The organism is Enterobacter sp. BIDMC 29 (assembly GCF_019378755.1).
GTDB classification, from domain to species: domain Bacteria; phylum Pseudomonadota; class Gammaproteobacteria; order Enterobacterales; family Enterobacteriaceae; genus Enterobacter; species Enterobacter ludwigii.
The window spans coordinates 3,779,466-3,837,136 of the sequence record NZ_CP080000.1 but is presented as its reverse complement, the minus strand read 5'-3'; the positions used below and the strand labels follow the sequence as shown (position 1 = coordinate 3,837,136).

Genomic DNA, 57,671 nt, shown 5'->3' with positions numbered 1-57,671 from the left:
ACCCCCTTTAAAGGTGACCATGAGCCCGACATGGCTTACGTCGAAGCGGCGGCAAAATCGATTGCACCGGTCCTGAAAAAAGGGGCTCTGGTGATCCTGGAATCCACTTCGCCCGTCGGTGCTACCGAACAGATGGCGCAGTGGCTGGCGCAAGCCCGACCTGACTTACGCTTCCCGCAGCAGGCGGGCGAGCAAGCTGATATCAATATTGCTTACTGTCCTGAGCGCGTGCTGCCAGGTCAGGTGATGGTAGAGCTGATTAAAAACGATCGCGTGATCGGTGGCATGACGCCAGTCTGTTCTGCACGCGCCAGCGCGCTTTACAAGATTTTCCTTGAAGGCGAATGTGTGGTGACCAACTCCCGCACCGCCGAAATGTGCAAGCTCACGGAAAACAGTTTCCGGGACGTGAATATCGCCTTCGCGAATGAACTGTCGCTGATTTGCGCCGATCAGGGGATTAACGTCTGGGAGTTGATTAGCCTGGCGAATCGCCATCCGCGCGTAAATATCCTCCAGCCTGGCCCGGGCGTGGGCGGTCACTGTATCGCTGTCGACCCGTGGTTTATTGTGGCGCAAAACCCGGCGCAGGCCCGCCTGATCCGCACCGCGCGTGAAGTGAATGACAGCAAGCCACACTGGGTGCTCAGTCAGGTGAAAGCCACCGTAGCGGACTGTCTGGCTGAGAGCGGCAAACGCGCCAGTGAGCTGAAAATTGCCTGCTTTGGTCTGGCATTCAAACCGAATATTGACGACTTACGCGAAAGCCCGGCGATGGAGATTGCAGAGATGATCGCTGGCTGGCACACCGGCGAAACGCTGGTGGTTGAACCCAATATTCATGAACTGCCGGCAAAACTGGCGGGCCACTGTACGTTGACCGCGCTGGATGAGGCGCTGGCGACGGCGGATGTGCTGGTGCTGCTGGTGGATCATAAAGAATTTAAAGCGACGTCCGGTGATGCCGTACGCCAACAGTATGTGGTTGATACGAAAGGTGTCTGGCGTTGAGCCACCTGAAGGGGGTTCTCGAGTCCCTTGAGTGGGAGAGTGCCTTTTTTGGTCTGCCATCAGCCATCGTACGCCTGCGCGACGATGCGCCGGTTCTGACTGAGGCCGACTTCACCGCCTGGTCGCGGGTACAGGCCAGGATCCCCGCAGACCGTGCCGACCTGCTCGATGCGCTCCAGCAACAAGGTTTTCAGCTGGTTGAAGGCGAGGTTGATCTGTCCATTACGCTCGTCTGCCATGATTCGCCCGGTGCGGAAGTGGCAACGGAGCAGGATATCCCCGCGCTGCGTCAGATGGCGGCGCAGGCGTTTGCCCGGAGCCGTTTTCGCGCACCGTGGTATGCACCGGACGACAGTGGGCGTTTCTACGCCCAGTGGGTAGAGAACGCGGTAAAAGGCACCTTTGACCATGTGTGCCTGGTATTTCGCACTGCAGACGGCCAGATTGAGGGATTTGTCTCGCTTCGTAAGCTCAACGCGAACGAGGGGCGTATTGGTTTATTAGCCGGGCGCGGCATGGGCGAAAAACTCATGCAGGCGGCGCTTCACTGGGCGCAGCAGCAACAGCTTTTGACTCTGCGGGTGGCAACCCAGATGGGCAACACCGCCGCGCTTAAACGTTATATCGCGAGTGGTGCCAACATCGACGCCACCGCTTACTGGTTATACAGGTGACAAGATGATTCCATTTAACGCACCACCCGTCGTGGGCACCGAACTCGACTATATGCAGTCTGCTATGGGCAGCGGCAAACTCTGTGGTGACGGTGGTTTTACCCGTCGCTGCCAGCAGTGGATGGAGCAGCGGTTTCACAGCGCTAAAGTCCTGCTGACCCCGTCCTGTACCGCATCGCTGGAAATGGCGGCGTTGCTGCTGGATATCCAGCCGGGCGATGAAGTGATCATGCCGAGCTACACCTTCGTCTCTACAGCGAATGCCTTTGTCCTGCGTGGTGCGAAAATCGTCTTTGTGGATATTCGCCCGGATACCATGAACATTGATGAGACGCTGATTGAAGCGGCAATCACGGACAAAACGCGCGCGATTGTGCCGGTTCACTACGCGGGTGTGGCGTGTGAGATGGACACCATCATGGCGATCGCCAAAAAACATGACCTGTTCGTGGTTGAAGATGCCGCTCAGGGCGTGATGTCGACCTATAAAGGTCGAGCGCTGGGAACGATCGGCCATATCGGCTGCTTTAGCTTCCACGAAACCAAAAACTATACCGCCGGTGGCGAGGGTGGTGCGACGCTGATTAACGACCGTGCGCTGGTCGAGCGCGCGGAAGTGATCCGTGAAAAAGGCACCAACCGCAGCCAGTTCTTCCGGGGGCAGGTAGACAAATATACCTGGCGCGATATTGGCTCAAGCTATCTGATGGCCGATCTGCAGGCGGCATACCTGTGGGCGCAGCTGGAGGCAGCGGACCGCATTAATCTTCAGCGCCTGTCCCTGTGGCAAACTTATTACGACGCGCTGCAACCGCTGGCACAAGCCGGGCGAATTGAGCTGCCGACCCTTCCGGCTGATTGCGTCCATAATGCCCATATGTTCTATATCAAACTGCGCGATAACGACGATCGCAGCAAGTTGATTGCCTGGCTAAAAGAAGCCGAAATTCTGGCGGTGTTCCACTATATCCCGCTGCACTCCAGCCCGGCAGGGGAGGCATTTGGGGTCTTCGCGGGTGAAGATCGCTACACCACGAAAGAAAGTGAGCGTTTGCTTCGTTTGCCACTGTTCTACAACCTCGCGCCTGTTAACCAGCGTACGGTGATTAACACCCTTCTGAGTTATTTCGGCTGATATGTCTCTGGCAAAAGCATCGGTGTGGACCGCCGCGTCCACACTTGTCAAAATTGGCGCCGGGCTACTGGTCGTCAAGCTGCTGGCCGTCTCATTCGGCCCTTCAGGCGTCGGGCTGGCGGGGAATTTCCGTCAGCTTGTGACCGTCCTTGGGGTACTGGCCGGCGCAGGGATTTTCAACGGCGTCACGAAATACGTTGCGCAGTACCATGATGATGCGGCCCAGCTTCGCCGTGTTGTCGGTACATCCTCGGCGATGGTCACCGGCTTTTCGACCCTGATGGCGGTTATTTTCCTGCTGGCAGCGGCACCCATAAGCCAGGGGTTATTTGGTCACACCCATTATCAGGGGCTGGTTCGTCTGGTCGCGCTGGTTCAGCTGGGCATTGCCTGGGCTAACCTGCTGTTGGCGCTGATGAAAGGCTTTCGTGATGCGGCCGGGAACGCACTGGCGTTAATCCTCGGCAGCGTCATCGGCGTGATTGCCTACTATTTTTGCTATCGGCTGGGCGGCTATGAAGGCGCGTTGCTGGGGCTGGCGCTGGTACCGGCATTAGTGGTCGTTCCGGCGGCGTTCATGCTAATGCGTCGGGGCACCATTCCGTTGAGTTACCTGAAACCTCAATGGGATAAGGTGCTGGCAAGCCAGCTGGGAAAATTTACCCTGATGGCGCTCATCACCTCCGTCACGCTCCCCGTCGCCTATGTGATGATGCGAAACCTGCTGGCGGCGCATTACAGCTGGGACGAAGTTGGGATTTGGCAAGGGGTGAGCAGTATTTCCGATGCCTACCTCCAATTTATAACGGCTTCCTTTAGCGTCTATTTGCTGCCAACCTTATCGCGCCTGACCTCCAGGCAGGATATCACGCGCGAAATTTCCCGCTCACTGCGGTTTGTCCTTCCCGCCGTTGCGGCAGCCAGTTTAACCATATGGCTATTGCGCGATGTCGCCATCTGGCTGCTCTTCTCCGCGAAGTTTACCGCCATGCGCGATCTGTTTGCCTGGCAACTGGTGGGCGATGTACTGAAAGTGGGGGCTTACGTTTTTGGTTATCTGGTGATTGCGAAAGCCTCGCTACGGTTGTATATCCTGGCGGAAATCAGCCAGTTTGCATTACTGACCGCATTCTCACACTGGTTGATCCCGGCACACGGTGCGCTGGGGGCGGCTCAGGCCTATATGGCAACCTATATCGTTTATTTCGCTGCCTGTTGCGGCGTATTTTTACTTTGGCGTAAACGCGCATGACTGCACTGATTCACATACTGGGATCGGATATCCCACACCATAACCAGACCGTGTTACGGTTCTTCAATGATGAACTGGCATCGGGGGATCCCGACGCTCGTGAGTTTATGGTTGCCGGTCAGGATAATGGCCTGAGCGTGGCGTGTCCGACGCTGACACTCTCTTTCTGGCCGGACAAGGCTGCGCTGGCGAAGGCGGTTGTTGCCAAAGCCAAAGCGGATCGTGAGCAACGTTTCTTTTTCCATGGGCAGTTTAATACCGGCCTGTGGCTGGCGCTCCTGAGCGGGGGGATCAAACCTTCGCAGTGCAGCTGGCATATCTGGGGAGCCGATCTCTACGAAGTCTCCAGCGGCTGGAAATTCCGTCTTTTCTACCCGTTGCGGCGCATGGCGCAGGGGCGTGTGGGATGCGTTTTCGCGACCCGTGGCGATCTCAATTATTTTGCTAAACGCCACCCTGACGTACGCGGTGAGCTACTCTATTTCCCGACCCGAATGAACCCGGCGCTGAACAACATGGCGAATGATACGCCGCGCGAGGGTAAACTGACGATTCTGGTGGGTAATTCAGGCGATCGCAGCAATGAACATCTTGCCGCGCTCAGGGCGGTACATCAGCAGTTTGGCGACACCGTCAATGTGATTGTGCCGATGGGGTATCCGGCCAATAACGATGCCTATATCGATGAGGTCCGCCAGCAGGCACTCGCGTTATTTAGCGCCGGGAATGTGCACATTCTCCACGATAAGCTGGAATTTGATGAGTATCTTGCGCTGCTGCGTCGGTGCGATCTGGGCTATTTCATCTTTGCGCGTCAGCAAGGAATTGGCACGCTGTGTCTGCTGATTCAGGCGGGTGTGCCCTGCGTACTCAATCGCGAAAACCCATTCTGGCAGGACATGGCGGAGCAGCATCTGCCGGTGCTGTTTACTTCCGATGTGCTTAACGAAGAGGTGGTCCGCGAAGCGCAGAGACAACTGGCGCTGGTGGACAAAAGTGCCATCGACTTCTTTAGCCCGAACTACCTCACGCCGTGGCACCGCGCGCTGCGTATCGCTGCAGGAGACAAAGCATGAGCCAGTTGCAATTCAGCGGCTTACTGATCGTTTGGCTTCTGAGCACTTTATTCATCGCCACGCTCACCTGGTTCGAGTTTCGCCGGGTGCGTTTCAACTTTAACGTCTTCTTCTCGTTACTGTTTCTTCTGACCTTCTTTTTCGGATTCCCGCTGACCAGCATTCTGGTCTTCCGGTTTGACGTGAGCGTTGCCCCGCCCGAGATCCTGCTCCAGGCGATCCTGGCAGCGACCTGCTTCTACGCCGTCTATTACGCCACCTATAAAACGCGCCTGCGTTCAGCGCAATCCACCGCGCCGCGCCGGGCGCTCTTCACCATGAACCGGGTGGAGACGCACCTGACGTGGGTGATGCTGATGACGATCGCGCTGGTAAGCGTGGGTATCTTCTTCATGCACAATGGTTTTCTGCTGTTCAAGCTCCAGTCCTACAGCCAGATTTTTTCTGCCGAAGTGTCGGGCGTGGCGCTTAAGCGCTTCTTCTACTTCTTCATTCCGGCGATGCTGGTGATCTTTTTCCTGCGTCAGGACAGCAAAGCCTGGCTGTTTTTCCTGGTGAGTACCGTCGCCTTCGGTTTCCTGACCTACATGATTGTGGGAGGGACGCGTGCAAATATCATCATCGCTTTCGCAATCTTCCTGTTTATCGGCATCATCCGCGGGTGGATCTCTTTATGGATGCTGGTGGCTGCTGGGGTGTTTGGCATTGTTGGTATGTTCTGGCTTGCCCTGAAGCGCTACGGGCTCAACGTAGCCGGTGACGAGGCGTTTTACACATTCCTCTATCTCACGCGCGACACCTTCTCGCCGTGGGAAAACCTGGCGTTGTTGCTGCAAAACTACGACAAAATCGATTTCCAGGGCCTTGCGCCTATTGTGCGCGACTTTTATGTCTTTATCCCAACCTGGCTGTGGCCAGACCGTCCCGGCGTCGTACTCAACACGGCAAACTATTTTACCTGGGAAGTGCTGAACAACCACTCAGGTCTTGCGATCTCACCTACGTTGATTGGCTCGCTGGTGGTGATGGGGGGAAGCTGGTTTATCCTGCCGGGGGCGGTGGTGGTGGGGCTGATCATCAAGTGGTTTGACTGGCTCTACGTGCGCGGCAACGAAGAAACAAACCGCTATAAGGCGGCTATTTTGCACAGTTTCTGCTTTGGTGCCATTTTCAATATGATCGTTCTGGCGCGTGAAGGGCTGGATTCATTCGTGTCGCGCGTGGTTTTCTTCATGGTCGTTTTTGGCATCTGCCTGTTACTGGCCAAACTGTTGTACTGGCTGTTTGACAGTGCAGGGCTTGTGCATAAGCGCGAGCCGCAGGGCAGCACAACGCTGTCGCAAGTGTGAGTAGGGAAAGTCATGACGGATAAAACTTCTGCACCGCGCTATACGCTGCGCGGTCTGCAGCTTATTGGCTGGCGCGATATGCAACACGCGCTGGATTTTCTGTTCGCTGGTGGTCAGATGAAATCCGGTACGCTGGTCGCCATCAATGCGGAAAAGATGCTGGCGGTGGAAGACAACGCCGAAGTGAGAAGCCTGATAGAAGCGGCTGAATTTAAATATGCCGACGGTATCAGCGTGGTGCGTTCAATCCGCAAAAAGTATCCTGGCGCTAATGTATCTCGCGTGGCAGGGGCCGATCTCTGGGAGCAACTGATGGCACGCGCAGGGGCGGAAGGCACGCCGGTATTCCTGATTGGCGGTAAGCCGGAGGTACTGGCGCAGACCGAAGCGAAATTGCGCAGTCAATGGAATGTTAACATCGTGGGCAGCCAGGATGGCTACTTCAAACCAGAGGCCCGGCAGGCGCTGTTTGAACGCGTTCGCGACAGTGGAGCGAAAATCATCACCGTGGCGATGGGCTCCCCACGCCAGGAGATCCTGATGCGTGACTGCCGTCAGGTGTGTCCGGATGCCCTTTATATGGGCGTTGGCGGAACGTATGACGTCTTTACCGGCCATGTTAAGCGTGCGCCCAAAGTCTGGCAAAACCTGGGGCTGGAGTGGCTGTATCGCCTGCTATCTCAGCCGACGCGGATTACACGACAGATCCGTCTGCTTCGCTACCTTACCTGGCACTACACCGGGAAAATGTAATCAAAATGTAGCGCGATATGCTGTTCGCGCTGCAACTCCCCTGCAAAACTGCTGCGAATCTGTGCAATGCATTCATTTTTTTTATGCATCGTTTGCCATTTGCCGCATTTTAAGAAACCATTCGCCCCGTATTTTAGTACCCCTAAAAAACAATACCCGGCCTTAAGTCGGGAAACAGCAAACACAATCGAGGATCTATGGCAGAGAAAAAACCGGAGCTACAGCGTGGGCTGGAGGCTCGTCATATTGAACTGATAGCGCTGGGCGGCACTATCGGCGTGGGCCTGTTTATGGGCTCCGCAAGCACGCTCAAATGGGCAGGACCTTCGGTCTTGCTGGCTTATATCATTGCGGGATTGTTCGTTTTCTTCATCATGCGTTCGATGGGCGAAATGCTCTTCATGGAGCCTGTCACGGGTTCCTTCGCGGTTTACGCGCACCGATATATGAGCCCGTTCTTTGGCTACCTGACGGCATGGTCATACTGGTTTATGTGGATGGCGGTTGGCATCTCTGAAATCACGGCGATAGGGGTCTATGTGCAGTTCTGGTTCCCGGACATGGTCCAGTGGATACCGGCGCTGATTGCCGTGGGGCTGGTGGCACTGGCAAACCTTGCCGCGGTTCGTCTTTATGGTGAAATCGAATTCTGGTTTGCGATGATCAAAGTCACCACCATCATCGTGATGATTGTGGTCGGGCTGGGCGTTATCTTCTTCGGCTTTGGCAACGGCGGGTACGCCATTGGCTTTGGTAACCTGACCGAAAACGGCGGCTTCTTTGCGGGCGGCTGGAAGGGCTTCCTGACGGCACTGTGTATCGTTGTGGCCTCTTATCAGGGGGTCGAGCTTATCGGTATTACCGCGGGTGAAGCGAAAAACCCGCAGGTTACGCTGCGCAGCGCCGTAGGCAAGGTGCTGTGGCGTATCCTGATTTTCTATGTGGGGGCGATCTTCGTTATCGTAACCATCTTCCCGTGGAATGAAATTGGCACGACCGGTAGCCCGTTTGTCTTGACCTTCGCGAAGATTGGCATCACGGCGGCAGCAGGCATCATTAATTTTGTGGTTCTGACGGCGGCGTTGTCAGGCTGCAACAGCGGGATGTACAGCTGCGGACGTATGCTCTACGCGCTGTCCAGAAACAACCAGCTGCCAGCGGCAATGGCGAAAGTTTCGCGTGCGGGCGTACCGGTTGCGGGAGTGGCGGTGTCGATTGTGATCCTGCTGATTGGCTCCTGCCTGAACTACATCATCCCGAATCCGCAGCGCGTGTTTGTTTATGTCTACAGCGCCAGCGTGCTGCCAGGCATGGTGCCCTGGTTTGTTATCCTGATTAGCCAGCTGCGTTTCCGTCAGGCACATAAAAAGGCCATCGCCAGCCATCCGTTCCGTTCTATTCTGTTCCCGTATGCCAACTATTTGACGATGGCGTTCCTGGTTTGCGTATTAATCGGAATGTACTTTAATGAAGATACGCGCATGTCGCTGTTTGTCGGGATGATCTTCCTGGCGGCGGTGACCGCGGCGTATAAGCTTTTTGGTCTGGGCCGCCGCGCTACCTCGCAGAAAGTGGAGGAATAAGCGGCAAAATGTGCAAACCATAACCAAACGCGCATTTTTTTCAAAAAAGCACTAGACAGCGGGGTCGGAGGTACGTAATATCCAGCCCCGCAACGGCGCTAAGCGCCCGTAGCTCAGCTGGATAGAGCGCTGCCCTCCGGAGGCAGAGGTCTCAGGTTCGAATCCTGTCGGGCGCGCCATTTTAGTCCCGGCGCTAGAGCTGCGGTGGTCTGAGAAGTAGTCAGTACCGCGTGAAAGAATACAGTGGTGGCTATAGCTCAGTTGGTAGAGCCCTGGATTGTGATTCCAGTTGTCGTGGGTTCGAATCCCATTAGCCACCCCATTATTGAAAAAGTTGTGAATTGCGAAGGTGGCGGAATTGGTAGACGCGCTAGCTTCAGGTGTTAGTGTTCTTACGGACGTGGGGGTTCAAGTCCCCCCCCTCGCACCACGACTTTTTAATGAATTGAACTAAAAATTCAAAAAGCAGTACATCGGCGAGTAGCGCAGCTTGGTAGCGCAACTGGTTTGGGACCAGTGGGTCGGAGGTTCGAATCCTCTCTCGCCGACCAATTTTGAACCCCGCTTCGGCGGGGTTTTTTGTTTTCTGCGCCTTTCCCCCTCTGTAGTGATTCCACGACAACAGCCGGCTTTCTTGTCGCGATTCAGCGACACATAACACATTGAAAGTAAAAGATATAATAATTTGGCGGCTTTCGTGTCTCCTCCAGACGACATTTCGTCGTGTTTATCAGCAGGTTGTAGGGTCTAAGATACCGCTCAACAACATAATTTCCTTTTATCTTAAAATGTTGCGCGATGTAAAAGTTCTGCGTGTCAAGTTGGCACGTTACGTGCAATAATATACGTGTAGATGCTCATTCCATCTCTTATGTTCGCCTTAGTGCCTCATAAACTCAGGAATGACGCAGAGCCATTTACGGTGCTTATCGTCCACTGACAGATGTCGCTTCGGCCTCATCAGACACCATGGGCATAACGTTGAGTGAAGCACCAAATATGTTGTCTTACAGACCTGTTTTAACGCCTGCTTTTATAGCAGGCGTTTTTTTATGCCTTATTCCCGGTAAACGTACATGATCAGGGCGACCAGTATCAGAGCGGCTGACGAAACGCTGTAAAGCGCTTGTATGGAGCCAAACCCTGCCGCCGCCATCGCGGCAATACCGGTGAAAAGCGAGGCACTGAGCGTTTGCCAGCGCCAGACTTTACTGCTGGCCGAAGCCATGTGCGTGGTTTGAAAACTGCTGAGTACGGCAAACGTGCCGGCCGCAAAGAGAACATTTGAGGCCAGGTGTGCGACAAATATCATCCCCAGCGCGCATGCCATCCACCCGGACAACAGCGGGAGCATCCCATACGCGGCAAGGAAGATGCCGAGACACAGTAAAATCCGTGGCGTGCGTGCTGCAAAACGCGTCAGGCTGTCTCTTTTTAGCAGCAGGGGACCGCAAAGTTGTCCCATGCTCCTTGCAAAAAGCAGTGGCAAAGCAAGGCTGGCCGCATCCTGAGGATGGATCTGCTGTGCCATTGCCGGAAGAAGTGCCATGGCCGGTGAACCGACGGCGGCCAGCGCAGGCAAAATCAGCAAATTGCGTTTCTGCCGGATGGTCAACATCTGCCAGCGTAAAGCCGCAGGCGCTTTCTCTTCAGTGGGGACTGCCAGTGTGGGCGCTAAATATACACGACCCGCCAGCCAGAGCATGAACAGCGATCCGAGAAAGCTGGTGGCATCAATGGCCAGCAAGGCGAGGATGGCGATCTTCTGGAAAAGTACCATCCCCAGCCCGGTGCCTAACAAAACCTGAGCGGCAAAAATCACATTCTCGAGGCAGGTTGCGGCAGGGAGTTCTGCTTCTCTGAGTCCGCGTTTAAAGAGCAGCGTCAGGGCAGGCCAGCTCATTCCGCTAAGCAGTGCTTCGGTGGACTGCACGGCCAGTAACGCAGGGATACTGTGATAGTGCACGCCGAGCAGGGGAAAGAGCAGGGCCAGTAAGCCAAGCCCCTCGGTGAGTATCAACAGGGATATCGGAGAATAGCGCGCGCACAGCTTTTCACTGATGAGGCTGCCGATAAAGCCAGGTAGCGTGGCGAAAAGAAAGGCGAGGGTAAGCAGTGCGGGCGGGGCGGACCATGCTAACAGTAAGCCGAAGACCACCACCTGGGTGACGCCATTTCCCAGTGATGTAAAGATAAAGGCACAGGCCAGCAGGCGCAGCCAGCGGTGGCAGCGCAGCGCTTCAATAAGCGCGTACAAAAGGGAGTTCATGACGATTTCCTTTCAAAAACGATTCAGTCCACGCGGCACTCGTCGCGTGTATGGAAAAAAGTTAATGAAAAGACGTCGTTACATTGGCGGGTTCGTTTTCAGATGATGTGGTAAAGAATGTAGCAGGCGAAGGGGAATAAAAAAAGGAGGCCGTCTGGCCTCCTTGTTATTTATTGCTGGCTGCCATTATTTTGCAGCGTTAATAACAGCCCATCGCGGCGCATGGCGGCAGCCTCTTCCGGCTTGTGCTGCTTGTCCAGCGAATCGGCAAGCCACGCGTAGTCAAATGCGTCCGGGCGCTGTTTCAGCGCTGCACGGAAGGCGAGACTCGCTTCCTGCCATTCACCGTGCTTCATCAGCGACTGGCCCAGCGTACTCCACAGCAGTGGACGGTCGCCGACGGCTTTAATCTGCTGACGCAGCATTTTTTCAATTTGCTCAGGGTTATTGGTTTTCAGACGCGGGATCACCATAACCAGGCGATCGTCATACTGTCGCTTCAGTCCGTCGAGGAGGATCTCCTGCGCCGTGTCATGATCGTCACATTCAATCAGATGTTCTGCCATCGCAACCTGCAACGGAACCTGCTGACGCGTTTTCCGGCTCTGATTCTTCCACCAGGTTTTCAGGCCATCGCTGCCGAGATCGGCACGCGCCTGATCCATCAGGCCAATCCATGCCAGACGCTGAAGTTCATCACGATGTTCATCATCACCGACGTCGGCTTTGGCCATCGACGGAATGATATCCAGCAGTGAACCCCAGGCACCGGTGCGAATATAGGCCTGCTCGGCAAGACGCAGCACTTCCGGGTGGCGTGGCGAGACTTCCAGCAGACGGTCGATACCGTGACGTGCGGCGTGGTTTTCGTTGCGGGCCAGCTGCAGTCGAACGCGGGTGATCTCAACGGGAATCGGGTCTTTCGGAGATAGTTCTGACGCGCGTTCCAGATGCTGGTTGGCGCGGGCTTCGTCACCCCGCTGTTGCGCTGCCTCGGCGGCCAGCAGATAGTTCACCACCGGCTGTTCGGCATGGTCAGCATTTTTCGACATCAGCTTTTCAACCTGCTGATAGTCACCCTCGGCCAGCTTAAGCAGTGCCTGCTCAGTCTGCTTACGGGCGCGGCGGCGTTTACGGCCAACGAACCAGCCACGCGTATGCGCACCGGTACGGAAAATTCGGCGCAGGATCCACTCCACCGCAAGGAGCACCACCACCCCGAGGATCAGAATGATCACCAGACCCGTTACGCTGGTTTCGATGTTGTAGTTATCGGTCTGGATCAGGACGTAACCCTGATGACCGGCAAGCATCGGCCCCAGCACGATCCCGGCGATCAGCAGGATGAAGAGTAAGAGTACTTTAAGCATCATTACTCTCCTTGTGGCGCGCTTTCAGGCGCTGGCGCTGGCGCCGCGGCAGGGGCCTGGGCGTGAGGTTCTGCCGGAACGCCCGGTTGCGCCAGCAGGTTGCGCACGCGCGTCTGCATCAGTTTCTCCAGAATCGGCTGGCTTTCCAGCTTGTCCGGCACGTTCATGGTGATGTTCTGCTGGCTCAGTTTATCAATGTCATCGAGGAAAGCCGTGGTCGTGGCATCATCGGTATTGTAGTAAGCACGTACCCATGTCGAGACGTTATCAAGCGCCTGTTTGTAGGTTTCTTCCTGATGACGCGGTACGGCCTGAGCCGCCACCAGCAGGCGGGAGCGAATGTTTTCGCGCAGATAAATGTCCTGATTCGGCGCTAACAGCGGAACGGCGGTTTCGTCGCGGCGGCGGATAGTAATGAAGCTATCCATAAAGTTCTGCCAGCTTTTTTGCAGGTTCACGCGCCATTCGCTCAGGGAGCTGGAAAGCTCGGTGCCGTCAGAATCCATCGGGGAGTCATCGTCGTTGTTATCCGCCAGCTGCAGGTTATCAATCTGGTTTGAAAGCTGATTGACCTTCAGGATGATGCCATCGTAGTCCACCTGCGAAACGGCAGAGAGGCTGGCGATATCTTCGGTAATGGCACGACGCGCGGTAATGAGGCTCGGATCGTTCATGTCTGCCAGGCTCGCATCAGCGCTTTTCAGCAGCGCGGCGGCGGTGGTGACGTCCTGATCGCTCCAGAGCTTACGTCCGGCCAGCTTCACCAGGAAATCGGCCTGCGAGAGCAGCCAGGTTTTGGCATCGGTACCGGAAATCGTGGCGACTTTCTGCTGCACCTCGTCCAGCTGTTTGGTCAGCTCTTCCTGTTTGCTGTTCGCCTCAGCGAGCGCCGCGGACTGCTGTTTAATCACCGTTTCCAGTTCAGTTTTCTGCGTCTCCTGTGCTTTTTGCAGGGCGGTAAGCTGATTGACCAGCGTGTCGTTGGTCGCTGTCTGGCTGGAACCTTGCTGTTTCACCAGGCCATAGAGGCCAACGCCTGCGGCCAGCGCAATGGCGATGGCTATCGCGCTCAGCGCGAGGCTGGTTTTATTGCTGCCGTTCTTCTTCTCAACGGTTTTCTCAGTCGTTTCTGACTGCGGCGTGATGTCCACAGTCTCCCTGGTCTCTTCAACCACGGCGGAGGATTTATCGTGTTCCGTCATTATGGCTTCCCATTATGAGAGTTATTGTAATGCGCGCAGCAGCGCATCGTTGTCAGCGTTATCAGCGATCCGAATATCTTGCCAGCCCAGTTCCCGGGCCTGGTTCGCCAGACGCTCACTGACGACCAGAAGCCGGCAGTGGAGTAACCAGTTTTCACGATACCAAAGGGGCACCAGCGACCAGAGCTGCTGCAGCATTTCGCCGCTGGTCACCACCAGGGTCGTAATACCGCGCATATGCCAGCGCATCGCCTCTTCCGCACCATCGTAATGTTTTGCACAACGCTGATAGCATTCGCAGAACGTGACCTCAGCCCCGCGTTCCCGCAGCGTTTCGCCCAACAGTTCGCGCCCGCCGTTACCGCGTAAAATGAGTGCACGCTTTCCGGCAATAGTTTGTAATTCAGGTAATTGTAGCAAGACTTCGCTGATTTCCCGATCTAACGGGTAACGAACGTCTGTTCCGCTTACGGTATGCAACGCCAGTGCCGTTGTACGACCAATCGCAAAATAGTCAGGGGCGGTTGGCCAGTTAAGCCCCTGCTGTTGTAGCTGCGCCTGGGCAAATTCCACCGCATGTTGCGACAGCGCAAACAGCAAGTCGCCCTGCTGGAGGGTATTCATATGGTCGGCAAGCGCGGACAGCTCCCGACCGGGGGAGAATTCAATGAGCGGAAAACTCCAGGCCACCTGCCCCAGTGCGCGCAGACGGCTCACTAACTGCTCTCCTGCGGGAGAAGGGCGGGTGACAAGAATACTCATGCAGGGGGTTCTCCATTATAAACTTCAGCCAGGATCTCACGGGCGCCGTTATCCAGCAGCTCTTCTGCCAGCGACACGCCAAGCTGTTCGGCATCTTGCGCTTTACCGCGACGTTCGCCGCGTACCATCTGTGAACCGTCCGGTGCGCCAACCAGCGCTCGCAGCCACAGTTCACCGTTAATTAATTCAGCATAGCTGCCAATGGGCACCTGACACCCTCCTTCGAGGCGGGTGTTCATGGCGCGCTCGGCGTTAACGCGGATAGCGGTCTCATCATGGTTCAGCGGGGCAAGCAGCGCGCGGGTACGCTCATCATCCAGACGGCATTCAATGCCGACGGCACCCTGACCCACGGCCGGCAGCGACAGCTCAGGCGGCAACGCGACGCGAATGCGCGACGTCAGCCCCAGTCGCTTCAGACCCGCAACCGCGAGGATAATGGCATCGTAATCGCCGTTATCCAGCTTGCTCAGACGCGTACCAACGTTACCGCGCAGCGAACGAATGATCAGGTCCGGACGACGTTCTGCCAGCTGACACTGACGACGTAAACTGGACGTGCCAACCACGCTGCCTTCTGGCAACGCATCGAGCGAATCATAGTGATTGGAGACAAACGCATCGCGCGGATCTTCACGCTCGCAAATGGTCACCAGCCCCAGCCCTTCCGGGAACTCGACGGGCACATCTTTCATCGAATGTACGGCGATATCGGCGCGGTTCTCAAGCAATGCCAGTTCCAGTTCTTTGACAAACAGGCCCTTGCCGCCCACTTTAGCCAGTGGCGTATCAAGGATCACGTCACCGCGCGTGACCATCGGCACCAGCTCGACGCACAATCCACTGTGGCAGGCTTCAAGGCGCTGCTTAACATAATGTGCCTGCCAGAGCGCAAGAGGGCTTTGGCGTGTGGCAATTCTCAAAACATTGTCTAACATGCTTGTTACCGTCATTATCAATCGCTAACCATCCTAACATTGTTGACTCTGGGATGGCAGTTTTACGGTGATGAAGAAGAGAGGGACAGGGCGGGGTTCTCGTCAGCCACAGCCGTATTAAGGAATTTACACGTACAGAACGGTGCTACACTGTATGTAGCGCATCTTTCTTTACGGTCAACCGGCAAGGTGTTAAATTGATCACGTTTTAGACCATTTTTTCGTCGGTACCACCATAATGATAAGGGCGAAAAAAGGTAACGGTTCTCTTTTTGTAATACTGCGGGTCCGCTGTTATTTCTGTTTTGAATAGCGTGCGACACCCGGAAACATCAGGCGATACGTCTTGTACCTCTATATTGAGACTCTGAAACAGAGACTGGATGCCATAAACCAACTGCGTGTCGATCGCGCGCTTGCTGCTATGGGCCCTGCTTTCCAGCAGGTATACAGTCTTCTGCCGACATTATTGCACTATCACCATCCGCTGATGCCTGGCTACCTTGACGGTAACGTTCCCAGAGGCATCTGTCTTTTCACGCCTGATGAAACCCAACAACACTACCTGACCGAACTTGAACTCTACCGTGGCATGCCGCCGCAGGAATCACCGAAAGGTGAACTGCCGATTACAGGCGTTTACACCATGGGCAGCACCTCCTCGGTTGGGCAAAGCTGTTCTTCGGACCTGGACATCTGGGTCTGTCATCAGTCCTGGCTCGATAACGACGAGCGTCAGCTGCTGCAACGAAAGTGCAGCCTGCTGGAAAGCTGGGCCGCGTCGCTTGGCGTGGAAGTCAGTTTCTTCCTGATTGATGAAAACCGTTTCCGTCATAACGAAAGTGGCAGTCTGGGTGGTGAAGACTGCGGCTCAACCCAGCACATCTTACTGCTGGACGAGTTTTACCGTACTGCCGTTCGCCTGGCCGGTAAGCGTATTCTGTGGAATATGGTGCCGTGCGACGAAGAAGAGCATTACGACGATTACGTAATGTCGTTGTACTCCCAGGGTGTGCTGACACCAAATGAATGGCTGGATCTGGGTGGCCTCAGTTCGCTTTCCGCCGAAGAGTACTTTGGCGCGAGCCTCTGGCAGCTCTATAAAAGCATTGATTCGCCGTATAAGGCCGTGCTGAAAACCCTGCTGCTGGAAGCCTATTCCTGGGAATACCCCACGCCGCGTTTGCTGGCGAAAGATATCAAACAGCGTCTGCACGACGGAGAAATTGTCTCCTACGGGCTGGATGCTTACTGCATGATGCTTGAACGCGTCACCGAATACCTGAAAGCCATTGATGACACCACGCGTCTCGATCTGGTGCGTCGATGTTTCTACCTCAAAGTCTGTGAAAAACTCAGCCGCGAACGCGCATGCGTGGGCTGGCGTCGTGAAGTGGTCAGTCAGTTGGTGAAAGAGTGGGGATGGGACGAAGAACGTCTGTCGATGCTTGATAACCGCGCCAACTGGAAAATCGATCAGGTGCGTGAAGCGCACAACGAACTGCTCGATGCCATGATGCAAAGCTACCGCAACCTTATCCGCTTTGCGCGTCGTAACAATCTCAGCGTTTCCGCCAGCCCGCAGGACATCGGGGTGTTGACGCGTAAACTGTATGCGGCGTTTGAAGCATTGCCGGGTAAAGTCACGCTGGTTAACCCGCAGATTTCACCGGACCTGTCAGAACCGAACCTGACCTTTATCTATGTGCCGCCGGGCCGCGCAAACCGCACCGGGTGGTACCTGTACAACCGTGCGCCAAGCATGGACTCGATCATCAGCCATCAGCCGCTGGAATATAACCGCTACCTGAACAAGCTGGTGGCCTGGGCCTGGTTCAACGGCCTGCTGACCTCGCGTACCCGGCTGTTTATCAAAGGCAACGAGGTTGTCGATTTAGCCAAACTGCAGGAGATGGTGGCGGATGTCTCCCACCACTTCCCGCTGCGTCTGCCGGCACCGACGCCAAAAGCGCTCTACAGTCCGTGTGAAATTCGCCATCTGGCGATCATCGTCAACCTGGAATATGACCCGACGGCGGCCTTCCGCAATCAGGTGGTCCATTTTGATTTCCGCAAGCTGGATGTCTTTAGCTTTGGCGAGCAGCAAAACTGCCTGGTGGGCAGCGTAGACCTGCTGTACCGCAACTCGTGGAACGAAGTGCGTACTCTGCACTTCAACGGCGAGCAGGCGATGATCGAAGCGCTGAAAACGATTCTTGGCAAGATGCACCAGGACGCTGCGCCGCCGGACAGCGTTGAGGTGTTCTGCTATAGCCAGCATCTGCGCGGTCTGATCCGTACCCGTGTGCAGCAGCTGGTTTCAGAGTGCATCGAACTGCGCCTCTCCAGTACCCGTCAGGAAACCGGTCGCTTTAAAGCGCTGCGCGTCTCCGGACAGACCTGGGGCCTGTTCTTCGAGCGCCTGAATGTTTCAGTACAGAAGCTGGAAAACGCCATCGAGTTCTACGGCGCCATTTCGCACAACAAGCTGCATGGCCTGTCAGTGCAGGTGGAAACCAACCACGTGAAACTGCCACAGGTCGTGGATGGCTTTGCGAGCGAAGGGATTATTCAGTTCTTCTTTGAAGAGTCGGGTGACGACGCCGGTTTCAACATCTACATCCTGGATGAGACGAACCGCGCTGAGGTTTATCACCACTGTGAAGGCAGTAAAGAGGAGCTGGTGCGCGACGTCAGCCGCTTCTATTCGTCCTCACATGACCGCTTTACCTACGGCTCCAGCTTCATCAACTTTAACCTGCCGCAGTTCTACCAGATTGTGAATGTAGACGGACGTTCGCAGGTGATTCCGTTCCGTACGCAGGCCGTTACGCCAGCGGTTCCCGCCAGCCAGGACACTACCCCGCTGTTGCAGCAGTATTTCTCCTGACAGTTTTTGCCCGGTATGCAGCGCACCACCGGGCAAAACAGACTCAACGAAAACGCACGTCTTCACCTGCCTGCGCGGTCGCCGCCTGTTCCAGCAGGTCCCAGAACGTTTCGCCGCTACGGTCACACACCCATTCGCCCTCTTTCAGATCGAAATGGTAGCCACCCTGTTTAGCGGCAAGCCAGACCTGGTGAAGCGGCTCCTGGCGGTTAATAATAATTTTGCTGCCGTTTTCGAAGCTCAGGGTCAGAATGCCGCCGTTGATCTCACAATCGATATCGCTGTCGCCGTCCCAGTCGTCAAGCCGCTCTTCGATGGTCATCCATAAGGTGTCTGCAAGGCGATGGAATTCACTGTCGTTCATGGTTTTGTTCCTGTTTTTCGTGATGCCGGCAGTATAACGCTAAATAATTCCCGTTGCAGGAAAGCGGCAAACTCTTGCTTTTGTGTCTTCTCCTGCGATGATAGAAACAGATTTGAACTTACGGGCAACTTTATAATGAAAAACGTTTTCCGAACGCTTGCCGTTCTCATCACGCTGTTTAGTCTGACGGGCTGTGGACTGAAGGGACCGCTTTACTTCCCGCCAGCGGATAAAACGGCGCCGCCGCCGACGAAACCTGTGCAAAGCGGTATTGAGTCTTCCACGCCAGACACGAACGATCGTGGCAATAATGGTGGTCCGACTCAGGTTAATCTCTGACGATTACGTTCTGTACCCGCGCAATGGAGCGAATGATGCAGTTCTCTAAGATGCATGGCCTTGGCAACGATTTTATGGTCGTCGACGCGGTAACGCAGAATGTCTTTTTCTCCCCGGAACTGATCCGCCGCCTGGCGGATCGGCATCTGGGCGTGGGGTTCGATCAGCTGCTGGTGGTTGAGCCGCCGTACGATCCTGACCTCGATTTCCACTACCGTATTTTTAACGCTGACGGCAGTGAAGTCTCCCAGTGCGGCAACGGTGCGCGCTGTTTTGCCCGCTTTGTCCGCCTGAAAGGGCTGACGAACAAGCGCGATATCCGCGTCAGTACCGCGAATGGTCGCATGGTGCTCAGCGTCACCGATGACGATCTGGTTCGCGTGAATATGGGCGAGCCGAACTTTGAACCTTCCGCCGTGCCGTTTCGCGCAAACAAAGCGGAAAAGACCTATATTATGCGTGCGGCAGAGCAGACAGTATTGTGTGGCGTCGTCTCGATGGGAAACCCGCACTGCGTGATTCAGGTTGATGATGTAGAGACCGCCGCCGTTGAAACCCTCGGCCCGGTGCTGGAAAGCCATGAACGCTTCCCGGAACGCGCGAACATTGGTTTTATGCAGGTGGTGAAGCGTGAACACATCCGTCTGCGGGTGTATGAACGCGGCGCGGGCGAAACCCAGGCCTGCGGAAGCGGTGCCTGCGCGGCAGTGGCCGTCGGCATCGCTCAGGGGTTACTGGCAGAAGAGGTTCGCGTGGAGTTACCAGGCGGTCGTCTTGATATCGCCTGGAAAGGACCGGGTCATCCGCTGTTTATGACTGGCCCGGCGGTACATGTCTATGACGGGTTTATCCATCTATGAAGCAACCAGGGGAAGAACTGCAGGAAACGGTGACGGAACTGGACGACAGTGCTGTTGTTGATTATCTGCTGAACAATCCCGCGTTTTTTATTCGCAATGCACGTCTTGTCGAACAGATGCGCGTGCCGCATCCGGTGCGCGGGACCGTGTCGCTGGTCGAATGGCACATGGCTCGCGCGCGCAACCACATCAATCAGCTTGAAGAGAACATGACGCTGCTCATGGAACAGGCGAACAATAACGAAAGCCTGTTCTATCGACTGCTGCATCTGCAGGCGCGTCTGGCCTCGGCCCATAGCCTTGACGAGTTTCTCAGCCGTTTCCACCGCTGGGCGCGAGAACTGGGGCTTGCAGGCGCAACCCTTCGTCTCTTCCCCGACCGCTGGCGCATTGGTGCACCGTCTGGTTTCACCCATCTGGCACTGAGCCGTCAGGCGTTTGAGCCGCTACGTATTCAGCGCCTGGGTCATCAACATCACTATCTGGGGCCGCTGAACGGACCAGAATTGCTGGTGGTATTACCAGAAGCCAAAGCGATTAGCTCGGTGGCCATGTCATTGATGGGGCGCGATGGCGACTTAGGCGTGATGTTATTTACCAGTCGCGACGCGCATCACTATGAGCAGGGGCAAGGTACGCACCTGTTGCAGGAGATCGCCCTGATGCTGCCTGAGCTGCTGGAGCGCTGGATTGAGCGCGTATGACGGACGGACTTCTTGCCACTGACGTCGCGCGCTTTCTGCGCTACCTGGGAGTTGAACGTCAGCTTAGCCCCATAACGCTGCTGAACTATCAGCGTCAGCTTGATGCCATCATGCAGATTGCCGATGAAATCGGCCTGAAAAGCTGGCAACAATGTGACGCTGCGACGGTTCGTGGCGTCGTCGTGCGTAGCCGCAGGAAAGGGTTAGGTCCGGCGAGTCTGGCGCTCAGGCTCTCTGCCCTGCGCAGTTTCTTCGACTGGCTGGTGAGCCAGGGCAGCCTTAAAGCCAACCCGGCGAAAGGCATTGCCACGCCAAAAGCACCGCGTCATCTGCCTAAAAATATCGACGTCGATGATGTCAATCGCCTGCTGGATATCGATCTTAACGATCCGCTGGCGGTGCGTGACCGCGCGATGCTGGAGGTGATGTATGGTGCCGGACTGCGTCTGTCAGAACTGGTCAACCTCGATATAAAACATCTCGATCTGGACACCGGCGAAGTGTGGGTGATGGGCAAGGGCAGCAAAGAGCGCCGCTTGCCGATTGGTCGCAACGCTGTCGCCTGGATTGAGCACTGGCTTGACCTGCGCGGGCTGTTTGGCGCGGAAGAAGATGCGCTGTTCCTGTCGAAACTCGGCAAGCGGATCTCGGCGCGTAACGTGCAGAAGCGTTTTGCGGAGTGGGGCATTAAGCAGGGGCTGAACAGCCATGTTCACCCGCACAAGCTGCGCCACTCTTTTGCGACCCACATGCTTGAATCAAGCGGCGATCTGCGCGGTGTGCAGGAACTGCTCGGCCACGCGAATTTGTCCACCACCCAAATTTATACCCACTTAGACTTCCAGCACCTTGCCTCGGTGTATGACGCGGCGCATCCACGCGCCAAACGGGGGAAATAATGCGTTTTTACCGCCCACTGGGTCAGATTTCAGCCCTTACCTTTGACCTTGATGACACCCTTTATGATAACCGCCAGGTGATCCTGCGTACCGAGCAGGAGTCGCTGGCGTTTGTGCAGAACTATCACCCGGCGCTGAAGACGATGCAGAACAAGGACTTCCAGCAGCTGCGTCAGTCCCTGCGGGAGACCGAGCCGGACATTTACCATGACGTGACCGAATGGCGTCGACGTGCGGTTGAGCAGGCGATGCTGAATGTTGGTATGAGCGCGCGTGATGCGGCGATAGGGGCTGAAGCGTCCATGGAAAACTTCGCCAAATGGCGCAGCCGTATTGATGTGCCACAGGAGACCCACGATACGCTGGCCGCGCTGGCAGAGAAGTGGCCGCTGGTGGCGATTACCAATGGCAATGCCCAGCCTGAGCTGTTTGGTCTTGGCGATTATTTTGAGTTTGTGCTGCGCGCGGGCCCGCACGGGCGCTCGAAACCGTTTAACGATATGTATCACCTGGCGGCGGAAAAACTGAACCTGCCGCTCGGCGAAATGTTGCATGTGGGTGATGACCTGACCACGGACGTGGCCGGGGCGATCCGCTGCGGCATGCAGGCCTGCTGGATCAAGCCGGAAAACGCTGACCTGATGACAACGCCGGACAGCCGTCTTCTGCCGCACGTGGAAATTTCACGGTTGGCATCCCTCACGACGCTGATATAATCATCAATTGTTCTGTATAAATTAACAGGGTTTTGGCGAAGGAATCACATTCGCCTGCCTGACATTACGTGACGGTGCCAATGGACGTTTCTTACCTGCTCGACAGCCTTAATGACAAACAGCGTGACGCGGTTGCCGCTTCGCGCACCAACATGCTGGTGCTGGCTGGGGCGGGCAGTGGTAAGACACGCGTGCTGGTACACCGTATTGCGTGGCTGCAGAGCGTGGAAAACTGCTCGCCGTACTCCATTATGGCGGTGACGTTTACCAACAAGGCGGCGGCAGAAATGCGCCACCGAATCGCACAGCTGATGGGCACCAGCCAGGGCGGCATGTGGGTGGGGACTTTCCACGGTCTGGCGCATCGCCTGCTGCGGGCGCACCATATGGACGCTAACCTGCCGCAGGATTTCCAGATCCTCGACAGCGAAGATCAGCTGCGTCTGCTGAAGCGTCTTATCAAGGCGATGAATCTCGACGAGAAGCAGTGGCCGCCGCGTCAGGCAATGTGGTACATCAACGGCCAGAAAGACGAAGGGCTGCGTCCGCACCATATTCAGAGCTTCGGCAACCCGGTCGAGCAAACCTGGCAGAACGTTTATAAAGCCTATCAGGAGGCGTGCGATCGCGCAGGTCTGGTGGACTTTGCTGAGCTGCTGCTGCGTGCGCACGAGCTGTGGCTCAACAAACCGCATATCCTGCAGCACTATCGTGAACGCTTCACCAATATTCTGGTGGACGAATTCCAGGATACCAACAACATCCAGTATGCATGGATCCGCCTGCTGGCCGGTGATACCGGCAAGGTGATGATCGTCGGTGATGACGATCAGTCCATCTATGGCTGGCGTGGGGCGCAGGTGGAAAACATTCAGCGCTTCCTCAATGATTTCCCCGGTGCTCAGACCATCCGTCTGGAGCAGAACTACCGTTCGACCAGCAACATTCTGAGCGCCGCCAACGCCCTGATTGAGAACAACAACGGGCGTCTGGGTAAAAAGCTGTGGACCGATGGCGTTGACGGTGAACCGATCTCTATCTACTGCGCATTCAACGAACTTGATGAAGCGCGCTTTGTGGTGAACCGTATTAAAACCTGGCAGGACAACGGTGGCGCGCTGGAGCAGTGTGCCATTCTCTATCGCAGCAACGCCCAGTCGCGCGTGCTGGAGGAGGCGTTGCTGCAGGTGAGTATGCCGTACCGCATTTACGGCGGCATGCGCTTCTTCGAACGTCAGGAGATCAAAGACGCGCTCTCGTATCTGCGTCTGATCGCAAACCGTAATGACGATGCGGCGTTTGAGCGCGTGGTGAACACCCCAACCCGCGGCATCGGTGACCGTACCCTGGACGTGGTGCGTCAGGCCTCCCGCGATCGCCAGCTGACACTCTGGCAGGCGTGCCGCGAGCTGTTGCAGGAGAAAGCGCTCGCCGGACGTGCAGCCAGCGCCTTACAGCGCTTCCTGGAGCTGATTGATGCCCTGGCACAGGAAACGGCCGATATGCCTCTGCACGTACAGACCGACCGGGTGATTAAAGACTCCGGTCTGCGCACCATGTATGAGCAGGAGAAAGGCGAAAAGGGCCAGACCCGTATTGAGAACTTAGAGGAACTGGTGACGGCGACGCGCCAGTTCAGCTACAACGAAGAAGACGAAGATTTGATGCCGCTGCAGGCGTTCCTCTCCCACGCGGCGCTGGAAGCGGGCGAAGGGCAGGCAGACACCTGGCAGGATGCGGTTCAACTTATGACCCTGCACTCCGCCAAAGGTCTGGAGTTCCCGCAGGTGTTTATCGTCGGGATGGAAGAGGGGATGTTCCCGAGCCAGATGTCGCTGGATGAAGGTGGGCGTCTGGAGGAGGAGCGTCGTCTGGCCTATGTTGGCGTGACGCGCGCGATGCAAAAGCTGACGCTGACCTATGCCGAAACCCGACGCCTGTACGGTAAAGAGGTGTATCACCGTCCGTCGCGCTTTATCGGCGAACTGCCGGAAGAGTGCGTGGAAGAGGTGCGCCTGCGCGCCAGTATCAGCCGCCCGGTCAGCCATCAGCGTATGGGCTCGCCGATTGCTGAAACGGACACCGGCTACAAGCTGGGTCAGCGCGTGCGTCATGCTAAGTTTGGTGAAGGCACCATCGTCAATCTGGAAGGTAGCGGCGAGCACAGCCGCCTGCAGGTGGCGTTCCAGGGGCAAGGTATCAAATGGCTGGTGGCAGCCTACGCCAGGCTGGAAACTGTGTAACTTTCAGAAAAATATCATTATTTTGTAATAATCTGCTAGCCTTATACGTTGAAGGTCAATTAATGCCCTTCAGCGTTCCGTTGCGTGTTGACGCCACTATTACTGCTGGCGTAACATGCGCGCACGATTACGCTAAGAGGACATTCGCCTTGGACACACCCAGTAGATACTGGCTCAATTCCCTGTCATCCAGGAACAACTCCTAAGGCTATCTCCTCTTGCTGATGGCCTTAGTGGTTGTCAGCGACCTGCATTATTCCCGTCGCGCTGAGTCAGGCTGTTTAATGGTCTGAAACCCAATTTGTTTCTGTGTGCCCACCGAACTGTCCGATATTTTTTGCATTGGGAGTCCCGGTCATGTTGAGCGCATTTCAACTCGAAAATAACCGACTGACTCGGCTTGAAGCCGAAGAGTCACAGCCCCTCATTGATGCCGTATGGGTGGATCTGGTCGAGCCGGACGACGATGAGCGCCTTCGCGTACAATCTGAGCTGGGGCAAAGCCTGGCAACCCGCCCGGAACTGGAAGACATCGAAGCATCTGCTCGTTTTTTTGAAGATGAAGACGGTCTGCATATTCACTCCTTCTTCTTCTTTGAAGACGCCGACGATCACGCGGGTAACTCCACCGTGGCGTTTACCATTCGTGACGGTCGCCTGTTTACCCTGCGCGAGCGTGAGCTGCCCGCGTTTCGTCTCTACCGCATGCGCGCCCGTAGCCAGGCGATGGTCGACGGCAATGCCTACGAACTGCTGCTGGACCTGTTTGAAACCAAAATCGAACAGCTGGCGGATGAAATTGAAAACATCTACAGCGACCTGGAAAAGCTGAGCCGCGTCATCATGGAAGGTCATCAGGGCGATGAATACGACGAAGCGCTCTCGACGCTGGCAGAGCTGGAAGATATCGGCTGGAAGGTGCGTTTGTGTCTGATGGATACCCAGCGCGCGCTGAACTTCCTGGTGCGTAAGGCGCGTCTGCCGGGCGGTCAGCTGGAGCAGGCGCGTGAGATCCTGCGCGATATCGAATCCCTGCTGCCGCACAATGAATCGTTGTTCCAGAAGGTCAACTTCCTGATGCAGGCAGCGATGGGCTTTATCAATATCGAGCAGAACCGCATCATCAAGATCTTCTCGGTGGTCTCGGTGGTCTTCCTGCCACCGACGCTGGTGGCCTCGAGCTACGGGATGAACTTTGAGTTTATGCCGGAGCTTAAGTGGAGCTTTGGCTACCCTGGCGCGATTATCTTTATGATCCTCGCCGGGCTGGCGCCGTACCTCTACTTCAAGCGCCGTAACTGGCTGTAAACATCAGGCGGGTGGCATTGTGCCTGCCCGCCTCATTACCGCTTACAATCCTTTGCGCGTTCTGCGCTGGGTATAAAGGGCGTCTGCAACAAAAATCGCCAGCGCCACCCAGATAAAGGCAAACGTCACCATCTTATCTGCGCCCGGTACTTCGCCGTAAAACACCACTGCCAGCAGGAACATCAGCGTCGGACCGATGTACTGAAAGAAGCCCAGCGTGGAGAGACGCAGGCGCGTTGCGGCGCCGGTGAAGCACAGCAGAGGAATGGTGGTTACCACACCGGCCGCCATCAGCATCAAATTCAACGACAACGGGTTACTGCCCATATGGCTGGTTGCGCTGTCGGCAATACCAAACAGGTAAATCGCCGCGACCGGCAATAGCCACAGGGTTTCAAACAGCATCCCGGTCTGCGCTTCAACGGCTATTTTCTTCCGGACCAGCCCGTAAAACGCAAAGCTGAACGCCAGGCCCAGAGCGATCACGGGCAGCGAACCGAAGGTCCACAGTTGGACCAGCACGCCGCAAAAAGCGAGGATGACCGCCAGCCACTGCATGCGACGGAAGCGCTCGCCCAGGAAAATCATGCCCAGAACAATGTTGACCAGGGGATTAATAAAATAGCCCAGGCTCGCTTCGAGCATGTGATGGTTATTGACTGCCCAGATAAAGAGCAGCCAGTTGCCGCCTATCAGCACGGCTGAGAGGGCCAGCAGGAACACCTTTTTCGGCGTTTTCAGCAGCGTTTTGACGCCAGACCACTGACGGCTGACGCTCATCAGCGCGATCATAAAGAAAAACGACCAAATCACACGGTGTGTGAGGATCTCGTCAGCGGGTACGTAAGCGATAAACTTGAAGTACGCCGGTGCGATACCCCAAATAAAATAAGCGGCAAGGGCGAGTAGTACGCCCTGCCGCGTTTGTTTAGCATCCATCGGGATAATCCGTTACAAAAAAGTGAATTAATTTTACCCGATTTTAAGGTTTCAACCCACCATATAAGTGGCAGTTGCGCTGGCGATATAGACCTGCTCTTCGTTATGCAATTCAACGCGGGCGACGGCAACCTTATTCCCCGCGCGCAGCAGGCTGCTGGTGGCGGTAAAACGGTTTCCGCGCCCGGGACGCAGGTAATCGACGCGTAAATCGATGGTGCCCATACGCGACAAACGCTGGCGCAACTCGTCTTCATTGATGGTGTCATGGCGCGTCAGCGTACTGCCCACACAGACCAGGCCCGCCGCCACATCCAGCGCTGAGGCAATCACCCCGCCGTGCAAAATACTCTGCGCCCAGTTGCCAACCATCATCGGCTGGTTGTTGAAGCTGAGCTGGGCAAACGCTTTTTCGTAGCGCTCGAGTTCCAGACCCAGTGCACGGTTAAACGGCATATGGTAAACAAAAATCTCGCCCACGAGTTTTAACGCTTCTTCGGCGGTAAGCATGGCTGACATGAGGCATCACATCCTTATTGTTAATAAAATGTTGATTTTATGCTTCAGCAATAAGGAATTCCACTTTCAGAAACGAGGATGCAGCAGTTGTCGCAGAAGTATGTAGAATATCCGCCACATAACAATTCAACTAATTAACTCTTTGCAGGAGAACACCACCGATGCGGACGTATCTGGCCTGGTTACTGGCGGCAGTTGCGCTGCCCCTCACAGCATATGCCCAGGAAGCGACGATTAAAGAAGTTCACGATCAACCTGCCGTGCAGGGCAGCATTATCGCGAACCTTCTTCAGGAACATGATAATCCGTTCACGCTGTATCCGTATGACACCAACTACGTGATATACACGCAGACCAGCGATCTCAACAAAGAGGCGATAAGCTCCTATAACTGGTCCGATAATGCGCGTAAAGACGAAGTGAAGTTCCAGTTAAGTCTCGCGTTCCCGTTCTGGCGCGGCATTCTGGGACCGAATTCGGTGCTCGGCGCCTCTTACACGCAGAAATCCTGGTGGCAGCTTTCCAACAGTGGCGAATCTTCACCGTTCCGTGAAACCAACTATGAGCCGCAGCTGTTCCTCGGTTTTGCGACCGATTATGAATTCGCGGGCTGGACGCTGCGTGACATTGAGGTGGGCTTTAACCACGATTCAAACGGACGCTCCGACCCTACCTCGCGCAGCTGGAACCGTGCCTATACACGACTGATGGCGCAGAACGGCAACTGGATGGCGGAAGTGAAGCCGTGGTTCGTGGTGGGCGACACCGACGACAACCCGGATATCACCAAATATATGGGTTACTATCAGCTCAAAATCGGCTATCAGTTGGGTGACGCGGTGCTGAGCGCCAAAGGCCAATACAACTGGAACACCGGTTACGGTGGTGCGGAACTGGGCCTCAGTTATCCGGTGAGCAAGCACGTTCGCCTCTATACTCAGGTTTACAGCGGTTACGGCGAGTCGCTTATCGATTACAACTTCAACCAGACCCGTGTAGGTGTGGGCGTGATGCTGAACGATATTTTCTAGGCAGCTCGAATGTTTTTTCGTTAAACGTTGAAGTTTCTCTCTCAGGCGCTGAAAATAGCGCCTGTTTTATTTCTGGCAAATGGGGTTAACGTGGCGCAGGCGGAAGTATTGAATCAGGAATCGCTGGCTAAACAGGTTTTGCATGAAACCTTTGGCTACCAGCAGTTCCGCCCTGGCCAGGAAACCATCATTGAAACCGTGCTGGAAGGCCGCGATTGTCTGGTGGTCATGCCTACCGGCGGCGGTAAATCCCTCTGCTATCAGGTGCCTGCGCTGGTGCTCAACGGCTTGACGGTCGTGGTATCGCCTCTTATTTCCCTGATGAAAGATCAGGTCGATCAGCTCCTTGCCAACGGCGTGGCGGCGGCCTGTCTTAACTCCAGCCAGACCCGCGAGCAGCAGCAAGAGGTTATGGCCGGTTGCCGTACCGGGCAGGTTCGCCTGCTGTATATCGCGCCGGAACGTCTGATGCTGGATAACTTCCTCGATCATCTGTCGCACTGGAATCCGGTCCTGCTGGCGGTGGATGAAGCCCACTGTATCTCCCAGTGGGGACATGATTTCCGCCCGGAATATGCGGCGCTCGGCCAGCTCCGTCAGCGTTTTCCCGAACTGCCGTTTATGGCGCTCACCGCGACGGCAGATGACACCACGCGTCAGGATATCGTCCGGCTGCTGGGGCTGAACGATCCGCTGATTCAGGTCAGCAGCTTCGACCGCCCGAACATCCGCTACATGCTGATGGAAAAATTTAAGCCGCTGGATCAGCTTCTGCGCTACGTGCAGGAGCAGCGCGGGAAGTCCGGCATCATCTACTGCAACAGCCGCGCGAAGGTGGAAGACACGGCCGCGCGCCTGCAGAACCGTGGTTTTAGCGCCGCCGCCTACCATGCCGGGCTGGAAAACGCGGTTCGCGCCGATGTGCAGGAGAAATTCCAGCGCGATGACCTGCAGATTGTGGTGGCGACGGTGGCGTTCGGAATGGGGATCAACAAGCCGAACGTGCGCTTCGTCGTACACTTCGACATTCCGCGCAATATCGAATCGTACTACCAGGAAACTGGCCGCGCCGGGCGTGATGGACTGCCTGCAGAAGCCATGCTGTTTTACGATCCGGCCGACATGGCGTGGCTGCGCCGTTGTCTGGAAGAGAAACCGCAGGGCCAACTGCAGGATATCGAACGCCACAAGCTCAACGCGATGGGCGCGTTTGCCGAAGCGCAAACCTGCCGCCGTCTGGTGCTGCTCAACTACTTTGGCGAGGGGCGTCAGGAGCCGTGCGGCAACTGCGATATCTGTCTTGACCCACCAAAGCAATACGATGGCCTGATGGATGCGCGCAAAGCGCTCTCGACCATCTATCGTGTGAACCAGCGCTTCGGCATGGGCTACGTGGTGGAAGTGTTGCGTGGGGCGAATAACCAGCGTATCCGCGACATGGGACACGATAAGCTGCCCGTCTACGGTATCGGCAAAGACCAGAGCCACGAGCACTGGGTGAGCATCATCCGTCAGCTGATTCACCTGGGCTTTGCCACGCAAAACATTGCCCAACACTCCGCGCTTCAGCTTACCGAAGCGGCACGTCCGGTGCTCCGCGGGGATATCGAACTGAAGCTCGCGGTTCCGCGCGTTGTCGCCCTGAAGCCGCGGGTGATGCAAAAATCGTACGGCGGCAATTATGATCGCAAGCTGTTTGCCAAACTGCGCAAGCTGCGTAAAGCCATTGCTGATGAAGAGAACATTCCGCCCTACGTGGTCTTCAACGACGCGACGCTTATCGAGATGGCAGAGCAGACGCCGCTCAGCGCCAGCGAAATGCTCAGCGTCAACGGTGTTGGCACGCGCAAGCTGGAGCGCTTTGGCAAAGAGTTTATGGCGCTTATCCGCGCTCATGTCGACGGTGACGATGAGGAGTAGTCAGCCAGCCTAAAAAATGTCAGGATGGTGACTCACTTAATTATTTCCCTGCGAGTTAATTATGTTAATGCTATTTCTTACCGTGGCGTTAGTGCACATCGTTGCGCTCATGAGCCCGGGCCCTGACTTTTTCTTCGTGTCACAAACCGCCGTCAGCCGCTCCCGCAAAGAAGCGATGATGGGGGTGCTGGGTATCACCATGGGCGTTATGGTCTGGGCGGCCGTGGCGCTGCTTGGTCTGAACCTGATTCTGGCGAAGATGGCCTGGTTGCACAACATCATCATGGTTGGCGGGGGGCTTTACCTTTGCTGGATGGGCTACCAGATGCTGCGCGGGGCGTTGAAGAAAGAAGAGAAAAAGCCGGAAGAGCCGAAAGTTGAGCTGGCAACGGGCGGCCGGAGTTTTATTAAAGGGCTGCTCACCAACCTGGCGAACCCAAAAGCGATTATCTATTTCGGCTCCGTGTTCTCCCTGTTTGTGGGTGACAACGTGGGTGCGGGTGCGCGTTGGGGCATCTTCCTGCTGATCGTGGTGGAAACTTTTGCGTGGTTTACCGTGGTTGCCAGCCTGTTTGCCTTACCGGCGATGCGCCGCGGTTACCAGCGTATTGCGAAGTGGATTGACGGCTTCGCCGGCGCGTTGTTCGCCGGCTTTGGCATTCATCTCATTATTTCTCGCTAAGCATGACGCGCTGACGCAAGCAGCGCGCCTACCAGCATAAACAGCGAACCAAAGACTTTGTTCAGGGCCTTCATCTGCTTAGGCCCTTTAATCCACACCGCAATCCGCTGCGCCAGCGTCGCGTAACCAATCATCACGATGATATCGACAACAATGGTGGTCGCACCCAGCACCACGTACTGCATAACCTGTGGCTGATGCGGGACGATAAACTGCGGGAACAGCGCGGCAAGGAAAACAATACTTTTCGGGTTGGTCAGGTTCACAAACACCGCGCGTTTAAACAGGCGTCCGCGTGTTTGCGTCTGGGCGAGCGTATTAAGATCAATTGAGCCTGCCGCACGCCACTGCTGAATACCGAGCCAAATCAGGTACGCGGCACCGGCCCATTTCAGCACGTCAAAGGCCAGTACCGAGCGGGAGAACAGCGTACCCAGACCAATGCCCACCAGCACGATATGAATGCCCAGACCGGTCTGCAAACCGGCAATGGACGCCGCGGCACCGCGATAGCCGTGGTTGATGGAGGTGGTCATGGTGTTAATGGCGCCTGAACCTGGGGAAAGGCTAAGGATGATGGATGTCAGCAGATAAGCGAACCACCACTCGAAGGTCATTTGAAACTCCCGAATTGTCTGTTTTTATGCCACAATACGCTATTGTTACGTCATTTTGTGACCGGTGACGAAAAAACGATATTCCTTGGCTTACGGGGGTGGAAACCCGATGTTTCAGCAGAAAAAGGACTGGGAAACACGAGAAAACGCATTTGCTGCTTTCTCTATGGGGCCGCTGACCGATTTCTGGCGTCAGCGTGAGGAAGATGAGTTTACGGGTGTTGGCGATGTTCCGGTACGCTTTGTGCGTTTCCATGATGAGAAAAACGATCGGGTGATCGTGGTCTGTCCGGGACGTATCGAGAGCTACATCAAATACGCTGAACTGGCCTATGACCTGTTCCATCTGGGCTTCGATGTGTTGATTATCGACCATCGCGGGCAGGGGCTTTCTGGCCGCTTATTGTCGGACACGCATCGCGGTCATGTGGATAACTTCAGCGATTATGTCGACGATCTTGCCGCCTTCTGGCAGCAGGAAGTTCAGCCGGGCCCGTGGCGTAAGCGCTATATTCTGGCGCACTCTATGGGTGGGGCGATTTCGACGCTGTTTTTACAGCGCTATGACCACCAGTGTGATGCCATTGCGCTTACCGCGCCGATGTATGGCATCGTCATGCGTTTTCCGGACTGGATGGTGCGCCATATTCTCGACTGGGCTGAGGGCCATCAGCGCATTCGTGAAGGGTATGCCATCGGGACAGGGCGCTGGCGCGCGCTGCCGTTTGCCCTCAACGTATTGACCCATAGCCGGCAGCGTTATCGCCGTAACCTGCGTTTTTATGCCGATGAACCGCGCCTGCGCGTCGGTGGTCCGACATATCACTGGGTGCGGGAAGGGATCCTTGCCGGTGAACAGGTGCTTGCTGGTGTTGGTAAAGATGATACGCCGACACTTCTGATTCAGGCTGAAGAAGAGCGTGTGGTGGATAACCGCATGCATGACCGCTTTTGTGAACTCCGCGCTGCCGCCGGTCACCCTTGCGAAGGGGGTAAACCGCTGGTCATCAACGGCGCGTACCATGAGATCCTTTTTGAAAAGGACGCTATGCGCTCAGTCGCGCTAAACGCCATTGTTGAATTTTTCGACAGGCATAATTGATTGTTGTTTTACCACCAGAGGTTGAAATCCCTATGTACCAGGTTGTTGCATCTGATTTAGATGGCACGCTGCTTTCGCCCGACCATACCCTGTCGCCTTACGCGAAAGAGACCTTAAAGCTTCTGACCGCCCGCGGAGTGAACTTCGTGTTTGCCACCGGCCGCCACCACGTGGACGTGGGGCAGATCCGCGATAATCTTGAGATCAAATCGTACATGATCACCTCCAACGGCGCGCGCGTGCACGATACCGATGGCAACCTGATCTTTACGCATAACCTGGATCGCGACATTGCCGCCGATCTGTTCGGCGTAGTGCATAACAACCCGGACATTATCACTAACGTTTATCGCGATGACGACTGGTTCATGAATCGCCATCGCCCGGATGAAATGCGTTTCTTCAAGGAAGCGGTATTTAACTATTCCCTGTACGAGCCAGGCCTGCTGGAGCCGGAAGGGATCAGCAAGGTGTTCTTTACCTGCGAAAGCCACGAAGCGTTGCTGCCGCTGGAACAGGCGATTAATGCGCGTTGGGGTGACCGCGTCAACGTGAGTTTCTCGACCCTGACCTGTCTGGAAGTTATGGCCGGGGGAGTTTCCAAAGGGCACGCGCTGGAAGCCGTGGCAAAACGTCTGGGCTTCGAACTGAAAGACTGTATCGCCTTCGGTGATGGCATGAACGACGCCGAGATGCTCTCTATGGCGGGCAAAGGCTGCATTATGCAGAATGCACACCAGCGTCTGAAAGACCTGCACCCGGAACTGGAAGTGATTGGGTCTAACGCTGACAACGCGGTACCAAAATACCTGCGCAAACTGTTCCTTGAATAATCTTCATTTGATTGTTTATTGCTCAGTTGTCAACTAAAGAGTTCGCTACAATGCCTGTCCTTCTTTCTGAGAGACAAGCATTGTGGCGCTACTCATTATTACCACTATCCTGTGGGCCTTCTCTTTTAGCCTGATTGGCGAGTACCTCGCCGGGCACGTCGACAGCTACTTCTCGGTGCTGATGCGCGTGGGGCTGGCGGCGCTGGTATTCCTGCCCTTCCTGCGTACACGCGGGCAATCGCTGAAGACCATTTTGCTGTACATGCTGGTGGGGGCGATGCAGCTCGGCATCATGTACCTGTTCAGCTTCCGGGCTTACGTCTACCTGTCTGTCTCTGAATTTCTGCTTTTCACCGTGCTTACGCCGCTCTATATCACGCTGATTTACGATCTGCTCAGCAAACGTCGTTTGCGCTGGGGATATCTGTTGAGCGCGGCGCTGGCGGTGATCGGGGCGGCGATTATTCGCTACGACAAAGTGAGCGACCACTTCTGGACCGGGCTGATGTTCGTGCAGCTGGCGAACCTCAGCTTTGCCATCGGTATGGTCGGGTACAAGCGCCTGATGGAAACCCGCCCGATGCCACAGCATAACGCGTTCGCCTGGTTCTATATGGGGGCAGCTATCGTCGCGGTGGCGGCATGGTTTATGCTCGGCAACCCGCAAAAGCTCCCGACGACAACCCTGCAGTGGGGCGTTCTGGTCTGGCTGGGCGTGGTGGCATCGGGGCTGGGGTACTTCATGTGGAACTACGGCGCTACGCAGGTAGACGCCGGTACGCTGGGGATCATGAACAACGTGCATGTGCCTGCAGGGCTGCTGGTGAACCTTGCCATCTGGCAGCAGCAGCCTCACTGGCCGAGCTTCCTTATTGGGGGAGCAGTGATTCTGGCTTCGCTGTGGGTCCATCGCCGTTGGGTCGCTCCGCGCTCCGCACAAACGGAAGATGATCGCACGCGTGGTTCCGCGCAGAGCGAATAAACGCTTCCGTAATCGGCTGACGCTGCTCGCCATCGCGCACGGCGGCGTACAGCCGGCTCCATAGTCCCTCACCCAGGGTTTTAGTGACAACCAGACCCTGGCGTTCAAAACTCTCCACAACCCAGTGTGGCAGCGCCGCGATGCCCATTCTGGCGGCAACCATCTGAATTAACAGCAGGGTGTTATCCACGCTTTTGAGCTGCGGGCTAATGCCGGCCGGCTGCAGGAAGTGACGCCAGATATCCAGCCGACTGCGCTGTACCGGGTAAATCAGCAGCGTTTCACTGGCTAAATCTTCCGGGGTGATACGCGTTTTACTGGCCAGCGGATGATCCGGAGCCAGCACCAGACGTACCTCATAATCAAACATTGGTGAATAGTGCAGGCCGCTGCGGGGCAGAATGTCTGAGGTCATCACCAGATCCAGTTCGCCCTGCTGGAGCGACGGCTGCGGGTCGAACGTCACGCCGGATTTGAAATCCATCTCCACCTGCGGCCACCTCTGGCGGAAGTTCTCAAGCGCGGGTGTCAGCCATTGAATACAGCTGTGACACTCAATGGCGATACGCAGTCTGGTTTGCTGCGGCTCGTTACAGGACTGCAGCGCGCTGGCTATTTGCGGCAGCACCTGATTAGCCAGCTGCAGCAGGATCTCGCCCTGAGGCGTAAAGCGTAGCGGCTGGCTCTTACGCACAAAAAGACGAAAGCCGAGGCGTTGTTCCAGATCGCTGAACTGGTGAGAAAGGGCGGACTGGGTCTGGTGCAGCGTGGCTGCCGCCGCCGCGAGAGAACCGCAATTTCGCAACGCTTGTAGCGTTTTCAGGTGTTTAATCTCGATCATGAAAGTCCTTCACTTCGCCATGAACATTTTGCGCTTGAGGAATATACAGTAACTGCCAATTATGGATGTGTAAACATCTGGATGGCTAAATACGAAAAATTCACAGGGGACACACCATGACAATTCGCAATCACACTCTCGGTTTTCCTCGCGTTGGCCTTCGCCGCGAGCTGAAAAAAGCGCAGGAAAGTTACTGGGCAGGTACCTCTGGCCGTGAAGAATTGCTGGCAGTGGGCCGCGAACTGCGTGCGCGCCACTGGGAACAGCAAAAGCAGGCGGGCATTGACCTGCTGCCCGTGGGCGATTTCGCCTGGTACGACCATGTTCTGACCACCAGCCTGCTGCTTGGCAACGTGCCGGCTCGTCATCAGAACAAAGATGGATCGGTAGATATCGACACCCTGTTCCGCATTGGCCGTGGCCGTGCGCCAACAGGAGAGCCTGCGGCAGCGGCGGAAATGACCAAGTGGTTCAACACCAACTATCACTATATGGTGCCGGAATTTGTGAAAGGCCAGCAGTTCAAACTGAGCTGGACCCAGTTGCTCGACGAAGTCGATGAAGCGCTGGCGCTGGGCCACCAGGTGAAACCGGTATTGCTGGGGCCGGTAACGTATTTGTGGCTGGGTAAAGTGAAAGGCGAGCAGTTTGACCGTCTCAGCCTGCTGAACGATATTCTGCCGGTCTACAAACAGGTGCTGATTGAACTGGGTAAACGCGGAATTCAGTGGGTGCAAATTGATGAGCCTGCACTGGTGCTGGAGCTGCCGCAGGCGTGGCTGAAAGCGTTTAAACCCGCTTACGATGCCCTTACTGGTCAGGTGAAGCTATTGCTGACCACCTATTTTGAAGGCGTGACGCCGAACCTGAGTACCATTACTGCGCTGCCGGTGCAGGGTCTTCATGTTGACCTGGTCCACGGCAAAGATGACGTGGCCGAACTGCACAAACGTCTGCCTGAAGAGTGGTTGCTTTCGGCCGGACTGGTGAATGGCCGTAACGTCTGGCGCGCCGATCTGAGCGAGAAATATGCACAGATTAAAGATCTCGTCGGCAAACGTGAGCTGTGGGTGGCCTCCTCCTGCTCTCTGCTGCACAGCCCAATCGATCTGAGTGTGGAAACCCGCCTTGATCCCGAGGTGAAGAGCTGGTTTGCCTTTGCGCTGCAAAAATGTGAAGAGCTGGCGCTGCTGCGTGATGCGTTAAATAGCGGTGACACCACGGCCATTACCGACTGGAGCGCCCCCATTCAGGCGCGTCGTCATTCGGCACGCGTCCACAACCCGGCGGTCGAAAAACGTCTGGCGGCCATTACCGCGCAGGACAGCCAGCGTCAGAGCCCCTATGAGGTGCGTGCCGAAGCCCAGCGTGCCCGCTTCAACCTGCCAGCGTGGCCAACCACCACCATCGGCTCCTTCCCGCAGACGACGGAGATCCGCGGCCTGCGTCTGGATTTCAAAAAAGGCAACCTCGATGCGAATCACTACCGCACCGGTATCGCTGAGCACATCAGACAGGCGATTGTTGAGCAGGAACGTTTAGGTCTGGACGTGCTGGTACACGGTGAAGCCGAGCGTAACGATATGGTGGAATACTTCGGCGAACATCTGGACGGTTTCGTCTTTACGCAGAACGGTTGGGTGCAGAGCTATGGTTCCCGCTGTGTGAAGCCACCGGTGGTGATTGGTGACGTCAGCCGCCCGCAAGCGATCACCGTAGAGTGGGCAAAATTCGCCCAGTCCCTGACCGACAAACCGGTGAAAGGGATGCTGACCGGCCCGGTGACGATCCTCTGCTGGTCCTTCCCGCGTGAAGATGTGACCCGTGAAACCATCGCCAAACAGATTGCGCTCGCGCTGCGTGATGAAGTGGCCGATCTGGAAGCGGCGGGTATCGGCATCATCCAGATTGATGAACCGGCGCTACGCGAAGGTTTGCCGCTGCGTCGCAGTGACTGGGATGCTTATCTGAAGTGGGGTGTGGAGGCTTTCCGCCTCAACGCCGCGGTCGCGAAAGACGACACGCAGATCCACACCCACATGTGTTACTGCGAATTTAACGACATTATGGATTCGATTGCCGCGCTGGATGCCGACGTGATCACCATCGAAACGTCGCGTTCAGACATGGAACTGCTGGAGTCCTTCGAAGAGTTCGAGTATCCAAACGAAATTGGGCCGGGTGTCTACGACATCCACTCCCCGAACGTACCGAGCGTGGAGTGGATTGAGAGCCTGCTGAAAAAAGCCGCCCAGCGGATCCCGGCTGAGCGCCTGTGGGTCAACCCGGACTGCGGACTGAAAACCCGCGGCTGGCCGGAGACCCGCGCGGCACTCGCGAACATGGTCAGGGCGGCGCAGAATTTGCGTAAGGCCTGATAAATCCGAAGCCCGGCAAGGCGTAGCCGCGACCGGGCTTTTGTTTTACGCTTTTTTCCCGCCGTACTGGCTGAACCATGCCAGCATCCGCTGCCAGCCATCTTTAGCCGATTCCGCGTGATAGCTCGGACGATAGTCGGCATTAAAGGCGTGGCCGGCATCCGGGTAAACGATGATTTCAGCTTTTGCATTGGCTGCACGGAGCGCATGGCGCATGGTCTCTACCGTATCAAGCGGGATCCCGGTGTCCTGGCCGCCATACAGCCCTAAGACTGGGGCATTTAACTCGGTGGCGATATCAACGGGATGCTTCGGCGAGTTCAGCGTTTTCTCCCCCACCAGTTTGCCGTACCAGGCAACGGCGGCTTTAAGCTGCGGATTATGTGCGGCATACAACCAGCTGATACGTCCTCCCCAGCAGAAACCCGTCACCATCAGACGATGTGCGTCGCCGCCATTGCGCGCAGCCCAACTGGCCACGTGGTCCAGATCGGCCAGTACCTGTGCATCCGGCACTTTGCTGACCAGGTTGCTGAACAGCGTCGGTATATCACTGTAGTCGTTCGGATCGCCCTGACGGAAATAGAGCTCTGGCGCAACGGCCAGATAACCTTCCAGCGCCAGACGGCGGCAAAGGTCGCGAATATGTTCGTGAACGCCGAAAATTTCCTGAACCACAATCACGATGGGCAGCGGGCCGTCGGCCGATTTTGGCCGCGCGTGGTAAGCAGGCATATTCTCCCCCTGCGAGGGGATGGAGGTCTCACCTGCCGTAATGGCCTCTTCAGGTGTTGAGACGATGGTTGATGCATGAGGGGCCGCTGCAGGTGCAAAACCGGTTTTTTCAGTCATGGCATTCTCCGTACCAATGAGTTAGCGCAAAGGTAAATATAGTCACCAGGTTAACAATTCACAGTGCCTGAAACGGTCTATCTTTTGTGCAGCACCTGACGATATAACTTGTTAATGTGATGTGAATCACTATTTCATGGAAATTTACTGCAATCATTTTCATTCATGGTGAGATGTGTCACGTAATTCAGCTTACTGCTTCTGTAAAGTACCTTTTTACTTCTTCTGACTAACCGACCCACAGAGGAGTCACCTATGTCTAAGTCTGATGTTTTTCATCTCGGCCTCACTAAAAACGATTTACAAGGGGCTACGCTGGCTATCGTCCCGGGCGATCCTGAGCGTGTGGAAAAGATCGCCGCGCTGATGGATAAGCCGGTTAAGCTTGCTGCCCATCGTGAATTCACCACCTGGCGCGCTGAGCTGGATGGCAAAGCGGTGATCGTCTGTTCTACCGGTATCGGTGGCCCGTCCACCTCAATTGCTGTTGAAGAGCTGGCGCAGCTGGGCATTCGTACTTTCCTGCGTATCGGGACTACCGGTGCCATTCAGCCGCATATCAACGTTGGCGACGTGCTGGTGACAACCGCTTCCGTGCGTCTGGACGGCGCGAGTCTGCACTTTGCCCCTATGGAATTCCCGGCGGTGGCGGATTTCGAATGCACCACCGCACTGGTTGAAGCCGCGAAATCCGTTGGCGCAACCACCCACGTAGGCGTGACCGCCTCTTCTGATACCTTCTACCCAGGCCAGGAGCGTTATGACACCTTCTCCGGCCGCGTGGTAAGCCGTTTCAAAGGTTCTATGGAAGAGTGGCAGTCTATGGGCGTAATGAACTACGAAATGGAATCTGCAACCTTGCTGACCATGTGCGCAAGCCAGGGTCTGCGTGCCGGTATGGTGGCGGGCGTTATCGTCAACCGTACCCAGCAGGAGATCCCGAACGCGGAAACCATGAAGCAGACCGAAAGTCATGCGGTGAAAATCGTGGTTGAAGCAGCGCGTCGCCTGATCTAATCCCTTCTTATACGAAAAAAGGCCGACCCGTTCGGCCTTTTTTTTGCGTAGCGCCTCGCAGGAAAACCCTTTCAAACTGGACGTTTATACAGCACAATTCTATTTTGTGCAGGTAATACGTTGATGCAGGGGGCATTGTGGATATCTCAATCCTGATTTATGCAGTGATTGCGCTGGTGGGCGTGGGGGCAGGCTGGCTGATTTCCAGCTACCAGCACGCGCAACAAAAGGCCGATCAGCTGGCCGAGCGCGAAGAGATAGTCGCCGATTTAAGCGCAGCAAAACAGCAGGTTGCGCTGAGCGAACACTGGCGTGACGAATGCGAACTGCTCAACAACGAGCTGCGCAATCTTCGCGATATCAACACCTCGCTGGAGGCCGATCTCCGCGAAGTGACTACCCGCCTCGAATCCACCCAGTTGCATGCGGAAGATAAAATCCGCCAGATGATGAACAGCGAGCAACGCCTCAGCGAGCAGTTCGAGAACCTCGCGAACCGCATTTTTGAACACAGCAACCGCCGCGTAGACGAACAAAACCGCCAAAGCCTGAATAGCCTGCTAACGCCCCTGCGTGAACAGCTGGACGGCTTTCGCCGTCAGGTACAGGACAGCTTTGGGCAGGAGGCTCGCGAGCGGCACACGCTGGCGCATGAAATTCGCAATCTTCAGCAGCTGAATGCGCAAATGGCGCAGGAAGCGGTCAACCTGACCCGTGCGCTGAAGGGCGATAACAAAACCCAGGGCAACTGGGGGGAAGTGGTGCTGACCCGCGTGCTGGAGGCCTCTGGCCTGCGGGAAGGGTATGAATACGAAACGCAGGTGAGTATCGAGAACGATGCCCGCTCGCGTATGCAGCCTGATGTGATTGTGCGGCTCCCGCAGGGCAAAGATGTGGTGATAGACGCCAAAATGACGCTGGTGGCTTATGAGCGCTATTTCAATGCGGAAGATGACTACACACGCGAGTCGGCGCTGCAGGAGCACATCGCCTCCGTGCGTAACCACATTCGTCTGCTGGGCAGAAAAGACTACCAGCAGTTACCCGGCCTGCGCTCGCTGGATTACGTCCTGATGTTTATTCCGGTTGAACCCGCGTTCTTGCTGGCGCTCGACAGACAGCCTGAACTGATTACCGAAGCCCTAAAAAATAACATTATGCTGGTGAGCCCCACCACGCTGCTGGTGGCATTGCGCACTATTGCCAACCTGTGGCGCTATGAACATCAGAGCCGTAATGCGCAGCAGATTGCCGATCGCGCCAGCAAGCTTTACGACAAAATGCGCCTTTTTGTGGATGATATGTCCTCGGTCGGGCAAAGCCTTGACCGCGCCCAGGATAACTATCGCCAGGCGATGAAAAAACTCTCTTCCGGGCGTGGCAACTTACTGGCGCAGGCCGAAGCGTTTCGTTCCCTGGGTGTGGAGGTGAAGCGCGAGATTAATCCGGAATTAGTTGAGCAGGCCACCGCCCAGGATGAAGAGTTTCGCCTGCGCGAAGGTGCTGGCGAACAAAAGACAAACAGTGAAGACAATACGTTAGCGACAGATTTAACGTCAGACGAGCGTCCGGCACGTTTCTTTCGCGAAGGTTGAAACGTAGGGCAAACGCGCCCAATCTGTTACACTTCACGAACATTTTACTGATAAGCAGGCTCTGAGATGGTTGACGATTCACAAGACACGACGCACTTTGGCTTTCAGACTGTCGCCAAAGCGCAGAAAGCTGATATGGTGGCCCACGTATTTCATTCCGTGGCGGCGAAGTACGATGTGATGAATGACTTGATGTCGTTCGGCATTCATCGCTTGTGGAAGCGCTTCACCATCGACTGTAGCGGTGTGCGTCGTGGACAAACGGTACTGGATTTAGCCGGCGGTACAGGCGATTTGACAGCAAAATTCTCCCGTCTGGTGGGCGAAACCGGTCGCGTTGTTCTGGCAGATATTAACGACTCAATGCTCAAAATGGGACGTGAGAAGCTGCGTAACATCGGCGTGGTAGGTAATGTCGAGTATGTGCAGGCGAACGCCGAAGCGCTGCCTTTCCCGGATAATACCTTTGACTGCATCACTATCTCCTTCGGCCTGCGTAACGTCACCGATAAAGAAAAAGCGCTGCGCTCCATGTACCGCGTGCTAAAGCCGGGTGGACGCCTGCTGGTGCTCGAATTCTCCAAACCGATTCTTGAGCCGTTAAGCAAAGCTTACGACGCATACTCATTCCATGTACTGCCGCGCATTGGTGAGCTGGTGGCAAACGACGCGGAAAGCTACCGGTACCTGGCGGAATCTATCCGTATGCACCCGGATCAGGACACCTTAAAGGCCATGATGCAGGATGCGGAATTCGAGAACGTTGAGTATTTCAACATGACGGCAGGTGTCGTCGCGCTGCATCGCGGTTATAAGTTCTGAGTGGAGGTTTCCCGTGCCCTTTAAACCCTTAGTCACCGCAGGCATCGAGAATGTCCTGAATGCCTTTCTTTACCGCGCACCGGCGCTAAAAGCCGCACGTCAGCGGCTTAACGGCAAGGTGCTGCGTGTTGTTCTGAAAGAGTTCTCGACGCCGCTTGTGCTGGTTTTCAGTGAACGCCAGCTTGACGTTCTGGGTGAGTGGGAAGGTGAAGCCGACTGCTCCGTGATTACGCACTTGAGCGTGCTGCCAAAATTACGTGACCGTCAGCAGCTTACGACGCTTATCCGCAGCGGTGAGCTGGAAGTGGAAGGCGACATTCAGGTCGTACAGAATTTCGTTGCGCTCAGCGATCTGGCCGAGTTTGACCCGGCAGAGCTGCTTGCGCCTTTCATTGGCGACATTGCTGCCGAAGGGATCGGTAAAGCCATTCATGGCGGTACGGCTTTCCTTCGCAAGAGTCTGCAACGGCAGCAACGCTATGCGGCGGAAGTGCTGACTGAAGAGTGGCGTATGGCCCCTGGCGCGCTTGAAGTTGCATGGTTTGCGGAAGAGACCGCAGCGGTTGAACGCGCGGTGGATGCCTTAACCAAACGGCTGGAAAAACTGGAGGGCAAATGACGCCTGGTGAAATTCGGCGCCTCTATTTTATCGTCCACACCTTTTTGAGTTACGGGCTCGACGAGCTTATCCCCAAAATGCGTATCACGCTGCTGCTTCGCATCTGGCGGCGGATGTTGTTCTGGATGCCTAATTGTCATAAAGATCAGCCGCTGGGTGAACGTCTTCGCCTGGCGCTCCAGGAGCTGGGCCCGGTATGGATTAAGTTCGGGCAAATGCTCTCGACTCGCCGCGATCTTTTCCCGCCGCAGATTGCCGATGAACTGGCACTGCTGCAGGACCGCGTTGCACCGTTTGACGGTGTGAGGGCGAAAAAACAGATCGAAGAGGCGATGGGCAATATTCCTGTCGAGACCTGGTTTGACGATTTCGAAATAGAACCTCTTGCTTCAGCCTCTATCGCCCAGGTGCATACAGCACGTCTGAAAGAGAACGGCAAAGAGGTGGTTATCAAAGTGATCCGCCCGGACATCCTGCCGGTAATCCGAGCGGACATGAAGCTTATCTATCGGCTTGCACGCTGGGTTCCGCGCCTGCTCCCCGACGGACGCCGTCTGCGCCCAATGGAAGTTGTGCGGGAGTATGAAAAAACGCTCATTGATGAATTAAACCTGCTGCGTGAATCGGCAAATGCCATCCAGCTGCGCCGGAACTTTGAAAACAGCCCGATGCTCTATGTGCCGGAAGTGTATTCGGACTACTGCAGCCAGAACATGATGGTAATGGAGCGGATTTACGGTATTCCGGTCTCGGATGTGGCAGCCCTGGAAAAGCAGGGAACCAACATGAAGCTGCTGGCCGAGCGTGGTGTACAGGTCTTCTTTACCCAGGTATTCCGCGACAGCTTTTTCCACGCGGACATGCACCCGGGGAATATCTTCGTCAGTTATGAGCACCCGGAAGACCCGAAATATATCGGTATTGACTGCGGTATTGTGGGCTCGCTGAACAAAGAAGATAAGCGCTATCTCGCTGAAAACTTCATCGCCTTCTTTAACCGTGATTACCGCAAGGTGGCCGAGCTGCACGTTGATTCTGGCTGGGTTCCGCCGGACACCAACGTCGAAGAGTTTGAGTTTGCTATCCGTACCGTCTGCGAGCCGATTTTTGAAAAGCCGCTGGCAGAAATTTCCTTCGGACACGTATTGCTGAACCTGTTTAACACGGCACGCCGCTTCAACATGGAAGTGCAGCCACAGTTAGTTTTACTTCAGAAAACATTACTTTACGTTGAAGGTGTAGGTCGACAGCTCTATCCTCAGTTAGACTTATGGAAGACTGCGAAACCTTTCCTTGAATCCTGGATTAAGGATCAGGTGGGCATTCCGGCGCTGGTGCGCTCTATTAAAGAGAAAGGCCCGTTCTGGATAGAAAAAATGCCTGATATTCCTGAACTGATTTACGACAGTTTGCGTCAGAGCAAGAACCTTCAGCACAGCATGGATAAAATCGCCCGCGAGCTTCAGTCCAGCCGTGTTCGACAGGGGCAGTCGCGCTATCTCTTTGGCATTGGAGCAACGCTGCTGCTGAGTGGTACGCTGTTGCTGATCACTCGCCCTGACTGGCAGATGATGCCCGCCTGGCTGATGGCTGGCGGTGTTGTGGTCTGGCTCGCCGGCTGGAGAAAAACGCGCTGATTTTGCGTCGCTATCTACGGGTCGCCTACGTATAATGCGACCTGACTCATTAATCATCTATCCCTGAGGTACATGTATGGGTGGTATCAGTATCTGGCAATTGTTGATCATTGCCGTCATCGTCGTGCTGCTGTTTGGCACGAAAAAGCTCGGTTCTATCGGCTCCGATCTGGGCGCGTCTATCAAAGGCTTCAAGAAAGCGATGAGCGATGATGAGAGCAAGCAGGATAAAACCAGCCAGGATGCTGACTTTACTGCTAAATCCATCTCCGACAAGCAGGAAGAGGCGAAAAAAGAAGACGCTAAACGCCACGATAAAGAGCAGGTGTAATTCGTGTTCGACATTGGTTTTAGTGAGCTGCTGCTGGTCTTTGTGATTGGCCTGATAGTGTTAGGACCCCAGCGTCTGCCGGTGGCGGTGAAAACCGTTGTGGGCTGGGTACGCGCGCTGAGATCGCTGGCTTCGACCGTACAAAATGAGCTGGCGCAGGAACTTAAGCTGCAGGAGTTTCAGGAAAGCCTGAAAAAGGTGGAAAAGGCGAGCATGGATAACCTGACGCCTGAACTGAAAGCCTCAATGGATGAACTGCGTGAAGCGGCAGAATCCATGAAGCGCTCCTACAGCGTCAACGATCCTGAAAAGGCGAGCGATGAAGCCAACACCATCCACAACCCGGTGGTGAAGGACAGCGAAGCGCAGCGCGAGGGCGTTACGCCTGCCAGCGCGGAGCATCAGGCTACCGCGCCTGAACAAACGCCGCAGGAATCTGAACCGAAAAAACAGGCGCAGCCGGAAGCACCGGTGGTAAAAGCGGCTGACGTTAAGCCCGCCGCGCCTGTTTCCGAATCATCCCCCTCGTCGAGTGATAAAGCGTAAACATGGCAGTAGATGATACCCAACCGCTGATTACGCACCTCATAGAGCTGCGTAAGCGCCTGTTAAACTGCATTATCGCGGTTTTCCTCATTTTCTTATGCCTGGTCTATTTCGCCAATGATATCTACCAGGTTGTCTCTGCGCCGCTGATCAAGCAGATGCCGCTGGGGGCAACGATGATCGCAACCGACGTTGCATCACCGTTCTTTACCCCTATTAAGCTCACCTTCTGGGTATCGCTGATTGCCTCTGCGCCGGTCATTCTTTATCAGGTGTGGGCGTTTGTGGCGCCAGCGCTGTACAAGCATGAACGCAAGCTGGTGATCCCGCTGCTGGTATCCAGCTCGCTGCTGTTCTATATCGGCATGGCGTTCGCCTACTTTGTTGTCTTCCCGCTGGCCTTTGGCTTCCTGACGCATACCGCGCCGGAAGGGGTTCAGGTGTCGACGGATATCGCCAGCTACCTCAGCTTTGTGATGGCGCTGTTTATGGCGTTCGGTGTGGCATTCGAAGTGCCGGTAGCCATTGTGCTGCTTTGCTGGGTAGGAGTGACGACCCCTGATGACCTGCGTAAGAAGCGCCCGTATATCCTGGTCGGCGCGTTTGTGGTTGGCATGCTGCTCACACCACCTGACGTCTTCTCACAAACACTGCTGGCAATACCGATGTATTGTCTGTTTGAAGTCGGCGTATTCTTCTCGCGTTTCTACGTGGGAAAAGGGCGTCGGTCGGATGACGAAGACGATACGTCGGAAAAGACCACTGAAGAGTAAAACCAGCCGCCCGTCAGGGCGGTTGTGCTATGGGGAATCGCATGTTTGATATCGGACTCAACCTGACCAGCTCGCAGTTTGCGAAAGACTGCGATGAAGTCGTCGCGCGTGCTTTTGCCGCCGGGGTGAAAGGACTGCTCCTGACGGGAACCAACCTGCATGAAAGCGAGCAGGCGCAACAGCTTGCTCAACGCTATGATCGCTGCTGGTCAACCGCTGGCGTGCATCCTCATGACAGCAGCCAGTGGACGCCGCAGAGCGCTGAAATCATACACAGGCTGGCGAAAACCCCTGAAGTCGTGGCCATTGGCGAATGTGGTCTCGATTTCAACCGTAACTTTTCCACACCAGCCGAACAGGAAAACGCCTTCACCGCCCAGCTCGCCCTGGCGGCGGAGCTTGGAATGCCTGTGTTTATGCACTGCCGTGACGCGCATGAGCGCTTCCTCGCCTTACTGGAACCCTGGCTCGATAAACTGCCCGGTGCGGTACTGCACTGCTTTACCGGTTCACGGCAGGAAGCGCTGGATTGTCTGGAACGCGGGTTATATCTGGGCATTACCGGCTGGGTTTGCGATGAACGTCGCGGGCTTGAGCTTCGCGAGCTGTTGCCGGTGATCCCGGCGGACCGCTTGCTTGTTGAAACCGACGCACCTTATCTGCTGCCGCGAGATATGCAACCCAAACCGGCTTCTCGACGTAACGAACCGGCCTATCTGGGGCATATTCTTGAGAGCGTAGCGCGCTGGCGCGGAGAAGACCCGCACTGGCTTTGCGCACAGACGGATGACAACGTGCGTCGCCTGTTCGGGATAGACGTTTAAACTTTGCGGAAGTCGGTGTTTTTCACGCTCTGCAATACCTGCTTATTCAGCAGGTTGAGCAACAGCATGGAGCGTGCTTCACCGTCAGGCTCGGCGAAAATCGCCTGTAAGCCCTCGAAAGCCCCTTCAGTGATGACGACGCTGTCGCCTGCGTAGGGGGTTTCCGGATCGGTGATGCCTTCAGGTTGCTGGTACACCGAAAGCTGATGAATCACCGTTGACGGGACCGTGGCCGGGTGAGCGCCAAAACGCACAAAGTGGCTGACACCGCGTGTGGCGCTGATGGTCGTGGTGTGAATCACTTCCGGGTCGAACTCAACGAACAGATAGTTCGGGAATAATGGCTCACTGACGGTCGTGCGCTTCCCGCGCTGCATTTTTTCAAGCGTGATCACGGGTGTCAGGCAATTCACAGACTGACGTTCAAGATGTTCCTGCGCGCGCTGAAGTTGCCCGCGTTTGCAATACAGTAAATACCAGGCCTGCATAATCACTCTTTCCCTTAGTTCGGGGCGCAAGCATATCAAAACCCTGGCGGGATCGCTAAGTTGATTATAATGGGGGAAAAGGGAACAGAATGCATAAGTTCACGCTAATTTAACAAAATTACAGCATCAAGCAGGCTTACGCCGTATAATGAAGCGCTTACAGAGAGGCCATGACTAACTGCATGAAATACCACGATCTCCGCGACTTCCTGACGCTGCTGGAAAAGCAGGGCGAACTCAAACGCATTACACTTCCTGTTGATCCTTATCTGGAAATGACAGAAATTGCTGACCGCACCCTGCGTGCCGGTGGCCCCGCTTTACTGTTTGAAAACCCAAAAGGGTATTCGATGCCGGTGCTGTGCAACCTGTTTGGCACACCGCGCCGTGTGGCGTTGGGGATGGGACAGGAGGACGTCACGGCGCTGCGCGAAGTGGGTAAACTGCTGGCGTTTCTGAAAGAGCCAGAGCCACCGAAAGGTTTCCGCGATCTGTTCGATAAACTGCCGCAGTTTAAGCAGGTGCTTAACATGCCAACCAAACGTCTGCGCGGCGCACCGTGTCAGCAGAAAGTGCTGGAAGGCGATGCGGTGGATCTGACAAAAATTCCTGTCATGCAATGCTGGCCTGAAGATGCTGCGCCGCTTATCACCTGGGGGCTCACCGTCACGCGTGGTCCGCACAAAGAGCGACAAAATCTGGGTATTTACCGCCAGCAGCTGATTGGCAAGAATAAGCTCATCATGCGCTGGTTGTCACATCGTGGCGGCGCCCTGGATTTCCAGGAGTGGTGTGCTGAACACCCGGGCGAGCGTTTCCCGGTTTCCGTTGCGTTAGGCGCCGATCCGGCCACGATTCTGGGGGCGGTAACGCCAGTGCCGGATACGCTGTCCGAATATGCCTTTGCAGGCCTGCTGCGCGGAACCAAAACCGAAGTCGTGAAGTGTATTTCTAATGACCTTGAAGTTCCTGCCAGCGCGGAGATCGTTCTGGAAGGTTACCTTGAGCAGGGCGAAATGGCACCGGAAGGGCCATACGGTGACCACACCGGCTATTACAACGAAGTTGATAACTTCCCGGTGTTTACCGTCACGCACATCACCCAGCGTGAAGATGCGATTTACCACTCCACCTATACCGGACGTCCACCGGATGAACCGGCGGTACTGGGAGTGGCGCTGAACGAAGTGTTTGTGCCGATCCTGCAAAAGCAGTTCCCGGAAATTGTTGATTTTTACCTGCCACCGGAAGGGTGTTCGTATCGCCTGGCGGTGGTGACGATGAAGAAGCAATATCCTGGTCACGCTAAACGCGTGATGATGGGCGTATGGTCTTTCCTGCGCCAGTTTATGTATACCAAATTTGTTATTGTCTGCGATGATGATGTTAACGCCCGCGACTGGAATGACGTTATCTGGGCCATTACTACGCGAATGGATCCGGCGCGCGATACGGTGTTAGTCGAAAACACGCCGATAGATTATCTGGATTTTGCCTCGCCGGTCTCCGGCCTTGGCTCAAAAATGGGACTGGATGCCACAAACAAATGGCCCGGCGAAACCGAGCGTGAATGGGGTCGACCGATCAAAAAAGATCCTGCCGTGACCGCGCGTATTGACGCGATCTGGGATGAACTGGCCATAATGAATAACGGTAAACCTGAAACAGGCCGTTAAGCCCTATAGACTTCACGACAGAGAGAGCGAATGACAACCTTAAGCTGTAAAGTGACCTCGGTAGATGCTATCACCGACACCGTATATCGCGTCCGTTTAGTACCTGAAGCGGCATTCTCTTTCCGCGCCGGTCAGTACTTGATGGTCGTGATGGATGAGCGTGATAAGCGTCCCTTCTCTATGGCTTCTACGCCAGCAGAGCAGGAATTTATTGAGCTTCATATTGGTGCGTCTGAGCTTAACCTGTATGCGATGGCCGTCATGGACCGCATTCTGAAAGAACGTGAAATCGTGGTGGATATTCCTCACGGTGATGCCTGGCTGCGTGAAGATGAAGACCGTCCGCTGATCCTGATTGCGGGGGGAACAGGTTTCTCTTACGTGCGCTCTATCCTGCTGACGGCCCTGGCGCGTAACCCGGATCGCGATATCACCATCTACTGGGGCGGCCGCGAAGAGAAACATCTCTACGACCTGTCTGAACTGGAAGCATTAAGCGTCAATCATCCACACCTGCGCATTGAGCCGGTGGTGGAGCAGCCTGAAGAGGGCTGGCGTGGGCGCAGCGGTACGGTGCTGACGGCGGTGCTGCAGGATCACGGCACGCTGGCGGGACATGATATCTATATTGCTGGCCGTTTTGAGATGGCGAAAATTGCCCGTGACCTGTTCTGCAACGAACGTGACGCGCGTGAAGACCGTCTCTTCGGCGATGCGTTCGCGTTCATTTAAATAAAAAACCCGCCCCTGACAGGCGGGAAGAACGGCAACTAAACTTTATCTCTTCGCCACTGGCGCCATAACTGCGTTGGCTGCGCGTGCTCACCCGAATCCCTTACTTCCGTAAGCGCATCGGGCGCCGCTCGCGTGCCGCCGTGTTCTGGCGACACTGGCTGTAAGAACCCCTCGAAGAGTTACACTCGCTCAAATACCGTCGCGATACCCTGACCCAGCCCGATACACATCGTCGCCAGACCAAACTGAGCATCTTTGCGTTCCATCAGGTTAATCAGCGTGGTGCTGATGCGTGCTCCGGAACAACCCAGCGGGTGACCGAGGGCGATCGCGCCGCCATTGAGGTTAATCTTGTCGTCTATCTGATCCATCAGGCCCAGATCTTTGATGCACGGCAGGATCTGCGCGGCAAAGGCTTCGTTCATCTCAAACAGATCGATATCACTGGTGGTTAAGCCTGCTTTTTTCAGCGCCAGCTTCGAGGCCGGCACCGGACCGTAACCCATAATGGACGGATCGCAACCCACCACCGCCATCGAACGTACCCGGGCGCGAGGCGTCAGGCCTAACTCGCGGGCACGGCTTTCACTCATCACCAGCATCGCGGCGGCCCCGTCAGATAGGGCAGACGAGGTGCCTGCCGTTACCGTACCGGTGACCGGGTCAAACGCCGGGCGCAGCGTAGAAAGGGTTTCTACAGTGGTTTCCGGGCGAATCACTTCATCATAGCTGAACTGCTTCAAAACGCCGTCAGCATCGTGACCACCGGTTGGGATGATCTCATGCTTAAATGCGCCGGATTGCGTTGCGGCCCAGGCGCGTGCGTGGGAGCGCGCAGCAAAGGTATCCTGCATTTCGCGGCTGATGCCGTGGAGGCGGGAAAGCATCTCAGCGGTCAGGCCCATCATTCCCGCCGCTTTCGCCACGTTACGGCTCATACCCGGGTGGAAATCAACCCCGTGGCTCATCGGCACGTGGCCCATGTGCTCCACGCCGCCGACCAGACAGGCCTGTGCATCACCGGTCATGATCATGCGAGCCGCGTCGTGCAGCGCCTGCATTGACGAACCACACAGACGGTTAACGGTCACCGCCGGAACTGAATGCGGGATCTCCGCCAGCAGCGAAGCGTTACGAGCGATGTTAAAGCCCTGTTCGAGGGTTTGCTGTACACAGCCCCAGTAAATATCGTCGAGCGCAGCGGGATCCATTGCCGGGTTACGCGCCAGCAGGCTACGCATCAGGTGCGCGGAGAGGTCTTCCGCGCGCACATTACGGAATGCGCCGCCTTTTGAACGGCCCATCGGGGTGCGAATCGCATCAACAATGACAACCTTTTCCATTGTGACTCCTTAAGCCGTTTTCAGCTCGCCAACCGGACGGGCTGGCTCAACTGCTGGGTAATAGGGTTCGTTATGGCGCGCTTTGTTACGCAGACCTTCCGGCACGTCATACAGCGGGCCGAGGTGCTGGTACTGCTGAGCCATATCGAGATAACGGGCGCTGCCGAGCGTATCCAGCCAGCGGAACGCGCCGCCGTGGAACGGAGGGAAGCCGAGGCCGTACACCAGTGCCATATCCGCTTCTGCCGGGCTGGCGATAATGCCTTCTTCCAGACAACGCACCACTTCGTTGATCATTGGAATCATCATTCGGGCGATGATTTCATCGTCGGTGAAGTCACATTTCGGCTGGCTGACGTCGGCCAGCAGGCCATCCACCGCCGCGTCTTCTTCTTTCTTCGGCTTGCCTTTGCTGTCTTCTTTATAGCGCCAGAAGCCCAGGCCGTTTTTCTGACCAAAGCGGCTGGCGTCAAACAGAGCGTCAATCGCGTCGCGGTAATCTTTCTGCATGCGCTGCGGGAAGCCTGCCGCCATCACCGCCTGGGCGTGGTGTGCGGTGTCAATGCCGACCACATCCAGCAGATACGCCGGACCCATCGGCCAGCCGAACTGTTTTTCCATCACTTTGTCGACTTTGCGGAAATCCGCACCGTCGCGCAGGAGCTGGCTGAAACCGGCGAAGTACGGGAACAGCACGCGGTTGACGAAGAAGCCCGGACAGTCGTTGACCACGATTGGGGTTTTGCCCATTTTGCTGGCCCATGCCACGACTTTGGCGATCGTTTCGTCAGAAGTTTTTTCCCCACGGATCACTTCGACAAGCGGCATACGGTGCACCGGGTTAAAGAAGTGCATACCGCAGAAGTTTTCCGGGCGCTTCAGAACGCCTGCCAGTTCGCTAATCGGGATGGTGGAGGTGTTTGAGGCCAGTACGGTATCAGGACGAACCTTCTCTTCGGTTTCCACCAGCACCGCTTTTTTGACTTTCGGGTTCTCAACGACCGCTTCAACGACCACATCCACACGGTCGAAACCGCTATAGTCCAGGGTCGGGTGGATTGTCGAGATCACCCCTGAGAGTTTCAGACCGTCAATTTTGCCGCGTTCCAGCTGTTTATTCAGCAGCTTGGCCGCTTCGGTCATGCCCAGCGTCAGGGATTTCTCGCTGATGTCTTTCATCACCACAGGCACGCCTTTCCAGGCCGACTGATAAGCGATGCCGCCGCCCATAATGCCTGCACCGAGTACCGCCGCCTGTTTTGGCGTCTCAACATTTTTGGTCAGCTGTTTCGCCTTACCTTTCACGAATTGATCGTTCAGGAAGATGCCCACCAGTGCGCGAGCTTCATTAGTGTGCGCCAGCGGAACAAAGCTTTGGTTTTCCAGTTTCAGCGCTTCATCACGGCCAAAGCGGGCTGCGGCTTCAATCGTTTTAACGGCGGTAATGGGCGCGGGGTAGTGTTTGCCTGCCGTCTGCATCACCATCCCTTTGGCGATGGTGAAGCTCATGGCGGCTTCAATTTTGCTGAGTTTCAACGGTTCCAGCTTCGGCTGACGTTTGGCTTTCCAGTCGAGGTCGCCATTAATGGCCTGATGCAGAATGGCGAGGGAGCCTTCAATCAGTTTTTCTGGTTTAACCACACCGTCCACCAGGCCTATTTTCTGCGCCTGTTCCGCCCCGACATCTTTACCGGCGGCGATGATCTCCAGGGCGCTATCGGCACCCAGCATGCGTGGCATACGTACGGAACCGCCAAAGCCTGGCATGATGCCCAGTTTTGTTTCCGGCAGGCCGATGCGCAGGTCTGGCGTGGCCAGACGATAGTCGGTTGCCAGCACGCACTCGCAGCCGCCGCCCAGCGCGTAGCCGTTAACGGCGGAGACTGTCGGAACAGGCAGATCTTCCAGACGATTAAAGACGCTGTTGGCAAAGTGCAGCCACTGGCTCAGCTGTTCTTCCGGGACCTGGAACAGTGAAAGGAATTCGGTGATATCTGCACCGACAATAAAAGCCGCTTTGTTTGAGCGCAGCAGCAGTCCTTTTAATTCAGATTGTTTTTCAAGCACATCCAGCGCCTGGCCAAGACTGGCCACCGTCGCGGTATCAAGCTTGTTGACTGAGCCGGGGGCATCGAACACCAGTTCGGCAATGCCATCTTCCAGCCAGTTGAGGTACAGGGTGTCGCCTTTGTAGAGCATGTCAGTCTCCTGAATCCAGCAAGTGGATCTGGTCATACCAGATGAGACGGAGTGTGGGATTTATGTTAATAAAATGCAAATTTCTCATTAAGAAATTGCTGCATTGATCACGGTCGGTGGAAATCACGCAGTCGGAGTCAGGTGTGCTAAGATGCGATGACTTGAGCTCAGAAAAATGAAAGGAAGAAAGATGGACTCACTGGCTTCGCTTTATAAAAATCATATCGTTACCCTACAGGAACGTACCCGTGATGTACTGGCGCGCTTTAAGCTGGATGCGCTGTTAATCCACTCCGGAGAGCTGATTAACACCTTCCTGGATGACCATGCGTATCCGTTTAAGGTCAACCCGCAGTTCAAAGCCTGGGTGCCGGTCACGCAGGTCCCAAATTGCTGGTTGCTGGTGGACGGGGTGAACAAGCCGAAACTGTGGTTCTATTTGCCTGTCGATTACTGGCACAACGTTGAGCCGCTGCCGACCAGCTTCTGGACGGAAGAAGTGGACGTTATCGCTTTACCAAAAGCCGATGGCATTGGCAGCCTCCTGCCAGCCGGGCGCGGCAACATTGCTTATATTGGCCCGGTTCCTGAGCGTGCGCTCGGTCTGGATATTCCGGCGGATAAACTCAATCCGAAAGGGGTTCTGGATTATCTGCACTACTATCGCGCTTATAAGACCGACTACGAACTTTACTGCATGCGTGAAGCGCAAAAAACGGCGGTAAACGGTCACCGTGCTGCGCATGAAGCGTTCCAGTCTGGCATGAGCGAGTTCGATATTAACCAGGCGTATCTGACCGCCACCGGCCACCGTGACACTGATGTCCCTTACAGCAACATCGTGGCGCTGAATGAGCATGCGTCCGTTCTGCACTACACCAGGCTCGATCACCAGGTGCCATCCGAGATGCGCAGCTTCCTGTTGGACGCCGGGGCAGAGTACAACGGCTATGCGGCCGACCTGACCCGCACCTGGGCGGCAAATGCGGATACCGATTTTGCACAGCTGATTAAAGACGTTAACGATGAGCAACTGGCGCTTATTGGCACCATGAAAGCGGGAACCAGCTATGTGGATTACCACATCCAGTTCCATCAGCGCATCGCTAAACTGCTGCGTAAGCACCAGATCGTGAAAGACATGAGCGAAGAGGCGATGGTGGAAAACGATCTGACCGGGCCGTTCATGCCGCACGGTATTGGTCACCCGCTGGGTCTGCAGGTTCATGATGTTGCCGGTTTTATGCAGGACGATACCGGTACGCACCTGGCCGCGCCGTCTAAATATCCTTACCTGCGCTGCACGCGTATTCTTGAGCCGCGTATGGTGCTGACCATCGAGCCGGGTATCTACTTTATCGAATCGCTGTTAGCGCCATGGCGTGAAGGCCCGTTCAGCAAGCACTTCAACTGGGACAAAATTGAAGCGCTGAAACCGTTTGGCGGTATTCGTATCGAAGATAACGTGGTGATTCACGAAAACGGTATTGAGAATATGACGCGAGACCTGAAGCTGGCCTGATGGATAGCTGGCTGATACCGGCTGAACCGGTCACCTTTGTTGAGGAAATTAAGAAGAGCCGATTCATTACGCTGCTGGCACATACCGACGGCGTTGAGGCGGCAAAAGCGTTTGTTGAGTCCGTTCGCGCGCAGCACCCTGACGCACGTCACCATTGCGTGGCATGGGTGGCAGGGCCGCCGAACGATTCACAACAGCTGGGGTTTTCCGATGACGGTGAACCGGCAGGCACAGCCGGTAAACCCATGCTCTCCCAGTTGATGGGCAGCGGCGTGGGTGAAATCACCGCCGTGGTCGTTCGCTACTACGGCGGTATTTTATTAGGCACGGGTGGACTGGTTAAAGCGTATGGCGGTGGGGTTCAGCAGGCACTGAATATGCTGATTACCACCCGCAAAACGCCGCTCACCGAATATACTTTACTGTGCGATTACGGCCAGTTATCCGGCATTGAGGCATTGCTAAAGCAGTTTAACGGCGTCATCGCGCACAGTGACTATCAGGCAATGGTGCAACTGCGCGTGGCGCTTCCGCAGGCGGAACTGGCTGCTTTTTCAGCAAAGCTGGCGGATTTTAGTCGCGGTTCGTTGCAATTGCTGCCGATTGAAGAATAATCCCCACCTCACTTTTTTGAATACCAAAGGAAGCGGCAGAGATGCATTTTCGTGCCATTACCCGAATCGTTGGACTGCTGGTCATACTTTTTTCCGGGACGATGATTCTCCCAGGACTGGTAGCGCTTATCTACCGGGACGGTGCGGGGCGGGCATTTACCCAGACCTTCTTTGTCGCGCTGGCGATTGGCTCTCTGCTGTGGTGGCCAAACCGTCGTCAAAAGGGTGAGCTGAAATCTCGCGAAGGGTTTCTGATTGTTGTTCTGTTCTGGACAGTGCTGGGAAGCGTGGGTGCGCTACCCTTTATCTTCTCTGAACAGCCTAATCTGACCGTCACGGATGCGTTTTTTGAATCGTTCTCGGGTTTAACGACGACCGGGGCGACCACGCTAGTCGGGCTAGATTCCTTACCGCACGCCATTCTCTTTTATCGCCAGATGCTGCAATGGTTCGGGGGGATGGGGATCATCGTCCTGGCAGTGGCCATCCTGCCTATTCTTGGCGTCGGGGGGATGCAGCTTTACCGTGCGGAAATGCCGGGCCCACTGAAAGATAACAAGATGCGCCCGCGCATAGCCGAGACGGCGAAAACCCTGTGGCTTATCTATGTCTTGCTGACGATTGCCTGTGCGTTAGCGTTATGGTTTGCCGGGATGCCTGCATTCGACGCTATCGGGCACAGCTTTGCGACGATCGCCATCGGCGGGTTCTCGACCCACGATGCCAGCGTGGGTTACTTCGACAGCCCCACCATTAACACGATCATTGCCATCTTCCTGCTGATTTCCGGCTGTAACTACGGTCTGCACTTCTCCTTACTCAGCGGGCGTAGCCTGAAGGTGTACTGGCGTGACCCGGAGTTTCGCATGTTCATTGGTGTCCAGCTTACGCTGGTCATCATCTGTACCGTGGTGTTGTGGTTCCACGATGTCTATAACTCCGCGTTGACTACGTTAAATCAGGCGTTTTTCCAGGTGGTGTCGATGGCAACCACCGCCGGTTTTACAACGGACAGTATTGCGCGCTGGCCGCTGTTCCTGCCGGTACTGCTGCTGTGTTCTGCGTTCATCGGGGGTTGTGCGGGGTCGACGGGCGGTGGCCTGAAGGTGATCCGTATTCTGCTGTTGTTTAAGCAGGGGAACCGTGAACTTAAACGTCTGGTCCACCCGAACGCGGTTTACAGCATCAAACTGGGTAACCGTGCCCTGCCGGAACGTATTCTCGAAGCAGTGTGGGGGTTCTTCTCGGCCTATGCGCTGGTCTTCATCGTCAGTATGCTGGCGATTATCGCGACGGGGGTGGATGATTTCTCTGCCTTTGCTTCCGTCGTTGCAACGTTGAATAACCTCGGGCCTGGCCTGGGGGTTGTGGCGGATAACTTTGCCAGTATGAACCCGGTCGCGAAATGGATCCTCATCGCCAACATGCTGTTTGGTCGTCTGGAGGTCTTTACGCTGCTGGTGCTGTTCACCCCAACATTCTGGCGCGAGTAAGGAGTCGTCGGTGAAAACACTTATTCTTTTCTCTACGCGGGATGGGCAAACGCGTGAGATTGCCTCATATCTGGCTTCAGAATTAAAAGAGCTGGGGATTTACTCTGATGTGGTGAACCTGAACCGCACGGAGCAGATAGCCTGGCAGGATTACGACCGTGTGGTTATTGGCGCGTCTATTCGTTACGGGCATTTCCATCCGGCGCTGGATCGTTTTGTGAAAAAGCATACGGCAGTGCTCAATAAACTGCCTGGGGCTTTTTACTCGGTCAATCTGGTGGCGCGTAAACCTGAGAAACGTACGCCGCAGACCAACAGCTATACGCGCAAGTTTCTGTTGAGCTCTCCGTGGCAGCCGGACATCAGCGCCGTCTTTGCCGGCGCGCTGCGTTATCCGCGCTATCGCTGGTATGATCGCTTTATGATTCGCCTCATTATGAAGATGACCGGCGGCGAAACCGATACGCGTAAAGAGGTGGTGTATACCGACTGGTTGCAGGTCGCCAGTTTTGCGCGGGAGATCGCACATTTATCAGGCGATTCGCGGCATAAATAGGCGTGAAGTTTGAAAAGTGAGCGAACGAAAAAGTTTTTTGTATTTTGTGCTTGTCACTTCAGAATAACTCCCTATAATGCGCCTCCACTGACACGGAACAACGGCACACACGCCGCCGGGTCAGCGGGGTTCAGAGATGAACACCAACAGAGATAAGCGAAAATAAATGCTTGACTCTGAAGCGGGAAAGCGTAATATGCACACCCCGCGCCGCAGCGAAAACGAAGCGGCACTGCTCTTTAACAATTTATCAGACAATCTGTGTGGGCACTCAAAGTGACATGGATTCTTAACGTCCTCGGACGAAAAATGAATACCAAGTCTCTGAGTGAACATACGTAATTCATTACGAAGTTTAATTCACGAGCATCAAACTTAAATTGAAGAGTTTGATCATGGCTCAGATTGAACGCTGGCGGCAGGCCTAACACATGCAAGTCGAACGGTAGCACAGAGAGCTTGCTCTCGGGTGACGAGTGGCGGACGGG

The 57,671-nt window shown here is 55.6% G+C and carries 53 protein-coding genes and 4 tRNA genes (1 of these 57 only partly in view); 43 read left to right on the top strand and 14 right to left on the bottom strand.

The window, feature by feature from the left end; genetic code table 11:
* The 12 genes from wecC to JTA15_RS16895 form a co-directional block, all read left to right on the top strand.
* On the top strand, positions 1-1,011 hold the 3' portion of the coding sequence (wecC, locus tag JTA15_RS16950; RefSeq protein ID WP_219372527.1) for a UDP-N-acetyl-D-mannosamine dehydrogenase. Its footprint begins 252 nt before the window's first position; only the last 1,011 of its 1,263 coding nucleotides appear in the window; its start codon lies beyond the left edge, outside the window; the stop codon is at positions 1,009-1,011.
* Positions 1,008-1,685, top strand: a complete 678-nt coding sequence (gene rffC / locus JTA15_RS16945) for a dTDP-4-amino-4,6-dideoxy-D-galactose acyltransferase (RefSeq protein ID WP_219372526.1) — start codon at positions 1,008-1,010, stop codon at positions 1,683-1,685. Before wecC ends, rffC begins: the two co-directional genes overlap by 4 nt.
* A 4-nt stretch (positions 1,686-1,689) precedes the next feature.
* Positions 1,690-2,820: a dTDP-4-amino-4,6-dideoxygalactose transaminase gene (gene rffA / locus JTA15_RS16940; RefSeq protein ID WP_020882890.1), complete on the top strand. Its 1,131-nt coding sequence runs from the start codon at positions 1,690-1,692 to the stop codon at positions 2,818-2,820.
* 1 nt (position 2,821) lies between these two features.
* A complete protein-coding gene (wzxE, locus tag JTA15_RS16935; RefSeq protein ID WP_219372525.1) occupies positions 2,822-4,072 on the top strand; it encodes a lipid III flippase WzxE in 1,251 nt (416 codons plus the stop codon).
* Positions 4,069-5,148, top strand: a complete 1,080-nt coding sequence (locus JTA15_RS16930) for a TDP-N-acetylfucosamine:lipid II N-acetylfucosaminyltransferase (protein ID WP_181240261.1) — start codon at positions 4,069-4,071, stop codon at positions 5,146-5,148. Before wzxE ends, JTA15_RS16930 begins: the two co-directional genes overlap by 4 nt.
* Complete coding sequence (gene wzyE, locus JTA15_RS16925) at positions 5,145-6,497, top strand: ECA oligosaccharide polymerase (protein WP_020882888.1); 1,353 nt, start codon at positions 5,145-5,147, stop codon at positions 6,495-6,497. Before JTA15_RS16930 ends, wzyE begins: the two co-directional genes overlap by 4 nt.
* A gap of 12 nt (positions 6,498-6,509) precedes the next feature.
* Positions 6,510-7,250, top strand: a complete 741-nt coding sequence (wecG, locus tag JTA15_RS16920) for a lipopolysaccharide N-acetylmannosaminouronosyltransferase (protein WP_020882887.1) — start codon at positions 6,510-6,512, stop codon at positions 7,248-7,250.
* 197 nt (positions 7,251-7,447) lie between these two features.
* Positions 7,448-8,833 carry an amino acid permease gene (locus tag JTA15_RS16915; RefSeq protein WP_219372524.1) on the top strand — a complete coding sequence of 462 codons (1,386 nt, stop codon included), beginning with the start codon at positions 7,448-7,450 and terminating at the stop codon, positions 8,831-8,833.
* Positions 8,834-8,935: 102 nt separating this feature from the next.
* A tRNA-Arg gene (locus JTA15_RS16910) sits at positions 8,936-9,012 on the top strand.
* 67 nt (positions 9,013-9,079) lie between these two features.
* Positions 9,080-9,155, top strand: a tRNA-His gene (locus JTA15_RS16905).
* A 21-nt stretch (positions 9,156-9,176) separates the two neighbouring features.
* A tRNA-Leu gene (locus tag JTA15_RS16900) sits at positions 9,177-9,263 on the top strand.
* Positions 9,264-9,307: 44 nt separating this feature from the next.
* Positions 9,308-9,384 (top strand) — tRNA-Pro (locus JTA15_RS16895).
* 506 nt (positions 9,385-9,890) lie between these two features.
* Here JTA15_RS16895 and JTA15_RS16890 read toward each other — a convergent pair.
* The 5 genes from JTA15_RS16890 to hemC all read right to left on the bottom strand — a co-directional run bounded on the left by JTA15_RS16890 (position 9,891) and on the right by hemC (position 15,374).
* Positions 9,891-11,102 (bottom strand): MFS transporter, encoded by a 1,212-nt coding sequence (locus JTA15_RS16890; RefSeq protein WP_219372523.1) that lies wholly within the window; start codon positions 11,100-11,102, stop codon positions 9,891-9,893.
* A 170-nt stretch (positions 11,103-11,272) separates the two neighbouring features.
* Positions 11,273-12,472: a protoheme IX biogenesis protein HemY gene (gene hemY / locus JTA15_RS16885; protein WP_032680089.1), complete on the bottom strand. Its 1,200-nt coding sequence runs from the start codon at positions 12,470-12,472 to the stop codon at positions 11,273-11,275.
* A gap of 2 nt (positions 12,473-12,474) precedes the next feature.
* Positions 12,475-13,674, bottom strand: coding sequence for a uroporphyrinogen-III C-methyltransferase (gene hemX, locus JTA15_RS16880; protein ID WP_219372522.1), 1,200 nt, complete (start codon positions 13,672-13,674; stop codon positions 12,475-12,477).
* Positions 13,675-13,695: 21 nt separating this feature from the next.
* The gene (gene hemD, locus JTA15_RS16875) at positions 13,696-14,436 is read right to left on the bottom strand and encodes a uroporphyrinogen-III synthase (RefSeq protein WP_185791930.1); all 741 of its coding nucleotides are present in this window, start codon (positions 14,434-14,436) and stop codon (positions 13,696-13,698) included.
* Positions 14,433-15,374, bottom strand: a complete 942-nt coding sequence (gene hemC / locus JTA15_RS16870; RefSeq protein WP_032669623.1) for a hydroxymethylbilane synthase — start codon at positions 15,372-15,374, stop codon at positions 14,433-14,435. Before hemC ends, hemD begins: the two co-directional genes overlap by 4 nt.
* Before the next feature lie 346 nt (positions 15,375-15,720).
* Between hemC and cyaA the strand changes: the two genes are divergently transcribed.
* Positions 15,721-18,264, top strand: coding sequence for a class I adenylate cyclase (cyaA, locus tag JTA15_RS16865; RefSeq protein ID WP_014172138.1), 2,544 nt, complete (start codon positions 15,721-15,723; stop codon positions 18,262-18,264).
* A 43-nt stretch (positions 18,265-18,307) separates the two neighbouring features.
* On the opposite strand, the gene cyaY is transcribed toward cyaA, so the two are convergent.
* Positions 18,308-18,628: an iron donor protein CyaY gene (gene cyaY / locus JTA15_RS16860; protein WP_014172137.1), complete on the bottom strand. Its 321-nt coding sequence runs from the start codon at positions 18,626-18,628 to the stop codon at positions 18,308-18,310.
* A 135-nt stretch (positions 18,629-18,763) separates the two neighbouring features.
* Here cyaY and JTA15_RS16855 point away from each other — a divergent pair, with 135 nt between their 5' ends.
* The 8 genes from JTA15_RS16855 (at position 18,764) to corA (ending at position 25,697) form a co-directional block, all read left to right on the top strand.
* Positions 18,764-18,967: a lipoprotein gene (locus JTA15_RS16855; RefSeq protein ID WP_025202779.1), complete on the top strand. Its 204-nt coding sequence runs from the start codon at positions 18,764-18,766 to the stop codon at positions 18,965-18,967.
* Positions 18,968-19,002: 35 nt separating this feature from the next.
* Positions 19,003-19,827, top strand: a complete 825-nt coding sequence (dapF, locus tag JTA15_RS16850; RefSeq protein WP_020882883.1) for a diaminopimelate epimerase — start codon at positions 19,003-19,005, stop codon at positions 19,825-19,827.
* A complete protein-coding gene (locus JTA15_RS16845; RefSeq protein ID WP_219372521.1) occupies positions 19,824-20,531 on the top strand; it encodes a DUF484 domain-containing protein in 708 nt (235 codons plus the stop codon). Before dapF ends, JTA15_RS16845 begins: the two co-directional genes overlap by 4 nt.
* Positions 20,528-21,430: a tyrosine recombinase XerC gene (xerC, locus tag JTA15_RS16840; RefSeq protein ID WP_014172134.1), complete on the top strand. Its 903-nt coding sequence runs from the start codon at positions 20,528-20,530 to the stop codon at positions 21,428-21,430. Before JTA15_RS16845 ends, xerC begins: the two co-directional genes overlap by 4 nt.
* On the top strand, positions 21,430-22,146 hold the full coding sequence (yigB, locus tag JTA15_RS16835) for a 5-amino-6-(5-phospho-D-ribitylamino)uracil phosphatase YigB (protein ID WP_014172133.1): 717 nt from the start codon (positions 21,430-21,432) through the stop codon (positions 22,144-22,146). The genes xerC and yigB overlap by 1 nt, the downstream gene beginning before the upstream one ends.
* Before the next feature lie 80 nt (positions 22,147-22,226).
* Positions 22,227-24,389 carry a DNA helicase II gene (gene uvrD, locus JTA15_RS16830; protein WP_020882882.1) on the top strand — a complete coding sequence of 721 codons (2,163 nt, stop codon included), beginning with the start codon at positions 22,227-22,229 and terminating at the stop codon, positions 24,387-24,389.
* A 149-nt stretch (positions 24,390-24,538) separates the two neighbouring features.
* A complete protein-coding gene (gene ysgD, locus JTA15_RS16825; RefSeq protein ID WP_212743980.1) occupies positions 24,539-24,595 on the top strand; it encodes a YsgD/CorL family protein in 57 nt (18 codons plus the stop codon).
* 151 nt (positions 24,596-24,746) lie between these two features.
* Positions 24,747-25,697 (top strand): magnesium/cobalt transporter CorA, encoded by a 951-nt coding sequence (corA, locus tag JTA15_RS16820; RefSeq protein WP_020882881.1) that lies wholly within the window; start codon positions 24,747-24,749, stop codon positions 25,695-25,697.
* 42 nt (positions 25,698-25,739) lie between these two features.
* Here corA and rarD read toward each other — a convergent pair whose 3' ends face one another.
* Entirely contained in the window at positions 25,740-26,636 is an 897-nt protein-coding gene (gene rarD, locus JTA15_RS16815) for an EamA family transporter RarD (RefSeq protein ID WP_014172130.1), read from the bottom strand.
* A 51-nt stretch (positions 26,637-26,687) separates the two neighbouring features.
* Complete coding sequence (yigI, locus tag JTA15_RS16810; RefSeq protein WP_014172129.1) at positions 26,688-27,155, bottom strand: acyl-CoA thioesterase YigI; 468 nt, start codon at positions 27,153-27,155, stop codon at positions 26,688-26,690.
* 161 nt (positions 27,156-27,316) lie between these two features.
* Between yigI and pldA the strand changes: the two genes are divergently transcribed.
* From pldA to rhtC, 3 genes are all read left to right on the top strand, one after another.
* Entirely contained in the window at positions 27,317-28,186 is an 870-nt protein-coding gene (pldA, locus tag JTA15_RS16805; RefSeq protein ID WP_020882880.1) for a phospholipase A, read from the top strand.
* Between the two features lie 90 nt (positions 28,187-28,276).
* Positions 28,277-30,106 carry an ATP-dependent DNA helicase RecQ gene (recQ, locus tag JTA15_RS16800; protein ID WP_025202782.1) on the top strand — a complete coding sequence of 610 codons (1,830 nt, stop codon included), beginning with the start codon at positions 28,277-28,279 and terminating at the stop codon, positions 30,104-30,106.
* Positions 30,107-30,167: 61 nt separating this feature from the next.
* Positions 30,168-30,788: a threonine export protein RhtC gene (gene rhtC, locus JTA15_RS16795; protein ID WP_014172126.1), complete on the top strand. Its 621-nt coding sequence runs from the start codon at positions 30,168-30,170 to the stop codon at positions 30,786-30,788.
* Here rhtC and rhtB read toward each other — a convergent pair.
* Positions 30,785-31,405 (bottom strand): homoserine/homoserine lactone efflux protein, encoded by a 621-nt coding sequence (rhtB, locus tag JTA15_RS16790; protein WP_032679213.1) that lies wholly within the window; start codon positions 31,403-31,405, stop codon positions 30,785-30,787. The two genes, rhtC and rhtB, sit on opposite strands and share 4 nt — an antisense overlap.
* Positions 31,406-31,514: 109 nt before the next feature.
* On the opposite strand from rhtB, the gene pldB reads away from it, so the two are divergent.
* The 3 genes from pldB (at position 31,515) to JTA15_RS16775 (ending at position 34,322) form a co-directional block, all read left to right on the top strand.
* Complete coding sequence (pldB, locus tag JTA15_RS16785; protein ID WP_020882879.1) at positions 31,515-32,507, top strand: lysophospholipase L2; 993 nt, start codon at positions 31,515-31,517, stop codon at positions 32,505-32,507.
* A 32-nt stretch (positions 32,508-32,539) separates the two neighbouring features.
* On the top strand, positions 32,540-33,340 hold the full coding sequence (gene yigL, locus JTA15_RS16780; protein ID WP_020882878.1) for a sugar/pyridoxal phosphate phosphatase YigL: 801 nt from the start codon (positions 32,540-32,542) through the stop codon (positions 33,338-33,340).
* A gap of 82 nt (positions 33,341-33,422) precedes the next feature.
* The gene (locus JTA15_RS16775) at positions 33,423-34,322 is read left to right on the top strand and encodes a carboxylate/amino acid/amine transporter (RefSeq protein ID WP_020882877.1); all 900 of its coding nucleotides are present in this window, start codon (positions 33,423-33,425) and stop codon (positions 34,320-34,322) included.
* Here the strand turns inward: JTA15_RS16775 and metR are convergent.
* Positions 34,210-35,163, bottom strand: coding sequence for an HTH-type transcriptional regulator MetR (gene metR / locus JTA15_RS16770; RefSeq protein ID WP_014172120.1), 954 nt, complete (start codon positions 35,161-35,163; stop codon positions 34,210-34,212). The genes JTA15_RS16775 and metR overlap by 113 nt on opposite strands.
* A gap of 116 nt (positions 35,164-35,279) precedes the next feature.
* Between metR and metE the strand changes: the two genes are divergently transcribed.
* Positions 35,280-37,541, top strand: a complete 2,262-nt coding sequence (gene metE, locus JTA15_RS16765) for a 5-methyltetrahydropteroyltriglutamate--homocysteine S-methyltransferase (RefSeq protein WP_219372520.1) — start codon at positions 35,280-35,282, stop codon at positions 37,539-37,541.
* Positions 37,542-37,586: 45 nt separating this feature from the next.
* Here the strand turns inward: metE and JTA15_RS16760 are convergent, their stop codons facing one another.
* A complete protein-coding gene (locus JTA15_RS16760) occupies positions 37,587-38,393 on the bottom strand; it encodes a dienelactone hydrolase family protein (RefSeq protein ID WP_014172118.1) in 807 nt (268 codons plus the stop codon).
* A 255-nt stretch (positions 38,394-38,648) separates the two neighbouring features.
* On the opposite strand from JTA15_RS16760, the gene udp reads away from it, so the two are divergent.
* The 9 genes from udp to tatD all read left to right on the top strand — a co-directional run bounded on the left by udp (position 38,649) and on the right by tatD (position 46,557).
* Positions 38,649-39,410 carry a uridine phosphorylase gene (udp, locus tag JTA15_RS16755; protein WP_003860792.1) on the top strand — a complete coding sequence of 254 codons (762 nt, stop codon included), beginning with the start codon at positions 38,649-38,651 and terminating at the stop codon, positions 39,408-39,410.
* Positions 39,411-39,547: 137 nt separating this feature from the next.
* Positions 39,548-41,005, top strand: a complete 1,458-nt coding sequence (gene rmuC, locus JTA15_RS16750; RefSeq protein WP_014172116.1) for a DNA recombination protein RmuC — start codon at positions 39,548-39,550, stop codon at positions 41,003-41,005.
* Between the two features lie 66 nt (positions 41,006-41,071).
* Positions 41,072-41,827: a bifunctional demethylmenaquinone methyltransferase/2-methoxy-6-polyprenyl-1,4-benzoquinol methylase UbiE gene (gene ubiE / locus JTA15_RS16745; RefSeq protein ID WP_014172115.1), complete on the top strand. Its 756-nt coding sequence runs from the start codon at positions 41,072-41,074 to the stop codon at positions 41,825-41,827.
* A 13-nt stretch (positions 41,828-41,840) separates the two neighbouring features.
* Complete coding sequence (gene ubiJ, locus JTA15_RS16740) at positions 41,841-42,446, top strand: ubiquinone biosynthesis protein UbiJ (protein ID WP_219372519.1); 606 nt, start codon at positions 41,841-41,843, stop codon at positions 42,444-42,446.
* Positions 42,443-44,083, top strand: a complete 1,641-nt coding sequence (ubiB, locus tag JTA15_RS16735; protein ID WP_219372518.1) for a ubiquinone biosynthesis regulatory protein kinase UbiB — start codon at positions 42,443-42,445, stop codon at positions 44,081-44,083. The genes ubiJ and ubiB overlap by 4 nt, the downstream gene beginning before the upstream one ends.
* 76 nt (positions 44,084-44,159) lie before the next feature.
* Complete coding sequence (gene tatA / locus JTA15_RS16730; protein WP_020882874.1) at positions 44,160-44,414, top strand: Sec-independent protein translocase subunit TatA; 255 nt, start codon at positions 44,160-44,162, stop codon at positions 44,412-44,414.
* A gap of 3 nt (positions 44,415-44,417) precedes the next feature.
* The gene (tatB, locus tag JTA15_RS16725; protein ID WP_020882873.1) at positions 44,418-44,960 is read left to right on the top strand and encodes a Sec-independent protein translocase protein TatB; all 543 of its coding nucleotides are present in this window, start codon (positions 44,418-44,420) and stop codon (positions 44,958-44,960) included.
* A 2-nt stretch (positions 44,961-44,962) separates the two neighbouring features.
* Positions 44,963-45,733, top strand: a complete 771-nt coding sequence (gene tatC, locus JTA15_RS16720; protein WP_014172110.1) for a Sec-independent protein translocase subunit TatC — start codon at positions 44,963-44,965, stop codon at positions 45,731-45,733.
* Positions 45,734-45,774: 41 nt separating this feature from the next.
* Entirely contained in the window at positions 45,775-46,557 is a 783-nt protein-coding gene (tatD, locus tag JTA15_RS16715) for a 3'-5' ssDNA/RNA exonuclease TatD (RefSeq protein WP_041162905.1), read from the top strand.
* On the opposite strand, the gene rfaH is transcribed toward tatD, so the two are convergent.
* A complete protein-coding gene (gene rfaH / locus JTA15_RS16710; protein ID WP_020882871.1) occupies positions 46,554-47,045 on the bottom strand; it encodes a transcription/translation regulatory transformer protein RfaH in 492 nt (163 codons plus the stop codon). The two genes, tatD and rfaH, sit on opposite strands and share 4 nt — an antisense overlap.
* A 170-nt stretch (positions 47,046-47,215) precedes the next feature.
* On the opposite strand from rfaH, the gene ubiD reads away from it, so the two are divergent.
* Positions 47,216-48,721, top strand: coding sequence for a 4-hydroxy-3-polyprenylbenzoate decarboxylase (ubiD, locus tag JTA15_RS16705; RefSeq protein WP_014172107.1), 1,506 nt, complete (start codon positions 47,216-47,218; stop codon positions 48,719-48,721).
* Between the two features lie 30 nt (positions 48,722-48,751).
* The gene (fre, locus tag JTA15_RS16700) at positions 48,752-49,453 is read left to right on the top strand and encodes an NAD(P)H-flavin reductase (protein WP_014172106.1); all 702 of its coding nucleotides are present in this window, start codon (positions 48,752-48,754) and stop codon (positions 49,451-49,453) included.
* A 182-nt stretch (positions 49,454-49,635) separates the two neighbouring features.
* Here fre and fadA read toward each other — a convergent pair whose 3' ends face one another.
* Together fadA and fadB are read right to left on the bottom strand one after the other, a co-directional pair.
* Positions 49,636-50,799: an acetyl-CoA C-acyltransferase FadA gene (gene fadA, locus JTA15_RS16695; protein WP_149377067.1), complete on the bottom strand. Its 1,164-nt coding sequence runs from the start codon at positions 50,797-50,799 to the stop codon at positions 49,636-49,638.
* A gap of 9 nt (positions 50,800-50,808) precedes the next feature.
* The gene (gene fadB / locus JTA15_RS16690; protein WP_219372517.1) at positions 50,809-52,998 is read right to left on the bottom strand and encodes a fatty acid oxidation complex subunit alpha FadB; all 2,190 of its coding nucleotides are present in this window, start codon (positions 52,996-52,998) and stop codon (positions 50,809-50,811) included.
* Positions 52,999-53,188: 190 nt separating this feature from the next.
* On the opposite strand from fadB, the gene pepQ reads away from it, so the two are divergent.
* From pepQ to hemG, 4 genes are read left to right on the top strand one after another with little or no spacing between them, the layout of a single operon-like run.
* Positions 53,189-54,520 carry a Xaa-Pro dipeptidase gene (gene pepQ / locus JTA15_RS16685; protein ID WP_020882869.1) on the top strand — a complete coding sequence of 444 codons (1,332 nt, stop codon included), beginning with the start codon at positions 53,189-53,191 and terminating at the stop codon, positions 54,518-54,520.
* A complete protein-coding gene (locus JTA15_RS16680) occupies positions 54,520-55,134 on the top strand; it encodes an IMPACT family protein (RefSeq protein ID WP_020882868.1) in 615 nt (204 codons plus the stop codon). Before pepQ ends, JTA15_RS16680 begins: the two co-directional genes overlap by 1 nt.
* A gap of 41 nt (positions 55,135-55,175) precedes the next feature.
* Entirely contained in the window at positions 55,176-56,627 is a 1,452-nt protein-coding gene (gene trkH / locus JTA15_RS16675; protein WP_014172101.1) for a Trk system potassium transporter TrkH, read from the top strand.
* A 10-nt stretch (positions 56,628-56,637) separates the two neighbouring features.
* The gene (hemG, locus tag JTA15_RS16670; RefSeq protein WP_219372516.1) at positions 56,638-57,183 is read left to right on the top strand and encodes a menaquinone-dependent protoporphyrinogen IX dehydrogenase; all 546 of its coding nucleotides are present in this window, start codon (positions 56,638-56,640) and stop codon (positions 57,181-57,183) included.
* The last annotated feature ends 488 nt before the right edge of the window (positions 57,184-57,671 follow it).

Bases quoted from the DNA above. Each gene is read 5' to 3' on its own strand.
- fre (WP_014172106.1), top strand. From the start codon at position 48,752: ATGACAACCTTAAGCTGTAAAGTGACCTCGGTAGATGCTATCACCGAC.
- tatD (WP_041162905.1), top strand. From the start codon at position 45,775: ATGTTTGATATCGGACTCAACCTGACCAGCTCGCAGTTTGCGAAAGAC.
- ubiD (WP_014172107.1), top strand. From the start codon at position 47,216: ATGACTAACTGCATGAAATACCACGATCTCCGCGACTTCCTGACGCTG.
- fadB (WP_219372517.1), bottom strand. From the start codon at position 52,998: ATGCTCTACAAAGGCGACACCCTGTACCTCAACTGGCTGGAAGATGGC.
- wzyE (WP_020882888.1), top strand. From the start codon at position 5,145: ATGAGCCAGTTGCAATTCAGCGGCTTACTGATCGTTTGGCTTCTGAGC.
- JTA15_RS16890 (WP_219372523.1), bottom strand. From the start codon at position 11,102: ATGAACTCCCTTTTGTACGCGCTTATTGAAGCGCTGCGCTGCCACCGC.
- xerC (WP_014172134.1), top strand. From the start codon at position 20,528: ATGACGGACGGACTTCTTGCCACTGACGTCGCGCGCTTTCTGCGCTAC.
- pldB (WP_020882879.1), top strand. From the start codon at position 31,515: ATGTTTCAGCAGAAAAAGGACTGGGAAACACGAGAAAACGCATTTGCT.
- pldA (WP_020882880.1), top strand. From the start codon at position 27,317: ATGCGGACGTATCTGGCCTGGTTACTGGCGGCAGTTGCGCTGCCCCTC.
- uvrD (WP_020882882.1), top strand. From the start codon at position 22,227: ATGGACGTTTCTTACCTGCTCGACAGCCTTAATGACAAACAGCGTGAC.
- wecG (WP_020882887.1), top strand. From the start codon at position 6,510: ATGACGGATAAAACTTCTGCACCGCGCTATACGCTGCGCGGTCTGCAG.
- ubiE (WP_014172115.1), top strand. From the start codon at position 41,072: ATGGTTGACGATTCACAAGACACGACGCACTTTGGCTTTCAGACTGTC.
- hemX (WP_219372522.1), bottom strand. From the start codon at position 13,674: ATGACGGAACACGATAAATCCTCCGCCGTGGTTGAAGAGACCAGGGAG.
- hemY (WP_032680089.1), bottom strand. From the start codon at position 12,472: ATGCTTAAAGTACTCTTACTCTTCATCCTGCTGATCGCCGGGATCGTG.
- JTA15_RS16760 (WP_014172118.1), bottom strand. From the start codon at position 38,393: ATGACTGAAAAAACCGGTTTTGCACCTGCAGCGGCCCCTCATGCATCA.
- JTA15_RS16915 (WP_219372524.1), top strand. From the start codon at position 7,448: ATGGCAGAGAAAAAACCGGAGCTACAGCGTGGGCTGGAGGCTCGTCAT.
- JTA15_RS16845 (WP_219372521.1), top strand. From the start codon at position 19,824: ATGAAGCAACCAGGGGAAGAACTGCAGGAAACGGTGACGGAACTGGAC.
- pepQ (WP_020882869.1), top strand. From the start codon at position 53,189: ATGGACTCACTGGCTTCGCTTTATAAAAATCATATCGTTACCCTACAG.
- hemD (WP_185791930.1), bottom strand. From the start codon at position 14,436: ATGAGTATTCTTGTCACCCGCCCTTCTCCCGCAGGAGAGCAGTTAGTG.
- rhtC (WP_014172126.1), top strand. From the start codon at position 30,168: ATGTTAATGCTATTTCTTACCGTGGCGTTAGTGCACATCGTTGCGCTC.
- rhtB (WP_032679213.1), bottom strand. From the start codon at position 31,405: ATGACCTTCGAGTGGTGGTTCGCTTATCTGCTGACATCCATCATCCTT.
- fadA (WP_149377067.1), bottom strand. From the start codon at position 50,799: ATGGAAAAGGTTGTCATTGTTGATGCGATTCGCACCCCGATGGGCCGT.
- rfaH (WP_020882871.1), bottom strand. From the start codon at position 47,045: ATGCAGGCCTGGTATTTACTGTATTGCAAACGCGGGCAACTTCAGCGC.
- yigL (WP_020882878.1), top strand. From the start codon at position 32,540: ATGTACCAGGTTGTTGCATCTGATTTAGATGGCACGCTGCTTTCGCCC.
- yigI (WP_014172129.1), bottom strand. From the start codon at position 27,155: ATGTCAGCCATGCTTACCGCCGAAGAAGCGTTAAAACTCGTGGGCGAG.
- ubiB (WP_219372518.1), top strand. From the start codon at position 42,443: ATGACGCCTGGTGAAATTCGGCGCCTCTATTTTATCGTCCACACCTTT.
- corA (WP_020882881.1), top strand. From the start codon at position 24,747: ATGTTGAGCGCATTTCAACTCGAAAATAACCGACTGACTCGGCTTGAA.
- yigB (WP_014172133.1), top strand. From the start codon at position 21,430: ATGCGTTTTTACCGCCCACTGGGTCAGATTTCAGCCCTTACCTTTGAC.
- JTA15_RS16855 (WP_025202779.1), top strand. From the start codon at position 18,764: ATGAAAAACGTTTTCCGAACGCTTGCCGTTCTCATCACGCTGTTTAGT.
- rarD (WP_014172130.1), bottom strand. From the start codon at position 26,636: ATGGATGCTAAACAAACGCGGCAGGGCGTACTACTCGCCCTTGCCGCT.
- udp (WP_003860792.1), top strand. From the start codon at position 38,649: ATGTCTAAGTCTGATGTTTTTCATCTCGGCCTCACTAAAAACGATTTA.
- rffA (WP_020882890.1), top strand. From the start codon at position 1,690: ATGATTCCATTTAACGCACCACCCGTCGTGGGCACCGAACTCGACTAT.
- tatA (WP_020882874.1), top strand. From the start codon at position 44,160: ATGGGTGGTATCAGTATCTGGCAATTGTTGATCATTGCCGTCATCGTC.
- JTA15_RS16930 (WP_181240261.1), top strand. From the start codon at position 4,069: ATGACTGCACTGATTCACATACTGGGATCGGATATCCCACACCATAAC.
- metE (WP_219372520.1), top strand. From the start codon at position 35,280: ATGACAATTCGCAATCACACTCTCGGTTTTCCTCGCGTTGGCCTTCGC.
- JTA15_RS16680 (WP_020882868.1), top strand. From the start codon at position 54,520: ATGGATAGCTGGCTGATACCGGCTGAACCGGTCACCTTTGTTGAGGAA.
- tatC (WP_014172110.1), top strand. From the start codon at position 44,963: ATGGCAGTAGATGATACCCAACCGCTGATTACGCACCTCATAGAGCTG.
- dapF (WP_020882883.1), top strand. From the start codon at position 19,003: ATGCAGTTCTCTAAGATGCATGGCCTTGGCAACGATTTTATGGTCGTC.
- wzxE (WP_219372525.1), top strand. From the start codon at position 2,822: ATGTCTCTGGCAAAAGCATCGGTGTGGACCGCCGCGTCCACACTTGTC.
- hemC (WP_032669623.1), bottom strand. From the start codon at position 15,374: ATGTTAGACAATGTTTTGAGAATTGCCACACGCCAAAGCCCTCTTGCG.
- metR (WP_014172120.1), bottom strand. From the start codon at position 35,163: ATGATCGAGATTAAACACCTGAAAACGCTACAAGCGTTGCGAAATTGC.
- cyaY (WP_014172137.1), bottom strand. From the start codon at position 18,628: ATGAACGACAGTGAATTCCATCGCCTTGCAGACACCTTATGGATGACC.
- trkH (WP_014172101.1), top strand. From the start codon at position 55,176: ATGCATTTTCGTGCCATTACCCGAATCGTTGGACTGCTGGTCATACTT.